At 54.6% G+C, this 56,627-nt stretch carries 58 protein-coding genes, 1 pseudogene and 1 other annotated feature (1 of these 60 running past the window's edge); of the genes and pseudogenes, 13 read left to right on the top strand and 46 right to left on the bottom strand.

Annotated elements, in window-relative coordinates; all coding sequences use genetic code 11:
- A protein-coding gene (mgtA, locus tag ABVM99_RS20730; protein WP_023195520.1) for a magnesium-translocating P-type ATPase crosses the window boundary here: on the bottom strand, window positions 1-2,371 show its 5' portion. Its footprint begins 356 nt before the window's first position; 2,371 of the gene's 2,727 nt are visible here — the first part of the coding sequence; the start codon lies at window positions 2,369-2,371; its stop codon lies off the left edge, out of view.
- A 219-nt stretch (window positions 2,372-2,590) separates the two neighbouring features.
- Window positions 2,591-3,286, bottom strand: a complete 696-nt coding sequence (locus ABVM99_RS20725; protein WP_000392692.1) for an MgtC family protein — start codon at window positions 3,284-3,286, stop codon at window positions 2,591-2,593.
- A gap of 505 nt (window positions 3,287-3,791) precedes the next feature.
- Here ABVM99_RS20725 and ABVM99_RS20720 point away from each other — a divergent pair.
- Window positions 3,792-4,694 (top strand): EamA family transporter, encoded by a 903-nt coding sequence (locus ABVM99_RS20720; RefSeq protein WP_000535970.1) that lies wholly within the window; start codon window positions 3,792-3,794, stop codon window positions 4,692-4,694.
- A gap of 42 nt (window positions 4,695-4,736) precedes the next feature.
- On the opposite strand, the gene ABVM99_RS20715 is transcribed toward ABVM99_RS20720, so the two are convergent.
- The 8 genes from ABVM99_RS20715 to dagR all read right to left on the bottom strand — a co-directional run bounded on the left by ABVM99_RS20715 (window position 4,737) and on the right by dagR (window position 13,448).
- On the bottom strand, window positions 4,737-5,678 hold the full coding sequence (locus ABVM99_RS20715; RefSeq protein WP_000749540.1) for an Rpn family recombination-promoting nuclease/putative transposase: 942 nt from the start codon (window positions 5,676-5,678) through the stop codon (window positions 4,737-4,739).
- 236 nt (window positions 5,679-5,914) lie between these two features.
- A complete protein-coding gene (locus ABVM99_RS20710; RefSeq protein WP_001186147.1) occupies window positions 5,915-6,658 on the bottom strand; it encodes a 2-dehydro-3-deoxy-phosphogluconate aldolase in 744 nt (247 codons plus the stop codon).
- Entirely contained in the window at window positions 6,645-7,754 is a 1,110-nt protein-coding gene (gene dgaE, locus ABVM99_RS20705; protein WP_000188460.1) for a D-glucosaminate-6-phosphate ammonia lyase, read from the bottom strand. The genes ABVM99_RS20710 and dgaE overlap by 14 nt, the downstream gene beginning before the upstream one ends.
- Window positions 7,755-7,757: 3 nt before the next feature.
- Window positions 7,758-8,618, bottom strand: coding sequence for a PTS system mannose/fructose/sorbose family transporter subunit IID (locus ABVM99_RS20700; RefSeq protein ID WP_001526325.1), 861 nt, complete (start codon window positions 8,616-8,618; stop codon window positions 7,758-7,760).
- The gene (locus tag ABVM99_RS20695; protein ID WP_000380259.1) at window positions 8,615-9,364 is read right to left on the bottom strand and encodes a PTS sugar transporter subunit IIC; all 750 of its coding nucleotides are present in this window, start codon (window positions 9,362-9,364) and stop codon (window positions 8,615-8,617) included. Before ABVM99_RS20695 ends, ABVM99_RS20700 begins: the two co-directional genes overlap by 4 nt.
- Window positions 9,365-9,509: 145 nt before the next feature.
- Window positions 9,510-9,995 (bottom strand): PTS system mannose/fructose/N-acetylgalactosamine-transporter subunit IIB, encoded by a 486-nt coding sequence (locus ABVM99_RS20690; protein WP_001284295.1) that lies wholly within the window; start codon window positions 9,993-9,995, stop codon window positions 9,510-9,512.
- A 10-nt stretch (window positions 9,996-10,005) separates the two neighbouring features.
- Window positions 10,006-10,431 carry a PTS sugar transporter subunit IIA gene (locus ABVM99_RS20685; protein WP_000214106.1) on the bottom strand — a complete coding sequence of 142 codons (426 nt, stop codon included), beginning with the start codon at window positions 10,429-10,431 and terminating at the stop codon, window positions 10,006-10,008.
- Window positions 10,432-10,649: 218 nt separating this feature from the next.
- Window positions 10,650-13,448, bottom strand: coding sequence for a transcriptional regulator DagR (gene dagR, locus ABVM99_RS20680; RefSeq protein WP_023195522.1), 2,799 nt, complete (start codon window positions 13,446-13,448; stop codon window positions 10,650-10,652).
- Between the two features lie 196 nt (window positions 13,449-13,644).
- Between dagR and ABVM99_RS20675 the strand changes: the two genes are divergently transcribed.
- On the top strand, window positions 13,645-13,938 hold the full coding sequence (locus ABVM99_RS20675) for a YicS family protein (RefSeq protein WP_023195523.1): 294 nt from the start codon (window positions 13,645-13,647) through the stop codon (window positions 13,936-13,938).
- Window positions 13,939-14,043: 105 nt separating this feature from the next.
- Window positions 14,044-15,426 (top strand): glycoside hydrolase family 1 protein, encoded by a 1,383-nt coding sequence (locus ABVM99_RS20670; RefSeq protein WP_020838462.1) that lies wholly within the window; start codon window positions 14,044-14,046, stop codon window positions 15,424-15,426.
- A gap of 59 nt (window positions 15,427-15,485) precedes the next feature.
- Here the strand turns inward: ABVM99_RS20670 and nepI are convergent, their stop codons facing one another.
- Window positions 15,486-16,679: a purine ribonucleoside efflux pump NepI gene (gene nepI, locus ABVM99_RS20665; protein ID WP_001004799.1), complete on the bottom strand. Its 1,194-nt coding sequence runs from the start codon at window positions 16,677-16,679 to the stop codon at window positions 15,486-15,488.
- Window positions 16,680-16,893: 214 nt separating this feature from the next.
- Between nepI and ABVM99_RS20660 the strand changes: the two genes are divergently transcribed.
- Window positions 16,894-17,253, top strand: coding sequence for a type II toxin-antitoxin system RelE/ParE family toxin (locus tag ABVM99_RS20660; protein WP_001217953.1), 360 nt, complete (start codon window positions 16,894-16,896; stop codon window positions 17,251-17,253).
- Window positions 17,237-17,560, top strand: a complete 324-nt coding sequence (locus tag ABVM99_RS20655; RefSeq protein ID WP_001274841.1) for a DNA-binding transcriptional regulator — start codon at window positions 17,237-17,239, stop codon at window positions 17,558-17,560. Before ABVM99_RS20660 ends, ABVM99_RS20655 begins: the two co-directional genes overlap by 17 nt.
- Before the next feature lie 90 nt (window positions 17,561-17,650).
- On the opposite strand, the gene ABVM99_RS20650 is transcribed toward ABVM99_RS20655, so the two are convergent.
- The 15 genes from ABVM99_RS20650 to rbsK form a co-directional block, all read right to left on the bottom strand.
- Entirely contained in the window at window positions 17,651-17,920 is a 270-nt protein-coding gene (locus ABVM99_RS20650; RefSeq protein WP_000621108.1) for an HPr family phosphocarrier protein, read from the bottom strand.
- 9 nt (window positions 17,921-17,929) lie between these two features.
- The gene (locus tag ABVM99_RS20645) at window positions 17,930-18,790 is read right to left on the bottom strand and encodes a class II aldolase (protein WP_023195524.1); all 861 of its coding nucleotides are present in this window, start codon (window positions 18,788-18,790) and stop codon (window positions 17,930-17,932) included.
- 62 nt (window positions 18,791-18,852) lie between these two features.
- Complete coding sequence (locus ABVM99_RS20640; protein ID WP_023195525.1) at window positions 18,853-20,337, bottom strand: L-fuculokinase; 1,485 nt, start codon at window positions 20,335-20,337, stop codon at window positions 18,853-18,855.
- Window positions 20,330-21,688, bottom strand: a complete 1,359-nt coding sequence (locus tag ABVM99_RS20635; RefSeq protein ID WP_000997824.1) for a PTS galactitol transporter subunit IIC — start codon at window positions 21,686-21,688, stop codon at window positions 20,330-20,332. The genes ABVM99_RS20640 and ABVM99_RS20635 overlap by 8 nt, the downstream gene beginning before the upstream one ends.
- A gap of 75 nt (window positions 21,689-21,763) precedes the next feature.
- A complete protein-coding gene (locus ABVM99_RS20630) occupies window positions 21,764-22,051 on the bottom strand; it encodes a PTS sugar transporter subunit IIB (protein WP_000041396.1) in 288 nt (95 codons plus the stop codon).
- Window positions 22,048-22,521, bottom strand: a complete 474-nt coding sequence (locus ABVM99_RS20625; RefSeq protein WP_001152237.1) for a PTS sugar transporter subunit IIA — start codon at window positions 22,519-22,521, stop codon at window positions 22,048-22,050. Before ABVM99_RS20625 ends, ABVM99_RS20630 begins: the two co-directional genes overlap by 4 nt.
- 17 nt (window positions 22,522-22,538) lie before the next feature.
- Window positions 22,539-23,282, bottom strand: coding sequence for a GntR family transcriptional regulator (locus tag ABVM99_RS20620; RefSeq protein WP_000854956.1), 744 nt, complete (start codon window positions 23,280-23,282; stop codon window positions 22,539-22,541).
- Between the two features lie 352 nt (window positions 23,283-23,634).
- Window positions 23,635-24,087: a DUF1198 domain-containing protein gene (locus ABVM99_RS20615; protein ID WP_001519640.1), complete on the bottom strand. Its 453-nt coding sequence runs from the start codon at window positions 24,085-24,087 to the stop codon at window positions 23,635-23,637.
- A 192-nt stretch (window positions 24,088-24,279) separates the two neighbouring features.
- Window positions 24,280-25,671, bottom strand: coding sequence for a hexose-6-phosphate:phosphate antiporter (gene uhpT / locus ABVM99_RS20610; RefSeq protein WP_023194412.1), 1,392 nt, complete (start codon window positions 25,669-25,671; stop codon window positions 24,280-24,282).
- A gap of 142 nt (window positions 25,672-25,813) precedes the next feature.
- Window positions 25,814-27,142 (bottom strand): MFS transporter, encoded by a 1,329-nt coding sequence (locus ABVM99_RS20605; protein ID WP_023194411.1) that lies wholly within the window; start codon window positions 27,140-27,142, stop codon window positions 25,814-25,816.
- 9 nt (window positions 27,143-27,151) lie between these two features.
- Window positions 27,152-28,654: a signal transduction histidine-protein kinase/phosphatase UhpB gene (uhpB, locus tag ABVM99_RS20600; protein ID WP_001091257.1), complete on the bottom strand. Its 1,503-nt coding sequence runs from the start codon at window positions 28,652-28,654 to the stop codon at window positions 27,152-27,154.
- Window positions 28,654-29,244: a transcriptional regulator UhpA gene (uhpA, locus tag ABVM99_RS20595; RefSeq protein ID WP_000633672.1), complete on the bottom strand. Its 591-nt coding sequence runs from the start codon at window positions 29,242-29,244 to the stop codon at window positions 28,654-28,656. The genes uhpB and uhpA overlap by 1 nt, the downstream gene beginning before the upstream one ends.
- A gap of 74 nt (window positions 29,245-29,318) precedes the next feature.
- Window positions 29,319-30,332 carry an aldose 1-epimerase family protein gene (locus ABVM99_RS20590; RefSeq protein WP_023194410.1) on the bottom strand — a complete coding sequence of 338 codons (1,014 nt, stop codon included), beginning with the start codon at window positions 30,330-30,332 and terminating at the stop codon, window positions 29,319-29,321.
- A gap of 11 nt (window positions 30,333-30,343) precedes the next feature.
- On the bottom strand, window positions 30,344-31,660 hold the full coding sequence (gene fucP / locus ABVM99_RS20585) for an L-fucose:H+ symporter permease (RefSeq protein ID WP_000998359.1): 1,317 nt from the start codon (window positions 31,658-31,660) through the stop codon (window positions 30,344-30,346).
- 30 nt (window positions 31,661-31,690) lie between these two features.
- A complete protein-coding gene (gene rbsK / locus ABVM99_RS20580) occupies window positions 31,691-32,611 on the bottom strand; it encodes a ribokinase (protein WP_000350272.1) in 921 nt (306 codons plus the stop codon).
- A gap of 324 nt (window positions 32,612-32,935) precedes the next feature.
- On the opposite strand from rbsK, the gene ABVM99_RS20575 reads away from it, so the two are divergent.
- A complete protein-coding gene (locus ABVM99_RS20575; RefSeq protein ID WP_023194409.1) occupies window positions 32,936-33,721 on the top strand; it encodes a DeoR family transcriptional regulator in 786 nt (261 codons plus the stop codon).
- A 1-nt stretch (window position 33,722) separates the two neighbouring features.
- On the opposite strand, the gene ilvN is transcribed toward ABVM99_RS20575, so the two are convergent.
- The 3 genes from ilvN to ivbL all read right to left on the bottom strand — a co-directional run bounded on the left by ilvN (window position 33,723) and on the right by ivbL (window position 35,910).
- Window positions 33,723-34,013, bottom strand: a complete 291-nt coding sequence (ilvN, locus tag ABVM99_RS20570; RefSeq protein ID WP_001171826.1) for an acetolactate synthase small subunit — start codon at window positions 34,011-34,013, stop codon at window positions 33,723-33,725.
- 3 nt (window positions 34,014-34,016) lie between these two features.
- On the bottom strand, window positions 34,017-35,705 hold the full coding sequence (gene ilvB / locus ABVM99_RS20565) for an acetolactate synthase large subunit (RefSeq protein WP_023194408.1): 1,689 nt from the start codon (window positions 35,703-35,705) through the stop codon (window positions 34,017-34,019).
- A 106-nt stretch (window positions 35,706-35,811) separates the two neighbouring features.
- Window positions 35,812-35,910 (bottom strand): ilvB operon leader peptide IvbL, encoded by a 99-nt coding sequence (gene ivbL / locus ABVM99_RS20560; protein WP_001541152.1) that lies wholly within the window; start codon window positions 35,908-35,910, stop codon window positions 35,812-35,814.
- 522 nt (window positions 35,911-36,432) lie between these two features.
- On the opposite strand from ivbL, the pseudogene ABVM99_RS20555 reads away from it, so the two are divergent.
- The 4 genes and pseudogenes from ABVM99_RS20555 to emrD all read left to right on the top strand — a co-directional run bounded on the left by ABVM99_RS20555 (window position 36,433) and on the right by emrD (window position 38,973).
- Window positions 36,433-36,547, top strand: a pseudogene (locus ABVM99_RS20555) (hypothetical protein).
- A complete protein-coding gene (gene tisB, locus ABVM99_RS20550; protein WP_000117642.1) occupies window positions 36,544-36,633 on the top strand; it encodes a type I toxin-antitoxin system toxin TisB in 90 nt (29 codons plus the stop codon). Before ABVM99_RS20555 ends, tisB begins: the two are co-directional and overlap by 4 nt.
- 92 nt (window positions 36,634-36,725) lie before the next feature.
- On the top strand, window positions 36,726-37,586 hold the full coding sequence (locus ABVM99_RS20545) for a DMT family transporter (protein WP_001531658.1): 861 nt from the start codon (window positions 36,726-36,728) through the stop codon (window positions 37,584-37,586).
- 202 nt (window positions 37,587-37,788) lie between these two features.
- A complete protein-coding gene (gene emrD / locus ABVM99_RS20540) occupies window positions 37,789-38,973 on the top strand; it encodes a multidrug efflux MFS transporter EmrD (protein ID WP_000828742.1) in 1,185 nt (394 codons plus the stop codon).
- Here emrD and ABVM99_RS20535 read toward each other — a convergent pair.
- Both ABVM99_RS20535 and dsdC read right to left on the bottom strand, forming a co-directional pair.
- A complete protein-coding gene (locus ABVM99_RS20535) occupies window positions 38,900-39,985 on the bottom strand; it encodes a cellulase family glycosylhydrolase (protein WP_000238924.1) in 1,086 nt (361 codons plus the stop codon). The genes emrD and ABVM99_RS20535 overlap by 74 nt on opposite strands.
- A 63-nt stretch (window positions 39,986-40,048) precedes the next feature.
- Complete coding sequence (gene dsdC / locus ABVM99_RS20530; RefSeq protein ID WP_001651066.1) at window positions 40,049-40,972, bottom strand: DNA-binding transcriptional regulator DsdC; 924 nt, start codon at window positions 40,970-40,972, stop codon at window positions 40,049-40,051.
- 225 nt (window positions 40,973-41,197) lie between these two features.
- On the opposite strand from dsdC, the gene dsdX reads away from it, so the two are divergent.
- Entirely contained in the window at window positions 41,198-42,535 is a 1,338-nt protein-coding gene (gene dsdX / locus ABVM99_RS20525) for a D-serine transporter DsdX (protein ID WP_000543319.1), read from the top strand.
- A 17-nt stretch (window positions 42,536-42,552) separates the two neighbouring features.
- The gene (gene dsdA, locus ABVM99_RS20520; RefSeq protein WP_000427986.1) at window positions 42,553-43,875 is read left to right on the top strand and encodes a D-serine ammonia-lyase; all 1,323 of its coding nucleotides are present in this window, start codon (window positions 42,553-42,555) and stop codon (window positions 43,873-43,875) included.
- Window positions 43,876-43,956: 81 nt separating this feature from the next.
- Here the strand turns inward: dsdA and ABVM99_RS20515 are convergent, their stop codons facing one another.
- From ABVM99_RS20515 to ibpA, 6 genes are all read right to left on the bottom strand, one after another.
- Window positions 43,957-44,487, bottom strand: coding sequence for a radical SAM protein (locus ABVM99_RS20515; RefSeq protein WP_000147830.1), 531 nt, complete (start codon window positions 44,485-44,487; stop codon window positions 43,957-43,959).
- On the bottom strand, window positions 44,484-44,846 hold the full coding sequence (locus ABVM99_RS20510) for a DUF202 domain-containing protein (RefSeq protein WP_001113454.1): 363 nt from the start codon (window positions 44,844-44,846) through the stop codon (window positions 44,484-44,486). Before ABVM99_RS20510 ends, ABVM99_RS20515 begins: the two co-directional genes overlap by 4 nt.
- Window positions 44,836-45,183 (bottom strand): YidH family protein, encoded by a 348-nt coding sequence (locus ABVM99_RS20505; RefSeq protein ID WP_000703964.1) that lies wholly within the window; start codon window positions 45,181-45,183, stop codon window positions 44,836-44,838. The genes ABVM99_RS20510 and ABVM99_RS20505 overlap by 11 nt, the downstream gene beginning before the upstream one ends.
- A 443-nt stretch (window positions 45,184-45,626) precedes the next feature.
- Complete coding sequence (locus tag ABVM99_RS20500; protein ID WP_001279781.1) at window positions 45,627-47,288, bottom strand: putative transporter; 1,662 nt, start codon at window positions 47,286-47,288, stop codon at window positions 45,627-45,629.
- Between the two features lie 180 nt (window positions 47,289-47,468).
- The gene (gene ibpB, locus ABVM99_RS20495) at window positions 47,469-47,897 is read right to left on the bottom strand and encodes a small heat shock chaperone IbpB (RefSeq protein WP_001246919.1); all 429 of its coding nucleotides are present in this window, start codon (window positions 47,895-47,897) and stop codon (window positions 47,469-47,471) included.
- A gap of 109 nt (window positions 47,898-48,006) precedes the next feature.
- Window positions 48,007-48,420, bottom strand: coding sequence for a small heat shock chaperone IbpA (gene ibpA / locus ABVM99_RS20490; RefSeq protein WP_001532742.1), 414 nt, complete (start codon window positions 48,418-48,420; stop codon window positions 48,007-48,009).
- Window positions 48,414-48,487, bottom strand: a sequence feature (ROSE (Repression Of Heat Shock gene Expression) occurs in the 5'-region of heat shock genes and acts as an RNA thermometer to modulate expression.). (Overlaps the previous gene by 7 nt.)
- Before the next feature lie 242 nt (window positions 48,488-48,729).
- On the opposite strand from ibpA, the gene ABVM99_RS20485 reads away from it, so the two are divergent.
- Window positions 48,730-49,062, top strand: a complete 333-nt coding sequence (locus ABVM99_RS20485) for a YceK/YidQ family lipoprotein (protein ID WP_001675643.1) — start codon at window positions 48,730-48,732, stop codon at window positions 49,060-49,062.
- Between the two features lies 1 nt (window position 49,063).
- Here ABVM99_RS20485 and ABVM99_RS20480 read toward each other — a convergent pair whose 3' ends face one another.
- From ABVM99_RS20480 to ccmA, 9 genes are all read right to left on the bottom strand, one after another.
- Window positions 49,064-50,290 (bottom strand): DUF3748 domain-containing protein, encoded by a 1,227-nt coding sequence (locus ABVM99_RS20480; RefSeq protein WP_023194406.1) that lies wholly within the window; start codon window positions 50,288-50,290, stop codon window positions 49,064-49,066.
- Between the two features lie 121 nt (window positions 50,291-50,411).
- Window positions 50,412-51,455 (bottom strand): cytochrome c-type biogenesis protein CcmH, encoded by a 1,044-nt coding sequence (locus tag ABVM99_RS20475; RefSeq protein WP_079810445.1) that lies wholly within the window; start codon window positions 51,453-51,455, stop codon window positions 50,412-50,414.
- A complete protein-coding gene (gene dsbE / locus ABVM99_RS20470; protein ID WP_000828299.1) occupies window positions 51,452-52,009 on the bottom strand; it encodes a thiol:disulfide interchange protein DsbE in 558 nt (185 codons plus the stop codon). Before dsbE ends, ABVM99_RS20475 begins: the two co-directional genes overlap by 4 nt.
- Complete coding sequence (locus ABVM99_RS20465; protein ID WP_023194940.1) at window positions 52,006-53,937, bottom strand: heme lyase CcmF/NrfE family subunit; 1,932 nt, start codon at window positions 53,935-53,937, stop codon at window positions 52,006-52,008. The genes dsbE and ABVM99_RS20465 overlap by 4 nt, the downstream gene beginning before the upstream one ends.
- The gene (gene ccmE, locus ABVM99_RS20460; protein WP_023194941.1) at window positions 53,934-54,413 is read right to left on the bottom strand and encodes a cytochrome c maturation protein CcmE; all 480 of its coding nucleotides are present in this window, start codon (window positions 54,411-54,413) and stop codon (window positions 53,934-53,936) included. Before ccmE ends, ABVM99_RS20465 begins: the two co-directional genes overlap by 4 nt.
- Complete coding sequence (ccmD, locus tag ABVM99_RS20455; RefSeq protein ID WP_000074110.1) at window positions 54,410-54,622, bottom strand: heme exporter protein CcmD; 213 nt, start codon at window positions 54,620-54,622, stop codon at window positions 54,410-54,412. Before ccmD ends, ccmE begins: the two co-directional genes overlap by 4 nt.
- Window positions 54,619-55,356 carry a heme ABC transporter permease gene (locus ABVM99_RS20450; RefSeq protein WP_000265996.1) on the bottom strand — a complete coding sequence of 246 codons (738 nt, stop codon included), beginning with the start codon at window positions 55,354-55,356 and terminating at the stop codon, window positions 54,619-54,621. Before ABVM99_RS20450 ends, ccmD begins: the two co-directional genes overlap by 4 nt.
- 51 nt (window positions 55,357-55,407) lie before the next feature.
- A complete protein-coding gene (ccmB, locus tag ABVM99_RS20445) occupies window positions 55,408-56,067 on the bottom strand; it encodes a heme exporter protein CcmB (protein ID WP_023194942.1) in 660 nt (219 codons plus the stop codon).
- A partial coding sequence (ccmA, locus tag ABVM99_RS20440) for a cytochrome c biogenesis heme-transporting ATPase CcmA (RefSeq protein ID WP_117341593.1) occupies window positions 56,064-56,627 on the bottom strand: 564 nt, incomplete at its 5' end. The genes ccmA and ccmB, both read right to left, overlap by 4 nt.

Here is a 56,627-nt window from a genome sequence, read left to right as displayed (position 1 = left end):
TGATATCGAAAATAGAAGACGTTGGGCCAATCCATAGCATAAAACGACCAATATTTTTCGCGTCCCATTTCCGCGGCTTACGCAGGAACTCTTTATCCATTTTGTCCCACGGCAACGACAACTGCGAAATATCGTACATCAAATTCTGGATCAACAGATGAATCGCCAGCATCGGCAGAAACGGAATAAACGCGCTGGCTACTAGTACCGAAAAAACATTGCCGAAATTAGAGCTGGCGGTCATATTCAGATATTTAATGATATTGCCAAAGGTTTCCCGCCCTTTGATAACGCCTTCCTCAAGCACCATGAGATCTTTTTCCAGCAGAATAATATCTGATGACTCTTTAGCAATATCGGCGGCGCTATCGACGGAAATCCCCACATCCGCATCACGAAGCGCGGGCGCGTCGTTGATCCCATCTCCAAGAAAACCAACGGTATGACCATTTTTCTGTAGCGCTTGCAAAATACGCGTTTTTTGTAACGGCGTCAGCCGGGCGAATACTGCGCGTTTCTCCACTTCAGACGCCAGTTCGGCATCCGACATCGCCTCAACCTGGGTTCCGGTCAGGATATCGTGCGTATCAATACCCACTTCCAGACAGATACGCGCCGTCACGACCGGATTATCGCCGGTGAGGACTTTGACCGCCACGCCGTTATCCCGCAACGCGGCAATAGCTTTTCCGGCGCTCTCTTTCGGCGGATCGAGAAAAGTGAGCATCCCTTCGATGGTAAGTTCGGTCTCATCCTCCACACTTAATGTCGGATTGTTCCCGGAACCATCCAGCTTACGTGTCGCTATCAGCAATACACGGAATCCCTGAGCATTGTAATCTTCGGTTTTCGCCAGCAGCAGCTCGCGGCGTGTTTCCGTCAGCGCCACCACACGATCGCCTTCGCGAAGATGGGTGGCTACCATCATCATCTCTTCAACGGCGCCTTTACAGATCAGACATCTGTCTCCATGCTGCGCATCCTCCACCAGGACCGATACCCGGCGACGTACAAAGTCGAATGGCAGTTCATCGCGTTTAATGAAGCGCGCTTTTGTCGATGGTGCGATTCGATCCTCGCCAAAACGCAGTATGGCGCGATCCATCACATTCCGGGCGCCGCTCTGGCTGCTACTATTCAGCCAGGCCAGCATCAATACCCGGCTGCTTTTTACACCGCTCACATCCAGATGATGCTCCAGAAAAATATTGTCCTGGGTTAAGGTGCCGGTTTTATCTGTACACAGCACATCCATCGCGCCGAAGTTTTGAATAGCGTTCAGGCGCTTGACGATCACTTTGCGCCGCGACATCGCAATCGCGCCTTTTGCCAGGTTGGAACTGACAATCATGGGCAACATTTCCGGCGTCAACCCAACCGCAACCGCCAGCGCGAACAGCGAAGCCTCTACCCAGTCTCCCTTACTGAAACCATTGATCAGCAGGACAACCGGCACCATGATCAGCATAAAGCGTATCAACAGCCAGCTCACGCTGTTGACTCCGCGATCGAAAGCCGTCTGGGTACGCGTACCCACAATGGATTTCGCCAGCGAGCCGAACCAGGTACGGCTTCCCGTCGCGACCACGACCGCTTGCGCTCTGCCGCTGGTTACATTGGTTCCCATCAGACAGATATTGCCCAAATCTAACAGGCTCTTATCTTTGTCAGGCAATTGCTCGCTGTCTTTACCTGCCACATCAGCCATAACATCGTATTTTTCTACGGGTAATGATTCACCACTAAGAATTGACTGGCTGATAAAGAGATCGCGCGACGCCAGCAGACGGACGTCGGCGGGCACCAGATCGCCTGCGGCCAGAAAAACCACATCGCCCGGCACCAGTTCTTCAATGGGAATCTCTTCCTGCACCGCGCCTATATTGCCCGGCCCACGACGCAACACCGTGGCGGTGGTGCGCACCATCTTTTTCAGCGCCTGTGCTGCTCTGTTAGTGCGAAACTCCTGCCAGAAACGCAATAACCCGCTCAAACTGACCATCGTCAGAATAATCAGCACGCCGGTGAGATCGGTCTCTTCGCCACGGCGTAACGGGAGCCAGTAATCCGTGATGAAACTGACCCCTGCCAGTGCCATCAGAACGTAAATAAACGGGTTATTGAATGCCTGCAAAAGCTGAACCAGCACCGGAGGAACTTGCTCATGCGCCACTTCATTGCGCCCATACACTTTCAACCGTTCGCTGGCCTCTTCTATCGTGAGGCCCTGACGATGGCTGTTCAGCCGCGCCAGTGTCTCCTCCGGGCTATGAAAAGCTTCCGCTTCGATCGGAAATACTTTTTTATGCTGCTTATCATTTTCTGACGCCGGGCGATTGAGTTTCCGGTTTTCAATGTTCATGTCAGTCATGATGAATCCCCAAAATTAAGGTGTAGTGTTTCCTGCATATCACGCCCAGGGAATAGCAAACTCACGATTTGAAGGTGAATGCCCCGGGAGAATTATCTATGCATAAAAAAGGTTATTGCTTACTCACTATTTTGAGTGGGTTTTATTTTATCGACTCGGGAATATCCATCATTCCCTCCTTATACGCCTGGCGTAATGTTGAAATTGAATAAAAAACTATTATTGACTATCAATGCTCCAGTGAATTGCGGTGATATTATCGTTATCACCTATTCTGGATATAATCAGTTCTCGCGTTTTACGATAATCAGCATGACCCACGAGCTCGGCACGAATTTCTTTATAGCCCTGTTCCTGAGCGGGGACCGAACCTAACCCTTGTAAACAGATCGCGGCCTCTTTTACGATATTCAGTAACCACTGACGAACCGCGCTCTCATCTTCTTTATTACAGGTTACTTTCAGGATATAACGTTTTTCTTCCTCAGCGGATATCGGGAGTTGATTTATACGCTGCGCCGCTTCACGCAATAAAATATTGGCGCAAAGAATAATGATCGTCGCCGCCAGCGCATTTTTGAACTGCCCTAAGCCGCATAACACGCCGATGCCCGCCGAACACCATAGCGTTGCCGCAGTGTTCAGTCCGCGCACATTCATCCCTTCGCGCATGATGACGCCCGCCCCCAGAAAGCCAATACCAGAGACAATCTGCGCCGCAATTCTCCCGGGGCTGTCTGGCGATGTCGTCATGGAGCTCAGAATAAAAACGGCGGCGCCTGTCGCCACCAGCGCATTAGTGCGTAATCCCGCCATACGTTGACGCCATTGTCTTTCCGCGCCAATCAGCGCGCCCAACAGCATAGCGGCCAGTAAATTCAAAATATAAGGAAACATTAACATACGTTCCTCCATTTTTTCTGGAAGAATAAGTACGTGCTATATTTAGCACACGACAAATTTCTGCCCTGAGGCAATTAGCGTCGTGTTAACGGCGGAGGAAATAAAGCGTGTTTAAACATGAACATGACGATTACCTCGCGACAATGCGCGTGTTGTAACATTATTGGGATGACAATCGTCACAAGGGGAGATTGCTGCCCACCGGTTCGGCAAGCAGCGCAGGAATAGCGTGCGTTAACTTGCCAGATGATTTACGTAAAAGTGACTGTCCAACATATTACTCCTGCATGAATTTGCGCTTATTATAGTCAGTCAATATGTTCTGTAAAGTGCAAAGGCGGGGATAGTGACGATTTGTTTAAGTTTGTTTGATATTTTCTATGACAAAAAAATGACAATATTATGTCAATAACAGGCTCGTCTGAAATCATTAAACAATAAATTCCTGCTTAATGCCGGCGATAGCTCTGTTATGATGCCTGCACGTAAAAAAATAAAACAACATGACGAGGAAAAAATGGGTTCCACCAGAAAAGGGATGCTAAACGTCCTGATTGCCGCCGTATTGTGGGGGAGTTCAGGCGTTTGCGCGCAGTACATCATGGAGCAAAGCCGTATGTCGTCACAGTTCCTGACGATGATACGTTTGTTATTCGCCGGGCTGATACTGGTGACATTCTCCTTTATGCACGGCGATAAGATATTTTCAATTCTTAAAAACCGCAAAGATGCACTGAGTCTGCTGATTTTCTCCGTGGTGGGCGCGCTCACCGTTCAGCTAACCTTCCTGCTCACGATAGAAAAATCCAATGCCGCCACCGCGACAGTGCTGCAATTTTTATCGCCGACCATTATTGTCGCGTGGTTTGCATTAGCGCGAAGAACACGACCAGGCATTCTGGTCTTAACCGCCATTCTTACATCGCTTATCGGCACCTTTTTACTGGTGACTCACGGCAATCCAACATCGCTGTCGATCTCTTCAGGCGCGCTGTTCTGGGGTATCGCCTCCGCATTTGCCGCCGCCTTTTATACGACCTGGCCTTCCAGGCTAATCGCCCAATACGGCACGCTGCCAGTGGTCGGCTGGAGTATGTCCTTTGGCGGCCTTATTCTGCTGCCCTTCTACGCTAAAGAAGGAACGCACTTTGCGGTGAGCGGCAGCCTGATTCTGGCCTTTTTCTACCTGGTGGTGATCGGAACGTCGCTGACGTTCAGCCTGTATTTGAAAGGCGCGCAACTGATTGGTGGCCCCAAAGCCAGCATTTTAAGCTGCGCGGAACCGTTAAGCAGCGCCCTGCTGTCGCTACTGCTGTTGGGGATTAGTTTTACCTTGCCGGACTGGCTGGGCACGCTGCTCATTCTCTCGTCAGTGATTCTGATCTCCCTCGATTCCCGTCGACGCGCGCGGGCCGCTTAACGCCGTTGATAATCACGATGACCGGGCGGAAGAGGGAAAAGTTTAATGGCGCTTTGCCTTAATCTCTTCGTCAGAAAGCCCGGTAATCATCAGTACCATCTCTCGCTCGATCCCCTGTTCCAGCATCGTATGCGCAATACGCAAGGCTTCCTCCTGCTTACCTTGATGTATACCTTGCTGTATGCCTTGTTGCACGCCTTCACGCTTACCTTTTCTGCGCCCCGATTCACGTATTCTGTCTACGATCGTCATTAATCTCTCCTTGTGTTGGGGAACACGACGCGCCACCTCGCGGATAAACTTGCCAAAACGAGGCGTGCTGCCATGCTGTATTAGCAAATAATTAAACAGCGCTTTTAGCTGACTGTCATTAGCGTTTCCCGTAATCAGAAGTACCGCTAAGCGCTCGACCAATCCCATCAGGTCGCGCTGACGTATATGCTTTTGTACCAGCTCCAGCATCGCGATACGTCGATGCTGCATAATCTCGTTATCCGGCACCACTGTAATGTCTACCAGTGGAAATGCCGTCGCATAAAGCTGACGCGCCAGTGCAGGATCGTCAAACTCATCCAGCCAGCACAGCGAAAAGGGATACGGGCTTTTCGCGCCATGGTAAAACAGCATGGGAATCACCAGCGGTAACGTTTTATGGCCAGCATCCAGATGGCGCTGCATCGCGGCAGTCGCGTAACGCATTAACCGAAACGCCATATGCGCGTCCGGCGTACTCTGATGCTCTATAACGACATAGATATAACCGTCGCCTTCACACGTTTTTAGCGACCAAAGGACGTCGGAATAAAACGCGCGTAAATTTTTCTCGATAAAACTGTCCGGCGCCAGTTTTAACGTCGTCAGATCGCAACGTATTCTTAGCGAATGGGGAAGATGAATATTGAGAAAATCCCGCGCGGTATCCGGATGGCGTAAAAACGTTTTGAATACCGCATCATGAGGCGTGGACGTGGGGCTTTTTTTCATGGCGATCCGTCACCTGAGGAATAAGATGACGCCACTGTACTCGCCAAAAATACAGACAGCATTCAGGAAAATTTAACCCTGCGAGGAGGCTCGAAAGGGAATCACTGACGGCTGCAATACGTACATTTTTTGCCCAGCCTGCTACGCATTATCGCCCGGTAGCGTAACGCTAACCGGGCCTACAAATACACGTCATCTGTAGGCCCGGTAAACGTAGCGCTCTTCGGCGATAAATCTCACACCAGCGCTTTGACTATCTCCATCAACCGAATGACGTCTTCGGGGCGCGTATTGCCGGTTTGCGGATCGATAATCGAGCTGTAAACATGCGGCATGACGCGCGGCACGCCTGCTTCCAGACAGGTTTGCAGGATAATACCGAAATTATCCAGTGAGATACCGCCGGTCGGCTCGATAAGCGTCATGCCGTGGCGGGCAGCGGTTGTCGCCAGCGCATAGAGTTCCGGTAACGACTTTTCGCCGCCCATCGGGAAAAACTTCGCCGCATGTGCGCCCATATCCTGCATCATGCGTACCGCCGCTTCACAGGAAACGCGGGCTGGCGTTCCCTGGCTGCTGCTGACGCCGGTAGAAATCACCACCTCGCCAGGCGTTCCCGTCGGGCTGACCAGCGCGTTGATATGCGTTTGCTCGCCGCCCGTCGCCGCCAGCGCGCCCGCCGCGAAGCCGCTGCCGGTAAAGGTCTGGTTGACATGGGCCGGGTGAGTATGGGCGGCAATCATCGCCGCTTTGTAGTACTGCGCCGGGTCGCCTGCGCCCAGACCCACTGAGATAGACGGCACCTCCGCCATCCAGCGTTTCACCTCCGGCACGCCCTCTTCTACCGTAGCGAACTGCGCGGAAAGTACGCCAATGACCGCATGGCCTTCGGCGGCTTCATAGATAGCCTTCGCGTTGGCGATATCCTTTGCCAGTACGTTAATCGCTACCCGCTGACGATAAAAATTAATCTGCTGCATGTTCTGCAATCTCCCTGAGTCGCGCCACAATCAATGCCATTTCCCCTTCGGCTACCGTGCGTGGATCGAGGCTAAAAACCCCCTGATGAAGCTGATATTTGCGGGCGTAAATCGCTATCTCGCCGCCGCGCAACTGCGCTTCGACGTCCTGCGCGTTCAGCCCCAATTCAGATGCGTTCACCCGCACACGAATACGCCAGATTGCACGCCCGGCCTCATCCTGTTCGATATCGGCATAAAGCCCATGGATGGCGGAAATCGCTTCCGCGACCGGCTGTAACTGTGCTGCGGTCACGGTCGTCTGGCCCTGGTGGTAATTCTCCAGCGCATACACCAGCCCAACCATGTTTTCCTTGCCGATTTTCATCGCCCTGGCAATCCCCTGGTGCTGCGCTTTGCAGGCGGCAATCCACGTTTTCCTACCAGTGATAAAGCCAGAGGTTGGCGCATTAAAGGCTTTCGCGCCGCTATAGATAACCATATCCGCGCCGCTCGCCACCCAGCCGCGCAAATCCTCTTCCGCCGCGGCATCGACAATCAACGGCAGGTGGTTGGCCTGCGCCACCTGTACAAAATCGTCAATGCTCAACATGCCTTTCTGTACGCAATGGTGTGATTTCACATACAGTAGCGCGGCGGTCTTTTCGTTAATGGCGCTTTCCAGTTGCCAGCGGGCCGCCAGATTGCTCGACCCCACTTCCACTATGCGCCCGCCGCCAAGACGAATGGCACTGGTGACTGGCGCGCCATAGTCCACATTATGCCCGCGCAGCATCACTACCTCATTGGCCATACCGCTACTGTCCGGCATCAGGGCGACGCGCGCCCGATCGCCGTGGGTGATAGCGGCAGCGACGGCAATGGCAATACCCGCCGAGGCGCACGAGGTGATATAGCTATCTTCAGCCCCCGTATAGCGCGATACCAGTTCGCCGGTTTTTTCCACCAGCGCGTCAATCTCGACGAAAGCGGAAGCCGCGCGCGCGGTGGCCTGCATGACCTCCGGCGCGACGCTTGAGACGCCCAGAATGGTCATTTTGCCGCAGGCGTTAATGACCTTTTTCAACCCCAGTTGTTGATAGATATTCGGCGTCATGATTTACAGCACTCCCAACAACGAACAGACTATGCTCAGTGCGACAATCGACAGTAAAATGGTGGTGTAGCGCGGCCCTTTTTTTACCAGATAGAAGTAGATGGCGAATACCGCCGCCAGTGGCAGTAAGCCCGGCGCGATAGAGTCGAGGATCTGCTGAACCACCACTTCAGATCCTTTCAAAGCGCTAATTTTTAACGGCGTGGTGATTTTGACGTAGCTGGCGGAAAGCGCGCCCATCATGATCAAACCCAGCACGTTGGCCCCGTAGATCAGTTCTTTGATTCGCCCCCCTTGCAGCAGGCCGATAATCGAATCACGCCCCAGCGTATACCCCTTGTGGACCATGCCGTAGCTGATCGCCAGGGTGATCGCCGGGTAGAGAATCAGCGGGATAATACCGCCCATCGCGCTGCCATTTGCCGCGAACGGAATAAAGATCGCTATCAACAGCGGCATCACCGCCGCCCAGATAATCGAGTCGCCCATCCCGGCAAGCGGCCCCATCAGGCCCGTTTTAATGCCGGTGATAGACGAGTCGTTAATCGGCTCGCCGCGCGTTTTTTGTTCTTCCATGGCAATAGAGATGCCCTGAATCACCGCGCCGAAAGTCTGCTCGGAATTAAAGAAGTTAAGGTGGCGTTTTAGCGCTTCTACCTGCTCCTCTTTTTGCGGGTAGAGTTTTTTGATGATCGGCGTCATCGAGGCGCAGAAAATCAGGCTTTGTAAGCGCTCATAGGAGCTGGAAACCTCGGCGCCCAGCCAGTAGATAAACCAGGCTTTGGTGATGTCTGCTTTGGTCAGCGCCCCGCTTTCCCGCGCGCGCTCAACCAGTTCATGTTGCATTACGTCACTGCTCATCATGCTGCTCCTTCATTTTTCGCCAGGCCTTTAATCAGGAAGGCGACACAGGTGCCGAAGATGGCCATCGCCATGATGTCGACCTTGAGGTACAACACCGCGAAGAACCCGCCGATAAACCACGGCAACAGGCTCTTTTTACCGATCACCATAATGGTGATGGCAAAGCCCAGCGCCGGCAGAATGCCGCCCATGATTTCAAAGGAGTGGGTTAACCAGTGCGGCATCAGTTTAAGGAAACTTTCCACCACATCCTGGCCAAAGTAGTTAGCGGCAAAGACCACCGGGAAGCGCAGCACCAGCCCCAGCAATGCCGGGTAAAGAAAGGCGCAACGCATGATGCCCGCCATGTTTGCCGTTTCCGCGTGTTTATCCGCCATATGCACCCAGGCGGCGTTCAGCGTGCGCCTCAGCTGATCGAGAAACACGCCAATCACGCCAAACGGGATTGCCAGCGCGATCGCCAGGTTTGGGTCCATACCGGCCTTCACCGCGATAGGAATGGAGATACAGGCCGCCAGCGCCGGGTCCGACGGCACGTTGCCGCCCGGCGTTGAGGTCACGCCCAAATAAACGAGCTGCATCCCTGCGCCGATAATCATCGCGGTCTGCATGTTGCCAAGCAAAAGCCCGACAAATACCGCGATCACCACCGGTTGTAACAACATCGCGGAGAAGGTGTAGCCGAGGCGTAAACGGGCAAACCAGTAATACAACCCCATCAGGCTTGCAAAAAGTAAGGTATCCATAATGTTATCCTATACACTTCATCCTTCAGGCTGCCTCATTGTTGGCTGCCTTCGCTCACCCCAGTCACTTACTTTAGTAAGCTCCAGGGGATTCACTCAGTTGCCGCCTCGATGCATCCAGAATGATTTTGTGTCTATTAAAGGGTTAGAATTTTTTCAGGATATCGTCGAGCGGCTGCGGCTTATCTTCCGGGATGGTCTGGAAAAATACCTGAACGCCACGGTTTTTCAGGTCGTTAAGAATGCCGACGTCTTTTTCATCCAGCGTAATATTCTGAAAAACCGCCTTGCGGTTTGGCCCGCCGCCGAGACCGCCAACCTGAATGCGGGTAACGTCAAAGCCCAGTTGTATGGCGTCCTGCACCGCCGCCAGTGAGGGAAAAAGCACCAGCACGTTACCGTCGCCAAGCTGATTTTCTTTCCATGCGGCGGCAAAACTTTGGTTGCCGAAGCAATCCACTTTGATATTTGGCGGCGCGGCCATCAGGTAGATATTTTTCATAAACGGATCGGCATCCAGTTCATCACTCACAACGGCTATCCGGTTCGCCTGAGATTGTCCGACCCACTTCGTGACAACCTGCCCATGAATGAGACGGCTGTCGATGCGGCATAAAACGATATTGGCCATGATGTTTTCCTTAGAGTGATTGTTGTAGCTGACGTACATGGGCGACCACATCCAGGCAGCTACTGCGCCCGGCCTCAACTAACTCATCCACGCAGGCGGTTAGCATCCCTTGTTCGCGCCTGTCCAGCGCCTCCAGCAGTAGCGACGCATTCAGTCCGGCAATCACCGCCACCGGATAATCGGCGCTTAGTCGCGCCGCGACGTTGGACGTCGTGCCGCCGACAAAATCCGTCAGGATCAGCGAGCCTTCCGGCAGCGTTTTCACCACGGCCTCGACGCGTTGATAAAACTCGCCCAGCGTATCGACAGGCATTAGCGCGATTTCCGTCACGCCTTTAATTTCGCCCGTGACCATACGCAGGCTGTTGCAAAGCGGTTGTCCCCAGCCGCCATGCGTCAGCAGCAGGATGTGGGGCAACGGTTGTGTGGTAGTCAAAATGGCCTCCTGGCGCAATTACATGAGGACACCGGCATATATTGCCCGGTGGCACTGCGCTTACCGGGCCTACAGGACACTCCCGGTAGGCCGGATAAGGCGTTTACGCCGCTATCCGGCATAACGCATCATCAGAAGAGCAAAGGTTGTGCCAGAATTTGTGTCACGCGAGGAAGAAGAAAGGTCTGGCGAGGCGCGAAGCCCCGCCAGTAAAAGGATTAGCTATAGAGCAGTTCGTAGATATAAAAATATTCCGCATCCGATAAACGGATGGCGTAGGCGTCTTCGATCGGCAGAAAAGCGGATTTGATGACACTAAACGCGCGCGCGTCCAGATTCGGCTGACTTTCCAGCGCCATCTGTAACGGTTTTCGGTTAATCACAATACGCTCTACCATACAGCAGCAGTGGATCAGGAAGCGCAGTGTCACCTGGCGGCTTGGTTTCAGGGAAAGCGAAGACGTCAGATGGTTAAAAACGCCCTCCATCTCTTTCAGAATACGCTGCGGGTTAAGCACAGAAATATGGTTGATGATGCTCTCCATCGTTAGCGCGCTGATAAAGCGCATCGCGCTGCGCTCCATCTCCAGACGGCGTTCAGCGTTGGACAGATCGGGCGTTAACAGGCTCAACACCAGTTCCGGCCCTTGTTCGGAGAAAAGCTCTTCCAGCGAAATAAACGGAATATCCGGCAACCCCGGCTGGAAAGTGCCGACAATCCCCGCCAGCCGCTCGCTGGCATTCAATGCCTGCTGAACGCGCTCCAGACTACGTACCTCGTTATAATCAAGGATCACCATCCTGGTGTCCTGCGACATCAGTTCGCCAAAGCTCTCCTCCAGCACCTTTTTGATTTTTTCCGCCGTTCCCATGCCGGTAATACAGGAGATGACCAGCACTTTGCCGCCGTTCTCCTGCTGCGGCGTACAAAGCTGGCAGGGGATATTTTTACTCTGCAGGAGCGCCGTCAGCTGTGGTAAGTCGCTGGTTTCATAGCTTAAATCCAGCCCGACTTCCAGTAGACTGGTCAGCGTGATGTTCGGCATGAGCAAAACATCTATCTGGAATAACTTACTGATCGTACTGCCGAAATGGATTAATGAACCGATGTCCACCAACAGGATAAGCCGCCGATATTGGCGGGTTTGAATCATTTGGGTCAGCGTTTCCAGCGTGTCATGCACCGACTGTTCAAACGGCATGTCGATGGCGCTGAACAGCTCGCGCTCCAGCACGCGGTTGACATATTGCGCCTGACTGGTGGCGGTGGTCGCGCCGTGGGCGATCAAAATGACCCCGCAGTCGGGGCTGGCATCGATGCGCTGACGATAATGGCGGCACTCTTTCAGGAACAGGCATAGCCAGACCACTTCCGTCGCCGGACACTGAATATGCAGCAGTTCGTTGATTTTCCGACACAGCAGCGTGGCGTTGTCATATTCGTCTTTGCAGCGATCCAGGATCAAACTGGAAGAGTAAAGCTGCGGGATCAGGCCGCGCTGCACGTAGCCTATCAGCGCCAGGAAGTGTTTACGCAGTGGGTTAACCAGATTTTCCGGCAGCGAAAATCCCAACACCTGCTCTACGCAGCCAATCAGCAGCGTCACGCGCTCTTCAATCTGGTCGCCATAGCGCGGCGGATGCGCCACGCTGTCGCGGCTGTAGAGACCGTATTCAAAAATCGAGCTGAGTTTATTTTTCAGGATCGCCAGCGTCTCCGCCGGGGGGACGTTACTGTTGCGCAAATTAACATATTCGCGCGTCAGGAAGCTGTAAAAGAGGTCGCTCTCTTCAATTTCCGCCCCGGTCGCCAGCGACGTCTTCAATGCGGGCAGCGTGCGCGCGTCTATATTTAGCCGCGCTTTACCGTCAAACAGAGTATCCACCAATAGACGCTGTTCCGGCGTCGGGTTAACCGACATCTCCGCCAGCCGCTTATCCAGCTGTAGCGTGTCGTTATGCTCGGTCATTCCCGATGCCCACGCCTGAGCGCAAAGAAACTGAATATCGCTTTTTAGCTGACCGATATTGCCTTCCAGGGGTTTATTCAGCAACCAGAGCAACAACGGTTTATCAATGCTGACCGTACGTTCTATTTTGCGGCTTTCCCGCTGTAAGAACCCCACGATCATTTCGATCTGTTCTTCAACGGAGCGCTGGCGAATGCCCGGCAAATCAATACATACCTGAATACGCCGCTGGAAAGTACGTAACAGCGCCGACCCGACCGGCTCGGTAGTGGCGCAAATCAGGCGTACCGAAATTGATCGCGGCTGGCTGCTCACGCCAAGCGGACGGTACTCGCCTTTATCCAGAATAGAGAACAGCTTTTCCTGCCCTTCATAAGACAGACGGTGCACCTCGTCCAGCAGCAGATAACCACCGTCCGCCTGCTCCACGAGGCCTGTTTTATGTTCATTCGCGCCGGTAAACGCCCCCTGCCGATGACCAAACAGATGCGAGGAGAGCAGTTCCGGGTTATGGGCGTATTCCGCGCAGTTAAAGTAGACCAGCGGCGGGATAGCGCCGCTCGCCTGTTCACAGGCGAAACGGTGCATCAGTTCCGCAAAAAAGGTTTTACCGACGCCGGACGGTCCGGTAAGCAGAACGTGTAAACCGTGCGGATAGAGCACCGCCGCACGGCCTTTTTCTACCGCATCGCGCAGGCTGCGATCGTAACCAATCAGGCTGGTAAACGGATCGTCGGGCGCGTAATGCTCTTCATGCGGCAGCACATCCGCCACCGACCGCACCTCGCGTTCAGACTCTTCCAGCTGACGTCCCAGCAACGTTTCCAGCGCCTGGCGATGCAAAAAATAGACCGGGCGGCCACGGCTTTTGATTGCCAGCCCGTCATTCCATAACTGATTGAGATCTTTGCTGACGGAGTTACGTGCCAGCCCAAGATTGAAACCTATCGCCTCCGCCGTAAACGCCGTCTCCTGCGCCAAATCGGCAAGGTATAGCCCGCGCGTCAGCCGTTCCAGCTCTCCCAGTACGATCTCAATACGTCTCATTACACTACCGCTTACGAAATAAAAGAGTAGTCAGAACATACACTATTCTGCCACGCAAGAAAGTGAAGGCGCAGCGAGAAACCGCCTTCCCACTTTTGCCTGACTTCAACGCCAACGGGTAGCACGCCCCGATGAGTGAACGTCGCACGGTCTACACTTACTCTTGAAAAAGTGCAAACCGATAAGGATACCGTTTATGAAACGAAAAACGCTTCTGCTTATTGCCGCGCTTGTCGCGCTACCTGGCGTCACGTATGCCGACTCTCCGTTTAGCTCACTCCAGTCGGTGCATGAAAAAAATACGATTTTAAAGGATTTGCGCAAAATGTGTACGCCCAAAGGCACGCTAACCGATGAAGCCTGGGAGAAAAAAATCATGGCGAGCGAGGGGAACCAGCAGCATATTCGGGAGGCGATGATCGCGATAGAGCGCAACAATCAGCATAACTACTGGCAGGCTCTCGGCAAGGTGGAATGCCCGGAGATGTAGCACCGCTTTTCCGCTTTTTGGTCGCGAAAATGCGGACTGTAACCGGTTTCTGTTCGCTAAAACCGCGTATTCTGGAGCGAATTTACGCGATCAAGGAGTACGACAATGCGATACCGTTTTCCCGATAACTTCTGGTGGGGCAGCGCCTGCTCAGCGTTGCAAACCGAAGGGGATAGTCTGAATGGCGGTAAAAGCCAGACCACGTGGGATGTGTGGTTCGAGCGCCAGCCGGGTCGTTTTCACCAGGGCGTCGGCCCAGCGGAAACCTCAACGTTCTATCGCCACTGGAAGCAAGACATCGCGCTACTGAAACAGTTAAAACATAACAGTTTTCGCACCTCACTAAGCTGGGCGCGGCTCATTCCAGACGGCGTAGGCGAGGTGAATCCACAAGCGGTGAGCTTCTACAATCACGTCATCGACGAGCTACTGGCGCAGGGCATCACGCCGTTTATTACGCTGTTCCATTTTGATATGCCGATGGTCATGCAGGAGAAAGGCGGCTGGGAAAATCGCGACGTCGTAGAGGCGTTTGGTCGGTACGCGCAAACGTGTTTTACCTTGTTTGGCGACCGCGTGAAGCACTGGTTTACCTTTAACGAGCCGATTGTGCCGGTGGAGGGCGGCTATTTGTACGACTTCCACTATCCCAATGTGGTGGATTTTAAACGTGCGGCCACCGTGGCGTACCATACCGTGCTGGCGCACTCGACCGCCGTGCGCGCCTGGCGCGCCGGGCGCTACGACGGTGAAATCGGCGTAGTGCTGAATCTGACGCCGTCCTACCCACGCTCGCAGCATCCCGCCGATGTGCAAGCCGCGCATCATGCGGATCTGTTATTCAACCGCAGTTTTCTTGACCCGGTATTAAAGGGAGAATACCCGGCGGACTTGGTGGCGCTGCTGAAAACCTATGACCAGTTGCCTGCCTGTCAGCCAGGCGACCGTCAGCTTATTGCCGACGGCAAAATCGATTTACTGGGGATTAACTATTATCAGCCGCGCCGCGTGAAATGCCGTGATACGGCGGTGAATCCGCAAGCGCCGTTTATGCCGGAGTGGTTATTTGACTATTACGACATGCCGGGGCGCAAGATGAACCCTTACCGCGGCTGGGAAATTTACGCGCCAGGAATTTACGACATCATTACCAACCTACGGGATAATTACGGCAATCCGCGCTGTTTTATCTCCGAAAACGGGATGGGCGTTGAGAACGAGCAGCGTTTTGTGCAAGCGGGACAGATTCACGATGATTACCGGATTGACTTTATCTCTGAGCATCTTAAATGGCTGCATAAAGGCATTAGCGAGGGCTGTCACTGTCTTGGCTACCACATGTGGACCTTTATCGATAACTGGTCATGGCTGAACGGCTATAAAAATCGCTATGGTTTTGTACAACTGGATTTAGCCACCCAAACGCGCACGGTGAAAAAAAGCGGAGAATGGTTTGCCGCCACCGCAGAGCATAACGGTTTTGATTAAGCATTTATTATTGCCGGATAACGACTAACGTCGTATCCGGCCTACAAATGGCAGCAATATCAACTCATTGGCGTAATACGGACTTTCGCCGCCACGACTAACGCCGTCAACAGCATCAGACCGCCGGAAAGCGCCAGCGGCGAAAGCAGCCCGAAATTGTCGAGCGCATAACCGCCCACCGCCGCGCCACAGGTATTTGCCAGTTGAATCACCGCGACCTGGATGGAACCGGCTTTTTCCGCCTGATCGGCAAGGGAACGAGTGATCCACGTTGACCATCCCACCGGCACCAGCGCAAACGCCAGTCCCCAGACAATCGCTATTGCCGCCGCCACGGTTTTGTCGCTTCCCCACACAATGAGCGTCAGCGCGCTCAGCGCCAGTAGCAGCGGCGCACCGGCCAGCGCCAGTTTTACCGAACGTTTCAGGACATAAGATGAGAAAGAAGTGCCAACGAAGCTGGCAATACCAAAGCTTAGCAACACCAGAGTCAGACCATCAACGTCAAAGCCCGCCAGATTCATATAGACCGGGCGAATATAGGTAAAGAAAGCGAACTGCCCGGCAAAAGACATAAAGATGGCGATCATCCCGGCCATCACGCCAGGGCGTTGCAACAGGCTAAACATATTCTGTTTCTGGTGAGAAGGTTCGCCCGGCAGCGACGGCAGTGATTTCACCACCCAGATGACGCACAGTACGCCCATCACCGCAGCGGCGTTAAAGACATTACGCCAGCCAATAATACCGCCCAAAAAACTGCCCAGCGGCGCGGCGATCACTAACGCGATGGAAACCGCGCCAAAAATCACCGACAGCGCTTTCGGCACGGTACGCGCGGGAACCAGTCGCATGGTCAGCGACGCCGACATCGCCCAGAATCCGCCCAGCGCCAACCCAAGACAGGCGCGGCCCAGCAATAGCAGCGTAAAGCTGTTGGCAAAGGAGACCATCAGACAAGAAGCCGTCAGCAAAACGGCGAACAGAATAACGATATAACGCCTGTCGGTCGCCTGAATAATCTGGGTAATGAACAGGCTGGAAAACATCGCGACAAACGCCGTAACGGTGACCGACTGACCGGCGACGCCCTCGGAGATCCCCAGATCCTGCGCCATCGGCGTCAACAGACTAACGGGCAAAAACTCAACGGTAATCAGGCAGGCGACACAAAACGCCACGGCAAAAACGGCTGACCAGTTAGGCCTGGCAACCCCATCAGCGCGGAATTTTTCTGCGATATTTTCATTCATTGTGGTTACCTGCGTCGTTTTAGTGCGGAAATCCACTCAGTGTAACATTACAAAATGTGATCTGATTAACGTTTTAGCAACTGACATTGTTGCGCTGCATTTTGCGAGGCTGGTCGAGCGTTGAGAATTATCTTCTCTCGCTGCGTGCAAAACCAAAAGGTAAGACATAGTGTATCACCTGGTGCTATACTTTAGATTACAGGATGTCAACCTGATGCGAATCTTCAAAACCAGGTGGTTTAACAGAGAAGCGAAGTCCCACACGATAAAAGACGACGAGTTAAGCGAGGCCATCAACGCCGTACTGCAAGGAAAAGCAGATAATCTCGGCGGCGGAGTTTATAAAAAACGTCTCAATCAAAACCGCGATCGCGCAATTGTGTTGGCAAAGGGAGGCGAACATTGGTTTTACACCTTCCTGTATGCCAAACAGGATATGGCCAACATTAGCTATCGCGAACTCGCGGGTTTCCGTGAGTTAGCAAAACACTATGCTTGCCTGACCGAAGATCAGATAACGGCACTCATTAATAACAAAGAACTGGTAGAGGTGCGCCATGTCAGCAAAAACTAAATTCAAAAGCCCTGCCTTTGAAGCGATTCATAGCGCGGCATCTGGATTATTTAGCGTGGATGCCATTCCCCAGGAGACAATGCGCAGTTTTGACACGGCCTGCTTAAGCAGCATCAAAGACCTGCAGCCACTTGAAATAAAAGCGTTACGAGAAGAACTCAACGTTAGCCAGCCGGTTTTCGCTCGGTACCTGAATACCAGCGTATCAACGGTTCAAAAGTGGGAAAGCGGCGCCAAGCGTCCCAGCGGGATGTCACTGAAACTACTTAATGTTGTCCAAAAACACGGGCTAAAGGTGCTGGTATGAGGGTTTTACCGATGGTCGGTTAAGGCGATTCATACGATAATGAGTGCAGGAAGCCTCTACAACTTCCTGCGCCGTTTGACGGGAATTGCACTATACTGACTCACCAAAGCCATCAGCAAATGCAGATTTTAATTCATCCATAAAAGCCAGTTCATCCTGTCCATCACAAATTAAATCAATCATTGTGTTTCCCTTTACGCCAGCCCCCAAAATACTCATCATTCCTTTAATGGGAATTTCTTTGTCATTATTAACTAGCGTTAATGAAGACTGGTATTTTTTGACAATTTTCGCAAGTGTCGCGGCTGGCCGCGCATGAAGCCCCGTACAGTTCATAACGCGTACTGTTTGTCTAATCATATATTTTCCTTAAGAGACTTTGCGGAATGCTGAGTGATGTTTATTCATCATCTTAATTTTAGAATAAACATCATCCTCAACTGCCTGTTTTGCGTTCGCCATGACGCGTGCCAGATTAGCCTCGTTGTTATTATTTACCCAAGCCTTACCGACAGTAGTAATAAAGGCTTTGCGCAAATCACTCGCAATATTCACTTTGGCTACTTTGTAATTAACAAAGCTGCGAAGAATATCCGCGTCAATACCAGAACCTCCATGAATAACCAAAGGTACCGGACTGACAGACGCGATGCGTTGTAATAGCGGGATATCAATGCATGGGATATCTTCAAGACCATGTACATTACCAATTGACACTGCCAGCATGTCGCACCCTGTCTCCTCAACAAAGCGCTGAACCTTCTCAGGTTCAGTTTTGCAGTCAGCCTCGCTGACATGATCATCTTCCTTACCCAGAATAGCGCCTAATTCCGCTTCGACGGGAACACCAAATGATTTACAGAAATCGACAGCTTCTCGGGTAAATGCAATATTTTCTTCGAACGGTAGCGCCGCGCCATCAATCATTACTGAGGTAAATCCGGCCCGGACAGCCTGCTTAACATCTTCCAGAGTTTTCCCATGATCCAGATGCAGGCTGACAGGAATATCCATTTTATCGGCATGTCGCTTAACTATTTCATAAATGTAATCGTAACCTGAAAGCTGTGCATTAGTAGGAGCAATTTGAATAAAATTGGGCAATCCGGAACGTTCTATTGCATTAAGAATGGAAATTGTTGTCTCCAGGTTCGTTGTATTAAATGCCCCCGCAAGGACATGTTTTTCCTGAATACAATTGAGCAGGATCCTACCATTGACTAAAGGCATATTAACTCCAGATATTTATGTGAGCAGTGTAAGTAAATTATCGAACTATTGAGTTATCACAGTTATTCACCAATAAGCGCCCCTTCTTGCCGCAGTTTAAATTGGTAAAATGACAGCCATTGCTGCTGATATATTTTCAACTTTGCAGAACGAACCGCGTCAGGAAAATATAGCTCAGCCACAGGAACAGTCGGGGGGACAACATTCGGACAGGCTATCAACAATGCTCCAAGGGAGACGGTTTCATCAAAAGCAATGGCCTCAATTGGACACTGGAGGATGTCAGCCTTCAACTGGAGCCAGTATGGGTTTTTCACCGCAGGGCCAATGACTTTTACTGTCCTGCCCGCCGGGATATTAAAGCACCCATGACAGTGTGCAAACTCCATCGCCAGGCCAATAAAGACACTCTCAAGCAGAGACTCCGGAGGAAGTGAATCCGTCAGCCCAAAAAGCAGGCCACGAGTGTGCCGATTTTTATTTGGCGAACCCGAGCCCCGCAAATGAGGAATAAATACCGGCACATGCTCGACAGACCAGGAAGGTTTGAGGTATTGCTCCATGGCTTTTTCCAGGCCTGTGCTTATTTCCTTATCAGTTAAACGAAAGATTTTTTTCACCCATTCAAGCGCATAACCGCCGACAGGCAGAGAAGCGAAAAGCGTGAAAAATTCACCATCGGAGTAACAACCATTTGCCAGCTTATCCCTGCGAGCCTGCACATCAAGCGTTGGCTGTGTATTCAGCAGTAAAATACCCTCTGTCGTGCCGGTAGAATTCAGCACATCGCCCGGTTGCATCTGTAATGCGCGGGCACCGACCATATGATCGTGTCCGGCCAGGGTGACTTTTACCTCATGTGGTAATCCCAACTCCTGCCTGAGCGTTGCCGTCATCCATCCGGCCACTTCACCTGGCTTTATCAAAGGAGCCAGTACACCGAACGGTATGCCGAGAATCCCGGCAGCATTACGAGACCAGGTACGGCGAGCAATGTCCAGACACAACGTTCTACTGGCCAGGGATATTTCCGTCTTTTTCGCACCTGTCATTCTCCACAACAACACTTCTGGAGCATGTAACCAGCAGATATCTTTTCTTTCATGCAAGGAGTAGTTATCAAGCAACCATCTCATTTTAAATGCTGAGTAATTACTGTGAGGTGGCAATCCCGTTATAGAATACAGTTCTTCAGCCTCTGCCTTGCTTAATGACGAGAGATAAGATTCACCACGTCGATCATACCAGGCCAGCATCGGGGTAAGAATGACGCCCTCCTTATCCACAAAGACGCCAGACTCACCGAAACTTGCAATACTGATATTTTTTACCGGGAACGGTACTGAAGCCACCAGTTCAGCCATTACCAGTCGCAGTGCCTGCCACAGCGCTTCGATATCGAAATCTACCTCGCCTTTGTCCGACGATATTGTTGGTGTCGGAAACTTGCGGACTTCCAGAACTGACACGTCATGACAGGAATAACAGCTGACTTTGCAGTTAGTTGTGCCAATGTCAATGACTAGCGCTGCGTGGTAATCAGGCATAGACCGTTCCTTTTGTCAGGCGAAAAACACCATAAATAATCAGCGCAAGCACAGGAATCAGCCCGATAGCAATAATATTTCCGTTGAATATTTCAAGCAGCCAGAAACGGAAGGGGTTACCGCCATCAAGGAAGCTTGATACCTGACCACTTGACCCCTCAGCCATTTTGAAATTGACATCCTTAGCCATACCGGTAATAAATGGCGCAATTTTGGTCGCAATCCACAAGTCGGCGACAATAACAGGAATTGCGGTTATCACAGCCCGGAAAATATTGCCACGACATGCCAGTACAATCATGGAAGCCATGACTGCCAGGTTCGCAAGGTCTCCGAGTGGCAGGACTTTATTGCCAGGAAGAAGGAATGCAATAAAGACAGAGATGGGTGTCAGAATCAGTGCTGTAGATATAATGGCTGGGTTACCTACTGCTACCGCGATATCCAGTCCGATAAAGAGATCATCACGGCCAGGATATTTGGCATTCAAATATTTCTTAATGGCTTCAGACAGCGGTAATAAACCTTCCATCAAAATTCGTACCATACGCGGAAGAATGAACATGACACCGCCAATGCTGATCCCCAGCAACAGGATATGTTTAAAGTCATACCCGGCAATGATGCCCAACAAGACCCCCAGAATAGTACCCACCATCATAGGCTCGCCGAAGATTCCCATTTTTTTCTGAACGTTTTCCGGATCAATATGAATACGGTTAACGCCTGGGATCTTGTCGATAATTTTATCGAACAGCAATCCAATCGGAAAGAAGACGACAGATGACAGGGTCGGAAGTGAAATACCTTCCAGACCGAAGTACTTTGCCACTAATGGCGCTGACCAGTCCGCCAGTTTGAGAACCACGATCGCGGCAATAGCGGCTGCGGACAGACCCAAAACAAAACTCCCTGTGCTGTAGTAAACCAACGTTCCAGCCAGGGCAAAGTGCCAGTAGTTCCACATGTCGACATCAACAGTACGTGTCTTATTCAGGGCCAGCATGGCGACATTAATCAGCATCGTCAGCGGAATGACAAAGGGTGCGATTGGTGAGCCCCAGGTAATTGCGGCCAATGGTGGCCAGCCTAAATCGACAACAGGAAGGCTAATACCAGTTCGCTCAACCATTGCCTGTGCAGCCGGGCCTACGTTGCTGGTAAGTATGTCAAAGATGGCATAAATTCCGACAAACCCTATTCCGACAATTAACGATGAGCGAAGTGCTTTAGCGGGTTTTACTTTGAAGAACAATGCCAGGAAAAAAAGGACCAGCGGCAATAAAACCGTTGGGCCAAACCCCAGGACATATTGCACAACGGTATAGAGAGTATGTGCTATATCATTCATATCCGACCTCTTATTCAGATGTGACCAGACCTCGCGTTAGCGCCTGGATAATTTATCTGTTTTTTATTTATGAAATCAGGCTTGGCCTTTAAGGATTGAAACTATTTTTTCAAGAACTTTATCTTCACCTACTCCGGTAATGATTGGCAGGCCACTAACAACCGGAATATCCAGTTCATAAGGAACTTTCGTTGTTGATACAACCAAAGCTGCACCATCGGTATTGTTTGGCAATGAGGCTACATTAGTTTGTGAATAATTAACATCAAGCCCATTATCTTTACAATATTCCATTACTTTTTCTGCCACAGCCGTGGAAGTAGCAACACCCGTTGCGCAAACAAATAGTATCATTTTACTCATACTTCACCTCTTTCAGATATGCGTGTGTAAATTGACTGATAAATTTCATCATCATTCATGACCAGTAACTGCTGCATAAAATCCTCATCCTGGATCACATCCATAATCCAACCCAGTACGTTGAGCTGCTTATTGCTTTCACCTAAAGCAAGCATAAACACCACCCTGACAGGTACGGGATCTGGTTCCCCGCCCATATCTTCGAAATTGACGGGTTCTGCCAGTATTCCAACGCTAATGGCGTTTTGGCGAACATACCTGTGATCAGTATGTGGAATAGCGACACCTACAGGCTCAACCGGTAGACCCGTTGGAAAATTCTGTTCTCGCGTAATGACGTGATCGGCAAAATCAGATACAACCATACCATCGTTAATTAACGGACTGGCAAGAGCCTTGATTATGTCATTCTGACTCACCTCTTTAGGGAGGTGGCGAACATAATGACGGCGAAAATGAATATCCTGCATAGAGTCCTCTTTGCTAGTTAGGCATCCAGGCGCTGTAAAATAGTGCCAAGATAATATTTATTACCTTTTAACCAGACGTTACCAAAATCAATGGCCAATCCTCTAGAGAAAAATACCAACTGTTCCAAATGCAAAACAGGTGCGTCTTCACCAATATCAAGATAATGGCCTCGCTCATTACCAATTAATTTAGCTGCGTAACGGCTTTCAGAAAAACTTATTTTCTTATCAGATAATCTTTCTATTGCTGAAAATAAATTCTCCCTGGTGAAATCTACATCAATAATACCGGGGCAGAGATCAATGTTGATACGATTTTCAATCAACATGACTTTTTCATCGCCAATACAACGAAGGCGTTTAAGAAATAAAACATCTTGTCCCGGTTTGATACTCAGTTTCTCTGCTACAAAGCGGTTAGCGGGCTCCAGTCGGGAGGTTATAACACTGGTTGTGAAGTTTATCTTCTGGCTGGCTAAGGCTTCAGCAAAGGAGAGCAAACCTTCACCCAGTGGGTAAGCAACATTTTCCTTCTTTACGAAAGTTCCTTTACCCTGCACTTGCACAAGAACACCTTCCCGGACAAGTTGGTCAACCGCTTTTTTAACGGTACCGCGACTCACCTCCAGCATATCCATGATTTGAAACTCTGAAGGTATCCGGTCATCCTCAACCAATTCTCCGCTATAAATACTTTCCCTTATCCACTCCACAACCTGTTGATACAGTGGGATGTGTGAACTTTTACTCAATGTTTTCATGGTGCGCGCCTAAACATTTAGAGTTGTCTATAGACAATCATGTACAACTTCGAGTTTATGATAAGAAATTTTGAGACAGGAGGTATGGCAAGGAGTCACAGTTTTAGTGTTCAAAACAAGATCACATTTCCGTGATATATGTCACGGAAATGATGAGCTACAAGTCTCTGACGTTTTGGCGTCGTTAGCGGTTATTCGGTGCGTTACTTCTGTGGTTCACCCTTAGCAAATACGATGGCGGCTACGCTTTATTTGGCTAACGATGAATCGCGCCATCTGGCCGTTAATCGTGGCTCTCCGCCCTTGCCAGCCTCATTCATCTCGTCTTTTGTTAACGAGATAGTGAAGAGTATCAATGCAGCCAGTGGACACCCTCTTCCGGCTGAAAAAAGGCGTTATAGCGCAGTTGAAACGCGTTGATCTCCTGCATATCGGGTTCCATTTCGCGCAAAAAGCCCAGCGCCAGCCGTACCTGTGTGTCGGTGATCGGCGCGGCTAAACGCGCTTTTTGCAGCAAGCGATGCCACCGCTGCAAATTCTGATCGCCGCCATCGACAATCACCATTTGCCAGATCAGTAACACCTGAGCGGCATTTTGCAAATGCGACTCATCAGGGCGATGCAGATACTGTAAAAATTCACCGCCCGCCGTTTTACCCATCTGATCAATCATCGATTCTATCGGCACTACATCAATATTCAGCCGTTCGCTCAGGCGGCGAATCGCCCGGCGGGTATCCGATGTCAGTACCCGAAACCCCACAATAAACACCACCACAAACGTGGCCAGAATCAACCAAATCATGCGCACATCCGTCACCAAACAGGATGCCCATCATAACGGTAAATTTATAACTGTCGACGTTCTGGCCTGTCAGGATGTGATTTATTAACGCCTGTCTTCATTTACGCAAGACGCCGGATATCCTGTCTGACGAACGCAAGGCATAAAAAAGCCCGGCGTTAAGCCGGGCAAAACGTTACCAAATGCACACATTTAAGCGATATTGACTTGCTGAATTTTTTTCTCACGGCGGATTTTGCGCTCTTCCATCACGGCGACCATCGCCATCAGGCAGATACAGCCGATCGCGGCGGCGTCCAGCGCAGCGAAGGTACCCGTCCAGCCGGTCAGACCAAAAACGGGGGTGCCGTCGGCAATCATGCCCAGACCCAGCTTGGCAAAGCTATCGCCGATAAGATAAGCGAAGGTTCCTTTGATACCGTCCGCAGCGCCGATGGCTTTTTTCGGTACGAAACCGACTGCCGCCACGCCAATTAATAGCTGCGGCCCAAACACCAGGAAACCGAGCGCGAACAGCGAGGCCAGATAGACATACTGGTTGCTGGCGTGCTGGTAGACGCCGAGGGTGGCGATGATCAACGCCAGCGCCACACAGGCTACCAGCGCACGACGACCGTTCGCCAGATCAGAGAGCCAGCCCCACAGCAACGTGCCGACCAGCGCGCCCACTTCAAACAAGGTAAAGCCCTGAATCGCCACCTCTTTAGAAAGTTTCAGTTCCTGGAAGGCGTAGACGGTTGACCACTGGTCGATACCAATACGCACCACATACAGGAAGATATTGGAGAAGCACAGCAGCCAGATCACTTTGTTTTTCAATACATATTCAACAAAGATCTGCCACTTGGTCATTTCGTTTTCTTCAGTCTCTTTATCCTCTTCGCTGATCTCTTCGCCGAACAGTTCTTCAGCTTTGCCCAGACCGTAAGATTCCGGGGAGTCGCTGCCAAAACGCAGACCGATAAAGCCAACGATCAGCGCGATAATCGACGGGAAGATAAACATGCCGATGACGTGACCGTCGAACAGGTAGTTGGCGCCGAACAGCGCCACGCCTGCCGCGCCCGCGCCGCCGAGGTTGTGGGAGATATTCCAGAAGCCGAGAAAGGTGCCGCGTTTACGACGCGGAGTCCATTTGGTGATGGTCGAGTAGCTGCACGATCCGCCGGTACTCTGGAAGAAACCGCTCAGGGCATAGAAAGCGATCATCAGAAACAGACTGGTTGACCCCGCGCCCATGCTGGCGCTGAAGCCGAGCATACAGATAGCGGAGAGGATCAACATAAACGGTAGAAACTGCTTGGTATTTTTACCGTCAGCGTAGTAGGAAACCAGCGTTTTCCCCACGCCGTAGGTGATCGAGAAGCCCAGGCCAATCATCCCCAGCTCGGTCATGCTCAACCCGTAGGTTGAGATCATGTCGTTCTGCGCGATGTTAAAGTTTTTGCGGATCAGGTACATGGTCAGGTAGCCGATAAAAACCACCAGATAGGACTGCATGAACGGCTTGAACCACATTTTACGCCGCACATCGAGCGGCAGATCCAGGGTCGGCTTGCGCACCTGGTTTAAGAAGGCCAGCATGGATTACTCCTGAGCTAATTTTTATACCTGCGAATGGCAGGCATTGTAAAAATCCACAGGAAAAGTGGCCTGCGACAGCGTCCAGGCAAAACCGGGAAAATTTCTTAGTTTTGCCCCATTCAGCGCAAAAAGGTGAGGTGCATCACGCTTCGCTGGTCTCGCGTGGGGTCTGAGCGTTCAGAAATGGCAGCAGCAATAGTGCGGAGATCCCCGCCGCGATGGCGATAACCGCAAAAAAACCGGTCCAGTGCCAGATCTCCAGCACTTTCGCTAACGGCCAGCCGGAAAGCGACGCGCCGAGATAGGCGAACAGGCCGACAAAGCCGGTGGCCGCGCCCGCCGCCTCTTTATGCGAGCACTCCGCCGCCGCCATGCCAATGAGCATCTGCGGGCCGAAGACAAAGAAACCGGTGGTGAAGAAACAGGCCGCCTGCATCACGTAGCTGGCGAACGGCATCAGCCACAGCGACCCCACAGAGAGCAAAATCCCGGCGGCGAAGATTAAATTCATCGGTCCGCGGTTACCGTTGAAGAGTTTGTCCGAGCCCCAGCCCGCCACCAGCGCGCCGATAAATCCACCCAGCTCAAACATCGATACTGCCGTGTTGGCCGTGACCAAATCCACGCCCAGCGTCTCGGACATATACAGGTTGCCCCAGTCGTTGATCGCCGCGCGCACCACGTACACTAAGACATAACACAACGAAAGCAGCCAGATATAGGGATTCAACAGCACATATTTAGCGAGGATTTCTTTGCGACTTAGCCCCGCGCCCTCTTGCTGTTGGGCGACCTCCAGCGCATCGTGCCGCCAGTCGCCTACCGGCGGTAAACCAATCGCCTGCGGACGGTCGCGCAGCCGCCAGCAGAGGACCATGCCCACCCCGATGGCAAGCAATCCGGCCACCATCATTCCGACGCGCCAGCCATAATGCAGGGCGACAGCGGCCATAACGAGAGGGATCAGCGCCCCGCCGACATTGTGCGCGGTGTTCCATAACGCCCACCAGCCTCCGCGCTCGGTACGCGAGTACCAGGCGGTCAGCAAACGGGCGCAAACCGGCGATCCAAACCCCTGGAAAAAGGCGTTCAGCGCCCATAGCAGAGCAAAGGCCCACAGCGAGGTCGAGAAGCCGAACAGAATATTCACTACGCCGGTCGCAATCAGCCCGATGCCCATAAAATAGCGAGCGTTAGAGCGATCGCTAACGATGCCGGAGACAAATTTCGACACCCCGTAGGTGATGTAAAACAGCGTCGCCAGCAGGCCGATATCGCTGCGACTCAGTATGCCGCTGGCAAGGATTTCCGGCGCGGCGGCGTTAAAGCTTTTACGGGTGAAATAGAACAGCGCGTAACCCAACCAAATGGTGATCAGGATGTGCCGCCGCCAGTAGCGATAGCGGGCGTCAACCTCGTGCTTATCGGTGATGAGCGGCGCGTTGGCCGGGGCTTTTAAAAACGAAAGCATTATCCTTCCTTAAACGTAACGCTGGGGCAACGAGACGCTCACCCGCGTACCGTGGGTACAAGAGATGGTTAGCGTCCCGCCGAGCGCCGACACGCGTTCGCGCATTCCGGTCAGGCCGAAGCCCTGCTGGTGAGAGCCCGGCGGCAGGCCGCTGCCGTCATCCTCAATCACCAGCATCAGCCGCTCATCCTGCTGCCAGCCCTGGAGCGTCACCGCGCTGGCATTGGCATGTTTTACGATGTTATTCAGCCCTTCCTGACAGACGCGAAACAGCGTCACGCGCTGACTTTCACTCAGCGCCGTTTCGTCAATTCGCCAGTCGAGGTGACTGACAATACCGCGGCTTTCCAGCTCCATTTCGCGCAGCAGCGAACGGATGGCCTGCGCCAGCGTTAAGTCGTCTAGCTGGCGCGGGCGCAAGCGCCCCAGCAGGCGACGCACGGCGTCATACACGCCCAGCGAAAGCTGCTCGATAAGTTGCCCGCTCTGCTTCACGCCGCCGTTATCCGCCGCCAGTCGTTGCACAATGCCCGCCTGGGTTCGAATCGCGGTGATGGTCTGCCCGATGTCATCGTGCAGCTCACGTGCAACATCGCGCCGCACGCTCTCTTCGGTCTCCAGAAGACGCTCCGCCAGCCGATGGTTGCGCGCCAGCTCCTTTTGCAACGACTGGTTCAGCTCGCGCAGGCGCTGAATGCCCGCGCCAAGCAGTAGCCCGGTCAGGCTTTGCGCCAACAGCGAAAGTAATAAATCGACGGGATGATCGTGCCAGGTCTGGCTGGCGATCAGCGCGATAGCGTTCATCAGTGTGGCAATGAGCGCGCCCTGCCAGCCATAATGCCAGGCGAGCGCGATAATCGGCAACGCCAGGCAGAACGGCGTGAAGCGCGAAAGTTCAGCAGGTAACCCCAGTTGCAGCCACAGACTGACGATAAACAGCAGCAGATACCAGATCAGATGCCGCCCGCGCCAGTTTACCGGCTGCGATACCAGCGATGGTCCCAGCGGCAGCCAGGTAGTGCTGGTGAGATAGTGCCAGAAAACCAGGCAGATGGGGGCCAGCGTCAGACCACCCGTGAGGGTCAGCAGTAGCGCGTTCCATGCCGCTTCCCCCTGCCCCAGCCAGGGCAGGGATTGCAGTAGCGCCGCGGCGGTGAGGGCCGCGCCCTGAAGCAATAACGTGCGCCAGTCGCGCTGATGGCGGTAACGTGAGGTTAGCGCCACGGGCAGTAGCGTCAACACACCACCGATCATCAAAAGCGGCAGATGGGCCAGCGCAACTTCCTGCGCTAACCAGTACACCAGCAGCCACTCCGCGCCCAGCAATACTGGCCAGTAGCCGCGCGGGCATTGCAGCATAAGTCCCAGGCGCAGGCCGAAGGGAAAGAGCAGCGCCGCCAGCTCCGGGCGTTCTACCAGATGCAGGCTGATGCTCCACAGGCAGAACCACGCGGCGGAGAAGATAAAAAAGCAGGCAACAACGGTGATTAAACGGGAAAAAAAGGTGTTCATTACCAACCGTCAAACATGCGATGCGCCAGTTCAACGTCATTGCTGACGCCTAATTTTTCCAGCAGATTCGCGCGATGGACATGCACCGTTTTTGGCGACAGCCCCAGCTCGGCGGCAATCTCTTTTACCGCCATACCCTGGGCGAGTTTTTCCGCCACTTGACGCTCGCGTTTGGTCAGCGGATCTTGCCGACCCGCCGCCAGTTTCACGGCAATATCGGGGGTCAAATAGCAGCCGCCCGTCGCCACCGTATGCACCGCGGCGATCAGTTCATCCGGACTACAGCGTTTAGAGAGGAAACCGCGCGCGCCGGCGTTCAACGCCTGTTCCACCAGCGCTGGGCTATCGTGAACCGAGAGCATGATCGTCGCCATCCCTTTTGGCAGTTGGCTTAGCAGCTCCAGTCCGGAAATATCCGGCATCGAGATATCACAGATACACACCTGTACGCCGCGCCCCGGTAAGCCTGCCAACGCTTCGCGCCCGGAACCAAATTCGGCGACCACCTGCAAATCAGGTTCCAGCCCCAGTAGCTGTGCAAAGCCGGAGCGGACGATAAGGTGGTCGTCGATAAGGGCAACGGTGATCATGGATTCTGTCCTGATGGATAAAAAAAACGCGCTTACCTTAACGATAAGCGCGCGGCTGTTCAAGCCTTGAGCGGTCAGACAATGCCTGTCGTGACGGTGAACGTCCGGGTTTGCTGCGGTTCCAGTTGAAGCAAGGTTCCATTTCGCTGCGCCGCGAGAAAACCTTCAGGCCGACAGGTCGCGGGCAGGGCAAAGGCGGCAACCTGCTGATCGCCGTTATAAAGAATCCAGCGGGTCACGTAATTTAGCTCCGCGCTGGCGAAACGTGTCACGAACGTGGTGCCATCCGGGGCGATCATACTGAATTCCGGGGTATCCGTGTACCTGTCCAGTTCATCGGCGAAGAACACGATTTCCGGGTCGTAAAAGCCAGGCTCGTTGAGCGTTGCCAGCGAGGCTTCACCCTGCAAAAGTCGTTGATTAAACGCCAGCCACTGCGCCGTGGGTTTGACATGCGCCGGCACCGACTCGCGTAGCGTCAGCGCGGTATCCGGGATATTCTGGCGGAACGTGGCGTTCGGCACATAGGCATAGTTCATGTGGCACATGTACTGTAGCGGCATGGCGACTGAAGCCAGGTTAGTCACGGTCATCAGAATATCAAACAGCGCGCTTGATTTACGCATCACCACCGCAGGTTGCGCCTGATAATGATGACCGAACCCCATCACATACTCGTAGCGACCGGTCACGCGCAGACTGTCACCCTCTAACTCCAGCCAGGCGTCGTCCATGGCAGCGCAGGGCATCTCGCCGTGCAGCGGATGTGTATCTTCCGGCGACGGGCAGCCATTCGCCAATAGTCCGGAATGGAAAGCAAAGCAACCATACGTTGCCACCACTTCCGCAGCCGGCTTCGGCTGGCGGAACATGTTGCGCATAGTCAGATCATGACCGTCAAACTGCGCGTCCCAAATCATCTGCCCCATCCAGGGCAGAATCACCAGATGACCGCGGCTGTTTTGTATTTTCAATCCTTCCACGCCGCTGGCGTAACGAAACGCCGTAACCGTAAAATCGTCATTTTCCAGCAAGATACGCGGCTGCTCGCTAAAAAGCTTCCGCCATAATGTAATACGTGTTGTCATGGTTGATCTCCTCAGGACGCGGCGACTTCAGCCAGGTTGCCGCGCACTTTGCTTTCGCGCCAGAAGTAAACGCCAACGTAAACAAAGCACAGCATGGAAACCAGGAATGAGAGCTGTAGCGAGTGGAACATGTCCGCCACATAACCCTGAATCGCAGGAACCACCGCCGCGCCGACAATCGCCATCACGATCACCGCCCCCGCCATTTCGGTATGCTCGTTATCGACGGTATCGAGCGTTCCGGCATAAATGGTCGCCCAGCAGGGGCCAAACAGAACACTGACCAGCACCGCCACGTATACCGCGCTAAAGCTGGGCGCCAGCGCCACATAGGCCAGGAACAGCGCGCCGATCACAGAGTAAAGGATCAGGACTTTTTCCGGGTTAAAGCGTGTCATCAGAATGTTGGCGATAAACTTGCCGATAAAAAAGCAGGCGAAGCTGTAGACCATAAAGGTTGAGGCATCGCGCTCATTGATATCGCCTAACTCCAGCGCCAGACGGATAGTGAACGACCAGACCGCCACCTGCATTCCCACATACAGGAACTGCGCCACAATACCGCGACGGAAACGGGCGTTGCTGGCGAGATAGCGTAACGTATCCAGCGCCGAGGGGCGTTTATGACTCGCGGTTTGCGCGACTTTACAGGTCGGGAAACGCGTCAGCAGGAACAGTACCATCACCACTACCAGAACCATAATCATGTACTTATAGGGTTCCAGAGTGTTTTCCAGCATCAGCACCTTGAAGTTGTGGACTTGCTCGGCGTTCATGCCCGCCATCTGTTTTTCCAGGCTTTCCCCTTCGGAAAAGACCAGATATTTACCCAATAAAATGCCTGCCGCCGCGCCGATCGGATAAAAGGTCTGGCTGATATTCAGCCGCAGCGTGGCGTAGGCTTTCGGCCCGATCATCGAACTGTAGGTATTCGCCGCCGTTTCCAGGAAACTCAGGCCAATCGCAATGGCGAAAATCGCCGCGAGGAACATGGTGTAGGTCGCCATGTGCGACGCCGGGAAAAAGAGCGTACAGCCAACAATGTATAGCGTCAGGCCGATAAGTATCGCCACTTTATAACTGGTTTTTTTAATGACCAGCGAGGCCGGAATAGCAATTAAAAAATAACCGCCATAAAAGGCGCTTTGTACTAATGCCGAAGCAAAGTTGCTCAGCGAAAATACACTTTTAAATTGCGTAATCAGAATATCATTTAACGCGGCTGCGCATCCCCATAATGGGAATAAACAGGATAACAAAATAAACTGGAACAGAGGTGTCTTATTCAGATACCCGTCGGGCATCTGAACGATGTTTTTATCGTTCATAGTGCTACCTTTAACAGTGCAGGGTGATTGTTATTCGTTCAACGAAAGATACTCATTAAATTGCTCAATGCTTGGATAAGAGGATTGGGTGCCTTTCCCGGTGACGCTGAAAGCGGCAAAGAGGACGGCTTTTTTCATGGCGGCTTCCACATCCCCGCTCTGGACGTAGTAATGCGCGAAACAGCCGATAAAGGCATCGCCCGCGCCGCTGGTATCGACAGCGTTCACTCTAAACGCCGGAACATGGACTTCCTGGTCACGCGTCATCCACAGCGCGCCTTTCTCACCCATGGTGACGATAATATTGTTCAGCCCTTTATCTACCAGCGAACGTGCCGCTGCGCGAATATGGTCATAGGTATCCACTGGCATACCGGTTAATATTTCCAGCTCGGTTTCATTGGGTACAAAGAAATCGCATTTACAGGCATAAGACATATCTAATTCCCGTAATGCTGGCGCAGGGTTTAATAACACTTCAATCCCGTGTTTCTTGCCAAATTCTATTGCGTGATAAACCGTTTCAAGCTGAACTTCCAGTTGCAGAACAATAAGCTGGCATTTTTTTAAATCTTCCGCCGCGCGATCGATATCTTCCGGCGAGAGAAACTTGTTAGCGCCTTTGATGATCAGAATGCTGTTGCTGGAGTTGGCGTTGACGAAAATCGGCGCTACGCCGCTGCTGGTACACGGTACTTTTTCTACATACGTCGTATTGATCCCCCAGGATTCGAGATTACGAATGGTGTTGTCGGCAAAAATATCGTCGCCCACTTTGGTCAACATCAATACTTTTGAATTGAGCTTAGCGGCCGCCACGGCCTGGTTCGCCCCTTTTCCGCCGCAGCCGATTTTAAACGCCGGCGCTTCCAGAGTTTCCCCTTCTTTGGGCATCTGGTTGGTGTAGGTGATAAGGTCCACCATGTTAGAGCCAATAACCGCGATATCCATTTTACTCCCTCTCAGAAATCGTCACACGACAATGATATTAAAATAACATTATCATGTTACTTCCGTATCATTTGTGACTATGATCGCGATTAGAGGATCATTTTGCCATTTACTTCGTGAACAATCCCTGGCGGAACATACGCGCATTAAATCATTTTTAGGGTTACAATTTACTGAAAATTAACTATTTATTGTTATAAAACGCGAATAAACCCACTTTTATTTCCTGACGGCCGGAAGTATAGTAGTGCCACACTGTAATGTTCTCAGAAACACATAAATGTTACTGATGGAACATAACAACATGATTTGCGGAGAGGGTGAATGGAGACCAAGCAAAAAGAACGTATCCGACGCTTGATGGAGTTACTGAAAAAGACCGATCGAATCCATCTGAAAGACGCCGCGCGGATGCTGGAAGTTTCGGTGATGACCATTCGCCGCGATCTCAGCCAGGATGATGACCCTTTACCGCTGACGCTGCTCGGCGGCTATATCGTCATGGTAAATAAGCCTGCGCCTTCAACCAATATGCCGCTGCCGGCGAAAAAGACGCATCATAGGGACGACCTTCCCGTTGCGATCCTGGCCGCCGGCCTGGTGCGTGAAAACGATCTGGTTTTTTTTGATAACGGTCCGGAAATGCCATTAGTTATCAGCATGATACCGGATGATATTACCTTTACCGGGATTTGCTACTCGCATCGGGTATTTATCGCGCTGAATGAAAAGCCTAATGCCACGGCGATTTTGTGCGGCGGCACCTATCGGGCCAAGAGCGATGCCTTTTATGATGCCAATAATCCTTCGGCGCTGGATTCGCTCAATCCGCGCAAAGTGTTTATTTCCGCCAGCGGCGTACATGAACATTTTGGCGTGAGCTGGTTTAACCCGGATGATCTTGCCGCCAAACGTAAAGCGATGGAGCGTGGTCTGCGCAAAATTTTGCTGGCGCGTCACGCCCTGTTTGATGAGGTCGCGCCTGCCAGCATTGGTCCGCTTTCTGCCTTTGATGTCCTGATTAGCGATCGCCCATTACCGACAGATTATGCCGTTCACTGTCGGAATGGTTCCGTCAAAGTCATCACGCCTGATTCGGAAAGTGAATAACTTACTCAAAAAAGACGGCAATTTTATTGAACATGGTGGGATCGGACTGGTTTCGTACCACCTTCGCCACGTCTTCCAGTTTATCGATCTGACTGATCATCTGTTCAAGCCGCTGATCGTCATTGACCAGAAGCCAGATGCGGCTCTGATCGCTACCCTGAATCGGTAAACAGAGAATACCCTCAACGTTGAAAGCGCGTCGGGCGAACAGCCCGCAGACGTGGGTCATCACGCCAGGATGGTTGCGAACGGTCAGCTCCAGAATAACGTTATCATGTGATTGTTTCTGCATGGCTTATTCCCCCACCATCTCTGTATTTGCCGCGCCCGGCGGCACCATCGGATACACTTTTTCTTCTGCATCAATGCGCACATGGATCAACGCCGGTCCAGGACGACAAATGATAGCCTGCAACGCCGCCTGCGGATCGGCTTCGTTATTCAAATCACAGGTGTCCAGACCAAACCCGGCGGCAATCTGCATAAAGTTGATGCTCCCCGGATAGGTTGCCGCAAAAACGCCCTGTTTATAGAACAGACTCTGTTGCTGATGTACCAGTCCCAGCGCGTCGTTATTCATCAGGATAATTTTCACATCCAACTGGTTTTCACTGGCGGTAGCCATCTCCTGAATATTCATCATCAAACTACCGTCGCCGGAAAAACACAGCACCTTGTTGCCCGGATTCGCCAGCGCCGCGCCAATCGCCGCGGGCAGACCAAACCCCATGGTGCCCAGCCCGCCGGAAGTCAGCCACTGACGCGGACGGTTGAGCGGATAAGCCTGCGCGGTCCACATCTGATGCTGACCTACGTCAGTGGTAATAATCGCGTTGTCGTCCACACAGGCGGCGACCGCATTAATCAGCCCATAGTGACTAAGCGGGTTATTTTCCTGGGGAATACTGCAAGGGAATTCTTGCTGCAAGTCCGCCACCAACTGATGCCATGCTTCCCGCGGCTGTGCCTCGATATGGGGAATTAACTGTGCCAGTACATCATCGACATCCGCCTGAATAGCCACATGCGGCTGCTTAATTTTGCCTAACTCGGCGCGATCGATATCCACATGGATGATTTTGGCATTCGGACAAAACTGCTCCGTTTTGCCAATCGCCCGGTCATCAAAACGCGCGCCCAGGACAATCAGTAAATCGGCCTCTTGCAGAATAAAATTGGTACTGCGCGCGCCGTGCATCCCCAGCATTCCTAACGACAGCGGATGCGCCTTAGGCAGCATTCCCAGCGCCATTAAGGTCATTGTCGTCGGCAGTTGCGCTTTTTCCGCCAGTTCGCGCACGCGTGTCGGCGCATTGATCACGCCGCCGCCCAGATACAGCACCGGACGCTTCGCCGCGTTAATCATTGCGGCGGCCTCGCGGATACTCTCCGCGCTAAACTCCGGCGGGGGTGATTTTTCCGCCGGCGACGGCAACGCATCCAGCTCAATTGTCGCCGTCTGCACATCTTTAGGAACGTCTATCCACACCGGGCCAGGACGCCCCGACTGCGCCAGACGAAAAGCATCGCTCATCACCTGAGGCAGCTCGTTGATATTTCTGACCAGATAGTTGTGCTTGGTGATGGGGATAGAGATACCGTAGGTATCCACTTCCTGAAACGCGTCAGTACCGATCATGGACGCCGGAACCTGCCCGGTAATGCAGATTAACGGAATGGAATCCAGGCGCGCATCGGCAATGGCCGTGACCAGATTGGTCGCGCCCGGCCCGCTACAGGCCATACAAACAGCAGGTTTACCCTCCGTTCGCGCCATCCCCTGCGCAATAAACCCCGCGCCTTGTTCATGGCGCGCCAGAATATGACGGATTTGCGTACTTTGGCTTAACGCGTCGTAAACGGGGAGGATCGAACCGCCGGGAATGCCGGTGACGATACGAATCCCCTGGCGCTCCAGAAAATGAACAATAAATTCCGCGCCCGTAAAACGCTGAGGTGTAGATGTTGTGCCCGAACTTGCCATGCTCCATTCCTTTTATTCTGAGCCGACGTTCCGGGAAGGTGTCTTAAACAAAAAACCCCGCCCAGTTTGCGCCGGCGGGGTTTTGGAATCGTGTGTGTTCCGGACCCTACGGCGCATTGCCGACGACCACCACCACACGCACGACGACCACTGCGCGAGATGGCGCAGTTGTTAGTAGGGTCGCGTTCAGCATGGAAGGGTTCATTAGGGGCCTTGTCTGTTTGTTATTAACACGTTTTATACAAGCACAGCGCTTTCAGCATGACAACGGAAAAATTTTCATCTGCACAAAAATGCGTCAGCGATCACATTTTTCTACGAATTTACACGCTTTGAGTATAGGCGTGATAAGCGTAGCGCCCTCCGGTAATCGCCGGGATTGATGATCACGCATTTCACAATGCCGGAAAACAAAAAACCTCGCCGAAGCGAGGTTCTTACAGCGTAATGCGGGTGGTAGCCGCGAAGCACACTGTGTTATGTCAACAGCAGAAGTATACGCGTTCTGTGCAGAACGCGCAATTTCGGCGCGAATTTTGATGAATTTGAGTATGGATCAGAAGCTCCGTTCTGTCTATAAATTACTGTTAATTTATACAGTGCTTAACTATAATGTCTTTGACACAATGTGTTATGCGGGGGCCGCATCGTAAACCGGCGCAACGAAGTCCTGGCTGAAACGGGTGGTGCCGTCAGCGCCTTAACCCCCTCGTGAGCACACTGTGTTATGTCAACACGCACACTATTCCTCGCAAAAGGGATCGCGTGCGCAACAGCTGACAACAGGCAGCGGAAAGGTACGTCGGCTGGCAGTGCTCCTTAACCACAGGAGACGCGTATGAGCGTAGTGGATATCACCATTCTTATCCTGAAACTCATTGTTGCAGCACTGCAACTGCTTGATGCTGTTCTGAAATACCTTAAGTAATTCAGATTCAAGCCGCACCGAAGGGGAGCGGGCAACCGCTCCCCTTTCACCTTATCCGCTGGTCTTTCGCTTCCCGGGTATGTTACGTTTTTATGACACCCTCAACGACGCCTGACGCTATGACCCTTTCCGTTTTCTGCATTTTGCTGTTCGCCGCGCTGCTACATGCCAGCTGGAACGCCATTGTCAAAGCGGGAAACGATAAGCTCTACGCCGCGATCGGCGTCAGCGGTTCCGCGGCGGTCATGGCATTGATCCTTTTGCCCTTCTCGCCGCAGCCAGCTCACGCCAGTATCCCTTTTTTAGCGGCCTCTACCGCGCTCCAGGTGGTGTATACCGTCCTGGTGGCGAAAACCTATCAGGTCTCGGACATGAGCCAGACCTATCCTCTTATGCGCGGCACCGCGCCGCTGCTGGTGGCGCTCATTAGCGTTCTGTTTCTTGGCGACAGCCTGTCGTCGATGGCCTGGGTCGGCATCGCAGTGATCTGCATGGCGATACTTGGGATGGCCTGTAATGGCCGCGCCAGCTCTCAACGTGGTGTCGTGCTGGCATTAACTAACGCCTGTTTTATTGCCGGATATACGCTGGTGGACGGGACCGGCGTAAGACTCTCCGAAACGGCGCTGGGCTATACGCTATGGTCATTTTTTCTCAACGGCGCCTGCCTGTTAACCTGGGCGATGATTGCGCGGCGGCGGGAAGCGTCGCGTTATCTGGCGCAACAGTGGAAAAAAGGCATTTTTGGCGGGATTGGCACTATGGGATCTTATGGGCTGGCGCTATGGGCCATGACTCAGGCGCCGCTGGCGGTGGTCGCCGCGCTGCGTGAGACGTCGATTTTATTCGGCGCGCTGATAGCCTGGCTGTTGCTTAAAGAGAAAGTGGCCGGGCTACGTCTGGTGGCGGCTGGCGGGATTGCCCTCGGGGCGATTTTACTCCGTCTGTCATGATTGCCCAATAACAGCCGCAAACGTAACACATTCTCGGCAACATTTGTTGCCGCTTTTGTTTACATATCCTGCCGTTCCTTCGTCTGCCATTGCTGGTCGCTGTCTGGCCTTCTTTTTCTGGTGTGATAGATTCCTCTCGCATTTATGGGAATGCGCAGCAAGTTATTCTTATTTTTTCTTTTTTTGAAAAGTAATCAGCGAAATGAAAAGGCAGAGAAACGTCAATTTGTTGTTGATGTTGGTATTACTGGTGGCCGTAGGGCAGATGGCGCAAACCATTTATATTCCCGCCATCGCCGATATGGCACAAGCGCTAAACGTCCGGGAAGGCGCCGTCCAGAGCGTAATGGCTGCTTACCTCCTGACCTACGGCGTCTCGCAACTGTTTTACGGCCCGCTTTCCGACCGGGTTGGGCGCCGCCCCGTAATCCTCGTCGGCATGTCTATTTTTATGGTAGCGACCCTGATCGCCATGACCACGCATAGTTTGACGGTGTTGATTGCCGCCAGCGCCATGCAAGGGATGGGAACCGGCGTTGGCGGAGTAATGGCGAGAACGCTCCCGCGCGATCTGTATGAAGGAACGCAACTTCGTCACGCCAATAGCCTGTTAAATATGGGGATTCTGGTCAGCCCGCTGTTAGCGCCGCTGATTGGCGGTCTGCTGGATACCCTATGGAACTGGCGCGCGTGTTACGCTTTCCTGCTGGTGCTTTGCGCTGGCGTCACCTTCAGCATGGCGCGCTGGATGCCGGAAACCCGCCCCGCCGGCGCGCCGCGCACACGGCTGATCGCCAGCTATAAAACGCTGTTTGGCAACGGCGCATTTAACTGTTACCTGCTGATGCTAATCGGCGGGCTGGCTGGCATTGCGGTCTTTGAAGCCTGTTCCGGCGTGCTGATGGGGGCAGTATTAGGTCTCAGCAGTATGGTGGTAAGCATTCTGTTTATTCTGCCGATTCCGGCGGCGTTCTTCGGCGCCTGGTTTGCCGGACGCCCGAATAAACGCTTCTCAGCCCTGATGTGGCAGTCAGTTATTTGCTGTCTGCTGGCAGGCCTTATGATGTGGATTCCCGGCTGGTTTGGCGTGATGAACGTCTGGACGCTACTCATCCCCGCTGCGCTGTTTTTCTTCGGCGCCGGGATGTTATTTCCACTGGCCACCAGCGGCGCGATGGAGCCGTTTCCGTTCCTCGCAGGCACCGCTGGCGCGCTGGTCGGCGGGCTGCAAAATATTGGTTCCGGCGTACTGGCGTGGCTTTCGGCAATGCTGCCGCAAACCGGTCAGGGCAGCCTGGGACTGTTGATGACCCTTATGGGATTGCTGATCCTGGCGTGCTGGCTGCCGCTGGCGTCACGGATATCGCATCAGGGGCAGACGGTTTAACGTTCCCCTCGCCCGGCTTTTTGCCGGGCGTTTCACATTCCGGCGCGATCATCGCATTGAGCAGGGGCTCCTGCGCCGGACGCCACGCTCCTTCTTCGCCGTCATAAAACTGTGTGTCCGCGTTTATCGCATACGGAATATGCGCTTTTTTCAGCTCGCAGGCCATAAAACGGGCAAACGCGAACTGTGAAGCGACCGGCGTCATTTTTATCGACTCTCCCGGCGCCCATCCGCCCACCCAGCTTGCATGGCCGGTCTTATGCTGCCAGCGAACCGCAGCGTTAATCCGTGCCCGAATCGCCGCTTTTTCCGCCGCCGTGCCTGACGTCCACGGATATTTACCGCCGCTTTTCAGGGGTCCCCACGGGAAGATGTGCCACTCCGCCAGTACATAGTTCTGGCTTTGCGCCGGCAGTTTAAGCGCCGACAAATCCTCCGGCGCGGCGCGCATGCGGGGGGCAACGAAAATCATCCGCTGTGGGTCAATGGCGTGAATCAGGCGGATGGTTTTGTCATATACGCGATTCAGCGACGCCATATTATGATTGAGTTTGTCGGCAGGCTCATAAATGAGATCGAACCCCAGAAGCGGGGATGTCTGACCAAAATAGCGCGCGACCACGCTCCACCAGTTGATCAGCTCCTTTTCATGGCTGGCGCTGGGATCGGTTTTATACGCATCCGCCTGATAGGCAATAATGGGTATGACGCCATAGTATTCGCAGGCTTCTACCAGCTTACGCAAATGGATGAGGCGCGCTTCCGTCGGCGCGCCTGCCACACGGATACGGACATGCGTTAACCCTTTTGCCTTAAAATCCCGCACGACCAGCGGATCAAACTCGCGGATACCCCGTTCCGTTCGCGCCCAGTCAACATCCATCCCAACGCCAAGCTGCTGCGCATAGCGCGCCGCCGTCAAAGGCATCGGTTTCGCATAGACGACCGCGCTGGTCAGCATGAGAGAGGCAATAAGCGGTTTAAACACGACGCCCCCTAAAATTTTTACCACGGTGATAGCACGTATTTAGCATATTCACTCCCGGCAGGTGTAGCGACAAAGCGTAATAAATCTTCACACCTGTTCCTGCAACCAGCGAATAAATGCCTCGATTTTCGGCCACTGCCTGCCAGGCAGAGTGGTGACATAATAATGCTGATGACATTTCAGCCTCATGTCACCAAAGGGCGCAATCAGTTCACCGCTGTCGAGACGCTTTTGCACCAGCCGTTTACGTCCCATCGCCACGCCAATGTGGTTCATCGCAGCAATCACCGCTAAATCAGAACGATCGAAGCCAATGCCGGATGAATCCGGCAAATTTACTGCAAAATGCTGCGCCCAACTGTGCCACTCATCGGTGCCCGAATCGTTACTCCACGCCTGTCTGTCGTGTAAGAGCGTACAGTACCGCAAGTTATTCAGGTTGTCCTGCAAGGCGAAACGACGGGCATAATCCGGGCTGCAAACGGGCAAAATTGCCTCATCCATTAAAAAATGGTGCGTGAGCTGCGCCGACGGCGCATCGTCAAAATAGATAGCCAGGTCAATACCGGCACGCTGTAGGTTAACGTTATCGTTGCCGGTCAGCATAGTGAGAGAAATTGACGGATAGCGACGGGTAAAGTCCCCCAGCGCAGGCACCAGCCAGCACTGGGCGATAGAGGGACGGGAATACACGGTCAACGTGCCGGACAGTTCCTGATTTTTGATATCGAGGATTTCCTGATTCAACGTATCCAGCGACGATTTCAGCGCCCAGAATACTCGTTTGCCTTCATGGGTAAGCTCCACTTTACGGTGAGAGCGGACAAATAGCTGGATTCCCAACTCGGCTTCCAGTTGATTGATACGATGGCTTACCGCACTGGGGCTTAACGACAGCTCATCTGCCGCCAGAGCAAAGGACTGGTGTCTGGCCGCGACTTCAAAAGTATAGAGTTTGGATAACTGCCAGCCGTTGAGTAAGCGGTTTCGGGTATCGCGAAGGGGTTCCATGGCAACCTCAGTCATCTTTTAATTTCCCGAAGTGTAAAAAAACACGCTGAAAAAATCCGCACATAGATGAAGCAAAATGAACCATATCGCAAAATAAAGGCAATATTAGATGTAAATCACATAGTTGATTCAATTTACATCATGTGAATGGCAAATTATATCGTTTGTCAGGAGGTGCTGTTTTTCTGTCCAATAAGAACAGATTAATCACAGGGTAGGTGAGATATGCACGCTCAAATCTGGGTAGTGAGCACGCTGCTGATCAGCATCGTGTTAATCGTATTGACCATCGTGAAGTTTAAATTCCACCCCTTCCTGGCGTTACTGCTCGCCAGTTTCTTTGTCGGCGCGATGATGGGCATGGGGCCGCTGGAGATGGTCACGGCGATAGAAAACGGAATAGGCGGTACGCTCGGTTTTCTGGCCGCCGTTATCGGTCTTGGCACCATCCTCGGCAAAATGATGGAGGTTTCCGGCGCGGCGGAACGCATCGGGCTTACGCTCCAGCGCTGCCGCTGGCTCTCTGCTGACGTGATCATGGTACTGGTAGGGCTGATTTGCGGTATCACGTTGTTCGTGGAAGTGGGCGTCGTGTTGCTCATCCCACTGGCGTTTTCTATCGCTAAAAAAACCCATACCTCGCTGCTGAAGCTGGCCATTCCGCTGTGTACCGCGCTGATGGCCGTCCATTGCGTGGTACCGCCGCATCCGGCTGCGCTGTTTGTCGCAAATAAACTGGGGGCGGATATCGGCTCGGTGATTGTCTACGGTCTACTGGTCGGGCTGATGGCCTCATTGGTCGGCGGCCCGCTGTTCTTAAAGTTTCTGGGTAATCGTCTGCCGTTCAAGCCCGTACCAACAGAGTTTGCGGATCTTGAAGTGCGCGCCGAAAACACCCTGCCGTCGCTGGGCGCAACGCTGTTTACCGTTCTGCTGCCGATTGGCCTGATGCTGGTGAAAACCGTCGCTGAACTGAATATGGCGAAAGACGGCACGTTGTATACGCTGCTGGAGTTTATCGGTAATCCGATCACCGCGATGTTTATCGCTGTCTTTGTAGCGTATTACATACTCGGTCTGCGCCAGCATATGGGTATGAGCACGCTACTTACCCACACCGAAAACGGCTTTGGCGCCATTGCGAACATCCTGCTGATTATCGGCGCGGGCGGCGCGTTCAACGCCATTCTCAAAAGTAGCGGGCTGGCGGACACGCTGGCGGTGATCCTCTCAAATATGCATATGCACCCGATTCTGCTGGCATGGCTGGTAGCGCTGATTCTGCACGCGGCGGTCGGCTCTGCGACGGTGGCGATGATGGGCGCCACCGCGATTGTTGCGCCCATGCTGCCGCTCTATCCTGACGTCAGCCCGGAGATCATTGCGATTGCCATTGGTTCCGGCGCCATTGGCTGCACGATCGTGACCGATTCCCTGTTCTGGCTGGTCAAGCAGTATTGCGGCGCTACGCTGAATGAAACGTTTAAATACTATACGACGGCCACGTTTATCGCATCTGTCGTTGCACTGGCTGGCACATTCCTGCTTTCCTTTATCATCTGATCGTAAAGAGACGTACTATGGAAAACATACAAAAGCTCATCGCCCGGTATCCTTTGGTCGAGGATCTGGTCGCCCTCAAAGAAACCACCTGGTTTAACCCGGGCGCCACCTCTCTTGCACAAGGTCTACCGTATGTCGGCCTGACGGAGCAGGACGTAAACGCCGCCCATGACCGTCTGGCGCGCTTTGCGCCGTATCTGGCGAAAGCGTTTCCGCAAACCGCTGCCGCTGGCGGCATGATCGAATCTGACGTGGTCGCTATTCCGGCCATGCAAAAGCGGCTGGAAAAAGAGTATGGGCAAACGATCGACGGTGAAATGCTGTTAAAAAAAGACAGTCACCTGGCAATCTCTGGTTCCATTAAAGCGCGCGGCGGCATCTACGAGGTGCTAACGCACGCGGAAAAACTGGCGCTGGAGGCGGGTCTGTTAACCACCGACGATGACTATAGCGTGTTGCTTTCGCCGGAATTTAAACAATTCTTCAGCCAGTACAGTATCGCCGTCGGTTCAACCGGCAATCTGGGGCTATCGATCGGTATCATGAGCGCCTGCATCGGTTTTAAAGTGACGGTACATATGTCTGCCGACGCCCGCGCCTGGAAAAAAGCGAAGCTGCGTAGCCACGGCGTGACGGTCGTAGAATACGAAGATGATTACGGCGTGGCGGTTGAGCAGGGCCGTAAAGCAGCGCAATCCGATCCAAACTGTTTCTTTATCGATGATGAAAACTCCCGCACGCTATTTCTGGGCTATGCGGTAGCGGGTCAGCGTCTGAAAGCGCAATTCGCTCAACAGGGACGCGTCGTTGACGCCAGTCACCCACTGTTTGTTTATCTGCCGTGCGGCGTTGGCGGCGGCCCTGGCGGCGTCGCCTTTGGCCTGAAACTGGCGTTTGGCGACAACGTCCACTGTTTCTTTGCCGAACCGACCCATTCACCCTGCATGTTACTCGGCGTTTATACCGGTCTGCACGATGCCATCTCAGTACAAGATATCGGTATTGATAACCTGACGGCGGCTGACGGCCTGGCGGTAGGTCGCGCTTCGGGCTTTGTTGGGCGGGCAATGGAGCGTCTGCTTGACGGCCTCTATACCTTAGACGATCAAACAATGTACGACATGCTGGGCTGGCTGGCGCAGGAGGAAGGAATTCGACTGGAGCCATCAGCTCTGGCGGGGATGGCCGGACCACAGCGCATTTGCGCCGCCGCCGCGTATCAGCAAAGGCATGGATTCAGTCAGACGCAGCTCGGCAACGCGACGCATCTGGTATGGGCAACCGGGGGCGGCATGGTGCCGGAAGATGAAATGGAACAATACCTGGCAAAAGGACGCTAATACTCGCTCAGTGCCGGAAAGACGGCTGCGCCATCCGGCACGCCATCGCCTGATGGCGCTACGCTTATCAGGCCTGTGACGCTAACGCAGCATCGCCATCAATTCCTCCGGCGAGCGATGCTGTTTCAGTAAATCCCGCATCACCCGCATATGCGGCGAGGAGTAGTTAAAAAAGGTCTGGTAGCCCTCGCAAAGCTGATTTTTCCCCTGGCTATCCCGATGCTCAGGGCATCCGCCGCCGCAAAATCGTAATAAAGAACACTTCTGACATTCAGCGCTTAGCGGCGCCTTGTCCGGCGCTTCAGCGCCATTCCTGCCGCCGCACCACTGCTGTAGCGTCTCATCAAAAAGGCGAACCGAGATACGCTGAATATCTTCACGTACCCAAATATCAAATACGCTATTTAAAAACCGCCCCCAGTCTGCTGAACACAATGAATCCTCGGTCAACATTCCGTTCCGGTCATGTTCCAACAATGGGATAAAATGGACATTGCGAATGCCGAGCCGTTGTAAGTTACGGTACAGTTGCTGAGGGCGCTGGCTATTCTGGCGATTTACGACGACCTGAATCTGGTCATCACTCACGACAATGTCCTGACGTCCTGTCATATAAAATTCCCGATAAATGCAATAAGTTGGCGAATATGGGTAACAGCAAACAGGATTGCGAGCGACAACACCGCGAGGGAGATCAAAAATTTGTCACGCACGACATGAGTTTCGGAAAAATCGCTATGCGCGACATCCATCAAATTACGACTCAGGGTATAACGCCAAAGAATCACCGCCACTATCGCCAGAACGCTGATTGACACCCAGAACAAGAACCCCGCCTGATGCCAGTGGTGCCTGACGGCTAACGCCATTAACGCCCCGTATCCCAGCAGCGTGCGAAACCAGGCCAGCGACGTACGCTCCGGTTGCAGTCCCGGATCGTTCTGCCGACGGGCTTTACGACTATCCGGCATACAGTACCAGCCCCATTACAATCACCGCGACAATCATCAAAATAACGCTGATGATCAACAGGCTATGGGTATAAGGCAAATCCTCTTTCAGGCGCATCGCTTTTTCATTACGTAACCAGCGTAGATAGCCATAAATCGCCAGGCCGCCCGCAAACAGACACAACAGTAGCGCCAGCAGTTCACGGATCACCGGCGTGGCAAAATCCGGGGCGAGCTGATCAAGACCGACGCCTGCCGCCAGAAATCCCAGCGAGGTGCGAATCCACGCCAGAAAGGTGCGCTCATTTGCCAGTGAGAAGCGATAATCCGGCGCTTCTCCGAGGCGGGAAATCTTCATGACGACTCCTTTTACGTTCTTATGTATTCCCGTTCGTTTTCAGAATACCACTCACGTTGTTGCTGATATGCTTCACATTATCCCGCAGCAAGGGAATCTTATTGCAAAATAACTGTAGTTCACTGGTGACGTGTTTCGGCGCAACCGCGCTCATTCCCGCTATTTTTCATTTCAGTTGCGACCTTTTTCAACGCCACCGCCAGGAAAGGCATTATTGCCGAATTAAAAGCTGAAAAACCACCCGTCGCGACGAAAAAAAAGGCGAAGAAGATTGATAACTAACTGAAAAAAATTGGAATTATGCTCGTTGCCATTACGCTGATTAGCGCGTTCATTGAGGAAGGAGATAAGAAGAAGAGCAGAAGTGTGACCGGTGCGGCGCGCGTTATCCAGCCTGGATTTAACACAGTGCATAGGCCGGATAAGCAACGCGCCATCAGGCGCTAACCCATTCCCCAAAAAATCACCGCCAGCAGTTGTGGCGTGATAATACGCAGGAACATCACTAACGGATAGACGGTCGCGTAAGAGAGCGCCGCCGCGCCGCTGGTGGCATGAAGATTGTTGGCAAATGCCAGCGCTGGCGGATCGGTCATCGAACCGGCCAGCATCCCGCACAGCGTCAGATAGTTCATTTTGGCAAAAATCCGCGCCAGCAAACCGACGGTAATCAGCGGAATAGCGGTGATGAAAATACCGTAGCCAATCCAGCTTAATCCTTCGCCCTGCGTCAGCGTATCGACAAAATCGCCGCCGGATTTCAGCCCAACGACCGCCAGAAACAAAACGATGCCTAACTCACGCAGCGCGAGGTTGGCGCTCGGCGGCATAAACCAGTACAGCTTACCGATGCTGCCGATACGCCCCAAAATTAGCGCCATGATCAGCGGCCCGCCGGCTAGCCCCAGTTTTAACGCGACCGGGAATCCCGGCACAAACAACGGGATTGACCCAAGCAGAACCCCTAATCCGATGCCGATAAACACCGGCAGCATCTGCACCTGCTGGAGTTTTTGCTGCGCGTTGCCGACCACATTGGCTACCGCATCAATCGAGGCTGGACGCCCCACCAGATTGAGAATGTCGCCAAACTGCAGGCTAGCGTCACTACTGGCGACCAGCTCAACGCCCGCGCGGTTAAGGCGGGAGATAACCACGTCATAACGCTCTTTAAAGTGCAAATCGCGGATACGTTTGCCGAGCACTTTTTCGTTGGTGACGACCACACGCTCGACGCGTAAATCCGTGCCACGCGTCGACAACGAGGTGTCCACTTCCTTGCCGATCACCAGTTGCGCGTTATGCAGGTCGGTAGATTGGCCGACGAGGTGCAGCAGGTCGCCTGCCTGGATAATCGTCCCCGGCGACGGCACCATCAGCGTGTCGTCGCGTTTCAGGCGTGAGCAAATGATTTTATCGCTGTTCAGGATCGGCACATCCTGGATAGCCATATTATTGAGGTTCGGATTCTCGACACGGATATTCATTGTCTGAATTAATGAATGGCCGTTAGCGAGAGAGGATTCATGCTTCTGCGCCTCCGCCTCGACGTTAACGCGAAAAATCAGCCGCATCAGCCACATGGTGAGCAAAATACCGCAGATGCCAAACGGATACGCCATCGCATAGCTCATCCCCATCTGATCCACCAGATCCACTGGCGTTCCCAGATCGCGCAGGATTTGCTGACCCGCCCCTAACGCAGGCGTATTGGTGACTGCGCCGGAGAAAATCCCCAGCACCACCGGCAGCGGAATAGCGAAAATTTTATGCAGAATCGCGGTGACCAACCCGCCCATAATCACAATCAGAATGGCAAACAGATTCAGACGTAGCCCGGAAACACGCAGCGAGGCGAAAAACCCCGGCCCCACCTGTATGCCGATGGTATAAACAAAAAGGATCAGGCCGAATTCCTGGATAAAGTGCAGCATATCGCCGCTCAGCGTCACCCCAGCCTGATCGACGAAGTGGCCGACGATAATACCGCCGAACAGAACGCCGCCAATACCAAAGCCGACACCGCGCACTTTAATGTTGCCGATCCATAAACCGACAACCGCCACCAACGCCAGAACGCTGACCGTCAATGCGATATCACTCATCTTTTCTTCCCTGTGAGTAACATTTCAATTTATAGGGATTATGACTGAACCGTTAAGGCATATATACAGCATGGCGCACATTCTCATGTTACAAAACCGTCCTGACGTCGGCAGCGTCTTACCCTTTTTCGTGGCACAAAAAAGCCCCGCCATCTCTGGCGGGGCAAGGCAAGGAGCTCATTAGCTATTTAATGCGGAGCGTTCGTTAATGGCGATACGCTGCGGCGCAATGGTTTCCGGCTCGTTACGGGTTAAATCAATATGCAGCAGGCCGTTGGTAAACGTCGCGCCGGAAACTTCCATATTCTCAGCCAGCGTAAAGCTCAGGCTAAAAGGCTGCATGACCAGGCCCTGATGTAACCATTTGGGCTCGTTTTCCGGCTGTTCCGGCGTGCCTTTCACCGTCAGGCGCGTGCCTTCCAGTTGAATATCCAGATCTTCCTGACGGAAACCGGCTAACGCTAAGGTAATGCGATAATGGTTATCGTCGCTTTTTTCGATGTTATAGGGCGGGAAGCTCTGGCTTTCGCCGCTGTTTTGCAGCGCATTGGCCAGCTTGTCAAAACCGATCCATTGACGCAGCAGTGGGGATAAATCGTAGTTACGCATAATCATTTCTCCTTCTAAGAAGCGAGTTTTTACCTTCACACTTTACGTGCGAATATGCTCCCTGACGGCGAGCATGGGATGACAGGCCGCGCAACGCGACCCGACGGAATCAGTTAATTTCGATACGGCGCGGTTTGTTCGCTTCCGGAATCACGCGCTCCAGCTCGATATACAGCAGCCCGTTGACCAGGTTTGCGCCGCGAACGTGAATGTTCTCCGCTAACTGGAACTTACGCTCAAAGTTACGCTCGGCAATGCCCTGATACAGGTAAGTACGTTCTTTCTGCTCGTCCGCATGAGCGCCTTTTACCACCAGTAAATTATCCTGTGCAGTAATCTCCAGTTCGCTTTCCGCGAAACCGGCAACGGCAATGGCGATGCGGTAGTGGTTTTCGTCTACCAGCTCAACGTTGTACGGAGGGTAGCCGCCATTACTTTGGCTTTGGTTATTTTCAAGCAGGTTAAACAGACGGTCAAAACCAATGGCAGAACGGTACAGCGGGGATAAATCAAAGTTACGCATAATCATAAACTCCTGAAATCAGCGAGAATGTCAGACCTTCCATCATGGACAGGCCAGGATTGCCAGAACACCCATCAGGCGTGCCCTTCTATTCACTACGTCTTATAAATGGGTCTGAATACGTACTTTTCAAGTATTTTAATCCGACTTTTTTTTGCAGTTTATTGGCTATTGCATAGACTGGTTGGGACAGCACTGATTGTTAAAGTGCGATTACCGCCACAGTGCCACGTACTGGTGATGTTATTTTTAGCAACGGATCGCTATAACTCATCATGCAAATAACGACAACCAACAGATGAATGAGTGATGATAAAAAACGTGTGGTTAACGCTGATAATATGGAATGGGATGCTTTTATTAGGCGGTTGTTCAAGCGTCATGTCGCACACCGGCGGTAAAGAGGGTACTTATCCTGGCACGCGCGCCAGCGCTACGATGATCGGTAACGATGAGACAAACTGGGGCACCAAATCGTTGGCCATCCTGGATATGCCGTTTACCGCCGTGATGGATACGATCCTTCTGCCGTGGGACATCTTCCGCAAAGACAGTTCGGTAAGATCGCGCGTCGAGAAAAGCGAGGAGGAGACGAAAATGACCAATGCCGTCATCCCCCCGGCGAAGATGCCTCCTCCCTGATTTATCGCCCGGTTTCCGTCACCCATAGCTGACGGAACCCTTTCACCTCTTCCATCCATGCGACGTGTCGCCCATCCGGTGAAAAAACGACGGCGTCCGCCGACGGCGGGTTGTCGTGCCTGGCGGTTAAGAAGTCGATCCTCCCACTTTGTGCGTCGCAGCAGGCAATCCGGTTTTCCAGCACCAGTCCCAGCCATTTACCCGACGGATGCCAGTTAAACGCTGACTGTACGCCGGTCGCATGATGCGTTAACTGCCGGGGCTCGCCTCCCTGCGGCGATATCAGCCACAGTTGCGCTACGCCGTTATCGTCCCGCATCAAAAAGGCGATCGCCGTCGCCTGCGGATTACTGCGGACCCAGTGGCGTGGTTCGTTAGTGAGTCCAGGATAAACACGCTGGTGAGTGAAGGTAAGACGCCGCTGAACTACGCCCAACGGCGGCGATGGCATCGTTGATTCGGTTCCCGTCAGCGGCGTGTCGCCTGCCTGTTTCCAGCCGTTTTCATGACACGGTAAATCGACAATAAACAGCTCCGGGACTTTTTGGCCCGTCAGCGACAGCGTATCGCCAATAAAGGCGATCTGGCGGTTGCCCACCCAGCCCTCTTCATAGGCGCGGTTAATGTCATCGCTGCCAGGTCTCGGCGCAGGCGTCGTGCGGCTAACCAGTACGCACCAGTGGCTACCGCTGTATTCGCGCGGATGCTGAGCCGGCACCGTAACCGGCCCATACGGCACGGCCACGCCGACATTACGCAGATCCAGCGCCGGATCTCGCTCATGCAGAACGTGGTCATTATAGGTAAAACTCACCAGCTCGCCGTTCGGGCTAAACACATGGACGTGGCTGCCGCCGCGCAGCGCGCCGGGAGTATACGGCGCAGTAATATCCATCGCATCGAGGTTAGTTACGCCCCCCGGCGTTGCAATAACGCCCCGGCGGTGGTGGAAATCGTAATGCCACGTCTCATCAGGGTTTTCAGGGCCATGAATAAACACATAGTGATTGTCGGCAGGATGCACCGTCACCACACCGACATGCGCGCCCTGCACGGCGCGATAAATCACCTCCACGTCGCCGGTATGCACATTGACACGCTCAATAGTCTTGCCCGTAAATGACGCGCCTGAAGGCCGTACATCAAAGACCAGCCACTGGCTGTCAGGTGTCCAGGTATTGGTGTTGGTAAGCTGGTGATGGCGCGGCGTAAAGGTGATTTGTTTCATGGGATGTCCTGATAAGAGACGATGCTCGCCATCATACTTCACACGGGCTTTACTTTCAGGCTTTAGCGTATCATTGGGATAGCCAGGCCCGGTGGCGCCACGCCACCGGGCCGTCAGGGTCTTATTTCTCCTGCGCCAGCCGGATACTGCGCTCTATCACCGCCCGCCTGGCGTCACCCGCCGGCAGCAGCTTCAGCATCATCTCCCAGGCCGCCACCGCCTCGCCAAAGCGCTGCTGCTCAAAGGCGCTGAACGCATACAGGCTTAACACCCGGATATCCGTGTGGTCGCGGCTCACCAGCCGGCGCAGCAGCTCCCCGCCACGGCGGTTATCCTCCGGGTCGGACGAGCGCGTCAGCGCCTCCGCGTAGCCCAGCGCCGCATCGCGGTTTTTCGGGTCCAGCCGGTACGCGTTCGCATAGGCCCCGGTGGCGGTACCGGCATTACCCAGTACCATGCCAATGCGCCCCAGCATGAGCCAGCCCTCAACATTGCCGGCATCATTCTGCAGGCGGGTGCGCAGCCCCAGCGCCAGCCGCGCCATCTCCTCCTCATTCAGCGGCTGCGCCTGCGGGTCCAGCGCCCGCGCCAGCAGCCCGGGCGTCTGCGCCGTCGCCTGCTGCCAGGCCCTCACCTGCGGATAGCTGCCGGTCAGGGCGTAGCTGCCGGCGCCGACCGCCAGCGCAATGACGGCCCCCGGCACGTAAACGCCCCACCCGGCGCGCGCGCCGCAAACCGGGGTGTCCGCCGGCAGCGGCTCCCGGCGCAGGCGCACCCGCCGGCGCGTGCGGGCGACGATTATCCACCCGCCCGCCACGATGGCGGCCAGCGGCAGCACCCACAGCAGCACCGTCAGCGGGGTCAGCGGCGGGTCGTAGGTGACAAAGTTGCCGTAGCGCGCCACCATATAATCGATGATTTCCTGGCGGCTCTTCCCCTCCTGCATCAGGTCATACACCCTGCGGCGCATGTCGGTGGCTATCATCGCGTTCGAGTCCGCAATGCTGTTGTTCTGGCATTTCGGGCAGCGCAGCTGCTCCGTGAGCTGGCGGAACTGCTGCTCCTGCGCTTCATCTTTAAACGGCATCACGTCGGTGGTCGCCCGCGCTGACCCGGCGATAACCAGCGCCAGCATCAGCATCACCATGCCCGGTAACAGTCTCATTGCGCCGCCTCCCGGCTGTATCTGTCCCACAGCGGTTTCAGTTCACTTTCCCATACCCGGGCATTCAAATCGCCCGCATGGCGGTAGCGGATAATCCCCCTGCCGTCGATGAGGAAGGTTTCCGGCGCGCCGTACACGCCCAGGTCCAGCCCCAGCATCCCGTCGCTGTCCGATAAACTCAGCGCATACGGGTTACCCAGTTCTTTTAACCAGGCCACCGCCTTCGCCCGGTCATCCTTATAGTTCAGCCCGACCACCCGGATACCCTGCGCGGCCAGCCGGTTCAGGTACTGATGCTCGGCGCGGCAGGTCGGGCACCAGGTGGCCCAGACGTTAAGCAGCACCGGTTTCCCCTGCGTCAGCACCTCCGCCTGGTAGTACTGACCCGGCGTCTCCAGCGATTCCAGGCGGAACGCCGGCACCGGCTTTCCGGTCAGTGCCGATTCGAGATTCGTCGGGTCATCCCCCTGCGCGTTGCGCGCCAGCTGCCACAGCAGCGCCGCGGCAATCAGCAGAAAAATCAGCAGCGGTAATAACAGTACGTTGCGTTTCATCCGGCCTCCGGCAATGGTTTACGGCGGCGGTAGCGCGGGTCCGCCAGGCACAGCAGCCCGCCCAGCGCCATCAGCAGCCCCCCGGCCCATATCCAGCGGACAAACGGTTTGTAGTACAGGCGCACGGCCCACGCGCCGTTGTCCAGCTCCTCCCCGAGCGCGGCGTACAGGTCGCGGGTCAGCCCGCCGTCAATCGCCGCCTCGGTCATCACCATCCGGCTGGTGTTGTAGAGCCGTTTCTCCGCGTGCAGCACCGCCTCCGGCTCGCCGTGGCGCGTCACCCCGATGAGGGCCACCCCGCCGCGGTAGTTGGGGCCGGTGATGTCCCGCACCTCCCGGAAGGTGAAGCGGTAGTCGTGAATGGTCACGCTGTCGCCCGCCCGCATCCGCACGTCACGCTCCACGCTGTAATTCTGGCTGAAGGCGATGCCGGTAATCGTCACCGCCAGCCCGAGGTGCGCCGCCACCATTCCCCAGTAGCTGAGAGAGGTTTTCGTGCCGCGGGACACGCGCTGTACGGCTTCGGCCACCGCCAGCACCGCAATCCAGCAGGCCATCGCCATCCCCACCGCCGTCATGGCGATGATTTTATCTTCCAGCAGCCATGGCAAAAGTACCGACAGCACCAGGGTGGAGACCAGGGCGGTGAGCAGCAGTTTCCTGATGTTACGCGGCCGGTCCCGGCCCCAGCGCACCAGCGGCCCCACCCCCAGCAGCAGGGCAAAGGGGACCATCAGCCAGGTGAACATGGTGTTAAAGAACGGCTCCCCCACCGAAATGCTGCCCAGCCCCAGCTGTTTGTGCACCAGCGGCAGCAGGGTGCCCAGCAGCACCACCAGCATGGCGGCCATCAGCAGGACGTTGTTGCCGAGCAGCAGCGACTCGCGCGACCACAGCGTGTTGTTCACCCGCGAACGCACCCTGTGCCCGCGCACGGCGAACAGCAGCAGCGAGCCGCCGGTGACCAGCACCATAAAGGCGAGGATAAACATTCCGCGCGCCGGGTCGGAGGCGAAGGCGTGCACCGACACCAGCACCCCGGAGCGCACCAGGAAGGTGCCCAGCAGGCACAGCGAGAAGGCGCAGATGGACAGCAGCAGCGTCCACGCCTTAAAGCCGGCGCGCTGTTCCGTGACCGCCAGCGAGTGCAGCAGGGCGGTACCCGCCAGCCACGGCATAAAGGAGGCGTTCTCCACCGGGTCCCAGAACCACCAGCCGCCCCAGCCCAGCTCGTAGTAGGCCCACGCCGAGCCGAGCACGATGCCCAGCGTCAGGAACACCCACGCCGCCAGCGTCCACGGGCGGGCAAAACGGGTGAACGCGCTGTCCAGACGCCCGCTCAGCAGCGCGGCGATGGCGAAGGCGAAGGCCACCGAGAAGCCGACATAGCCCATGTACAGCAGCGGCGGGTGGAAAATCAGCCCCGGGTCCTGCAGCAGCGGGTTCAGGTCGCGCCCCTCCACCGGAAAGGCCGGCAGCGTGCGGGCGAACGGGCCGGAGGTGAACAGGATGAACGCCAGAAAACCGGCGCAGACCATCCCCATCACCGCCAGCACCCGGGCGACGATATCCGCCGGCACCCGCCGGCTGAACACCGCCACCGCCAGGGTCCAGCCGCTCATCAGCAGCACCCACAGCAGCAGCGAGCCCTCGTGCGCTCCCCAGGTGGCGGCCACCCGGTACCACACCGGCAGCTGCGTGTTCGAGTTGCCGGCGACATAGGCCACGGTGAAGTCGTTAACCACAAAGGCGTGCACCAGCACGAAAAACGCGCCCGCCACGCAGATGAACAGCAGCCAGGCGAACACCCCGGCCGACGCCATCATCCGCGCGTCGCCGCGCGCCACGCCCCACAGCGGGTAAACGGACAGCAGCAGCGCCACGCCGAGCGCCAGGCACAGCAGTGCGTGGCCGTATTCAGGCATCATGATGAGGTGTCCTTATCAGCGCGTTGCGGGCGGCGGTGGTTTTCCTGCATCGCCTTTTCCACTTCCGGCGGGGTGTAGTTCTCGTCATGCTTGGCCAGCACCTCGTGCGCCAGAACGTGGTTGCCCTTCTCCAGGGTGCCCTGCACCACCACCCCCTGCCCCTCGCGGAACAGGTCCGGCAGTATCCCCTCATAGCTCACCGTCACCGACCCTTCGGCGTCGTAGAGGCTGAAGTTCACCTTCAGCGAGTCCGGGTCGCGCCTGACGCTGCCGGGCATCACCATCCCGCCGACGCGCAGGCGCTGGCCCACCGCCGGCAGCTGCTGCGTCTCGCGCTTGCCGTAGAGGATTTCGCCGGGGGTATAGAACAGGTCGATATTCGCGCGCAGCGCGTACAGGACCAGGGCGGTGGTCAGCCCCAGGCCCGCCAGCACCGCGCAGACCACCCGTAACCGGTTTTTACGTCGCAGGTTCACGCGGCCTCCTGTTGCGCCTGTGCGGCACGCATCCGCGCCTCGCGCGCCCGCTGCTGCGCCACGCCGCGCAGAATGGCCCGGCGCTGCAGCACCGTGTGCAGCGCCAGCAGCGCCAGCGGCGCCACGGTCATCGCCACCGCCAGCCAGACAAAAAAGGCGTACCCGCCCATGGCGAAAAAATCGCTCCACGATGAAAATGCCGGACTCACCGGTGCCCCCTTTTCAGTATCAGTTCGCTCACCCACGGGCGGCGTTTTTCCATCAGTAAAATCAGGTTGCGCATCCGCATCAGCGCCAGCGTCATAAAGAGCAGCAGGTAGCCGGCGATGGCCCAGCGCAGCGGCGAGCGCATCGCCGGGTCGATGCTCTGCTGCATCCGCGTCGAGCCCTGGTGCAGGGTGTTCCACCACTCGACGGAATAGTGGATAACCGGCAGGTTCACCACGCCGACCAGCACCAGAATGCCCGCCGCGCGCCCGGCCATTTTACGGTCGTCAAAGGCGTGCCACAGGGCGATGACCCCGGCGTAGAGAAACAGCAGCACCAGCTCCGAGGTCAGGCGCGCGTCCCACACCCACCAGGTGCCCCACATCGGTTTGCCCCACGCCGCGCCGGTGACCAGCGCGATGAAGGTGTACACCGCCCCCACCGGCGCCATCGCCGCGACGGCAAGGCTGGCCATTTTCATCTGCCAGACCAGCCCGGTAAACGCCGCCACCGCCATCGCCGCATAGATACCCATTGACCAGATGGCCGCCGGGACATGCAGGTACATAATGCGGTAGCCCTCCCCCTGCTGGTAGTCCGCCGGGGCGAAACCAAAGCCCCGGACCCAGCCGGTGGCCAGCGCGATGATGCCGGCCGCCGCCAGCCACGGCACGAGCCTGCCGCAAATCTGATACAGCCGGGGCGGCGCCGCCAGCTGATGAAGGGTTTTCCACATAGTCGTCACCTGACCTCCTGAAACCAGTAAAATGTCCGTCGTGCCGGGGCGCTACTGCGTACTGATGCGCAGCGCCGCCGCGGTGGCGAACGGGCTTAACGTCGCGCTGCCCGCCAGCAGCGCCCCCAGCACCGCCAGATAGCCGTCAGCGGGTAAATGCATCGATGCCGCGTCCATCGCCGCAGCGGCGAAAATCAGCACCGGAACACTCAGCGGCAGCACCAGAATGCCCAGCAGGACGCCGCCGCGCCGCAGGCCGGCCGTCAGCGCAACGCCCGGCGCGGCGAGAAACCCCAGCGCCGGCGTGCCGAGCAGCAGCGTCAGCGCCATGATTTTCCAGCCGTACACGTCCATCCCCAGCAGCAGCGCCACCAGCGGGGAGAGCATCATCAGCGGCAGGCCGGTCACCGCCCAGTGGGCCAGCACCTTCGCCAGCACCACCGCCGGCAGCGGCACCGGCAGCAGCATCAGCTGCTCCAGGCTGCCGTCCTGCAGGTCGTCGCGAAACAGCCGCTCCAGCGCCAGCAGCGAGGCCAGCAGCGCCGCCACCTGGATGATGCCCGGCGCGATACGCGCCAGCAGCTGCGGCTGCGGCCCGACGCTTAACGGAAACAGGGTGATGACCATCAGGAAGAACCACAGCGGGCCGGCGATGTCCGCGCCGTGGCGGAACGCCACGCGCAGCTCGAGACAGAAGACACGCCACATCACAGCCCGGCCCCCCCGCCGGTCAGCGCCAGGCGGCGGACGGTGTCCGCGGTCCCCGGCAGCGGCTGGTGGGTGGTGAGAATGACCATCCCGCCCTGCGCCGTGTGTGCCGCCATCCGCCGGGTGAGGCGCGCCACGCCGTTAACGTCAATGGCGGTGAACGGCTCGTCGAGCACCCACAGCGCGGCGCGGGTCAGCCACAGGCGGGCCAGCGCCACCCGGCGCTGCTGCCCGGCCGAGAGCCGGGCGACCGGCACGTCCTCAAATCCCGCCAGCCCGGCCTGCGCCAGCGCCTCCGGGAGGCGCGCGCCGTCACCGGGGTGGAAGAAGTGCAGGTTCTCCCGCGCCGTCAGGCGGGATTTAATCCCCGGCTGGTGCCCTATCCACAGCAGACTGCGATGGAAGCTGTCGCGCACGCGGCGCAGGGGCTCGCCCTGCCAGTACACCTCCCCGCCGTCCGGGCGCGCCAGCCCGGTCAGCAGGCGCAGCAGGGTGGTTTTTCCGGCGCCGTTGCCGCCGGTGACCTGCACCCACTCCCCGGCCTCCACGGTGAACGACAGCCC

This window comes from Salmonella sp. SJTUF15591 (assembly GCF_043356435.1).
GTDB classification, from domain to species: Bacteria; Pseudomonadota; Gammaproteobacteria; order Enterobacterales; family Enterobacteriaceae; genus Salmonella; species Salmonella enterica.
The sequence above is the reverse complement of the archived record's forward strand: the minus strand, read 5'-3'. Positions and strand labels throughout refer to the sequence as shown.

Excerpts from the sequence above, each read along its gene's own strand:
- ABVM99_RS20545 (WP_001531658.1), top strand. The coding sequence starts at position 36,726 with ATGACACCCTCAACGACGCCTGACGCTATGACCCTTTCCGTTTTCTGC.
- ABVM99_RS20700 (WP_001526325.1), bottom strand. The coding sequence starts at position 8,618 with ATGATGAGCAGTGACGTAATGCAACATGAACTGGTTGAGCGCGCGCGG.
- ABVM99_RS20635 (WP_000997824.1), bottom strand. The coding sequence starts at position 21,688 with ATGAATGATATAGCACATACTCTCTATACCGTTGTGCAATATGTCCTG.
- ABVM99_RS20720 (WP_000535970.1), top strand. The coding sequence starts at position 3,792 with ATGGGTTCCACCAGAAAAGGGATGCTAAACGTCCTGATTGCCGCCGTA.
- ABVM99_RS20475 (WP_079810445.1), bottom strand. The coding sequence starts at position 51,455 with ATGAGACTGTTACCGGGCATGGTGATGCTGATGCTGGCGCTGGTTATC.
- emrD (WP_000828742.1), top strand. The coding sequence starts at position 37,789 with ATGAAAAGGCAGAGAAACGTCAATTTGTTGTTGATGTTGGTATTACTG.
- ABVM99_RS20480 (WP_023194406.1), bottom strand. The coding sequence starts at position 50,290 with ATGAAACAAATCACCTTTACGCCGCGCCATCACCAGCTTACCAACACC.
- dsdX (WP_000543319.1), top strand. The coding sequence starts at position 41,198 with ATGCACGCTCAAATCTGGGTAGTGAGCACGCTGCTGATCAGCATCGTG.
- ibpA (WP_001532742.1), bottom strand. The coding sequence starts at position 48,420 with ATGCGTAACTTTGATTTATCCCCGCTGTACCGTTCTGCCATTGGTTTT.
- ABVM99_RS20670 (WP_020838462.1), top strand. The coding sequence starts at position 14,044 with ATGCGATACCGTTTTCCCGATAACTTCTGGTGGGGCAGCGCCTGCTCA.
- dsdA (WP_000427986.1), top strand. The coding sequence starts at position 42,553 with ATGGAAAACATACAAAAGCTCATCGCCCGGTATCCTTTGGTCGAGGAT.
- dgaE (WP_000188460.1), bottom strand. The coding sequence starts at position 7,754 with ATGACGCCGAATATCTATCAACAACTGGGGTTGAAAAAGGTCATTAAC.
- ivbL (WP_001541152.1), bottom strand. The coding sequence starts at position 35,910 with ATGAACCCTTCCATGCTGAACGCGACCCTACTAACAACTGCGCCATCT.
- ABVM99_RS20640 (WP_023195525.1), bottom strand. The coding sequence starts at position 20,337 with ATGCCTGATTACCACGCAGCGCTAGTCATTGACATTGGCACAACTAAC.
- ABVM99_RS20630 (WP_000041396.1), bottom strand. The coding sequence starts at position 22,051 with ATGAGTAAAATGATACTATTTGTTTGCGCAACGGGTGTTGCTACTTCC.
- fucP (WP_000998359.1), bottom strand. The coding sequence starts at position 31,660 with ATGAACGATAAAAACATCGTTCAGATGCCCGACGGGTATCTGAATAAG.
- tisB (WP_000117642.1), top strand. The coding sequence starts at position 36,544 with ATGAGCGTAGTGGATATCACCATTCTTATCCTGAAACTCATTGTTGCA.
- ABVM99_RS20625 (WP_001152237.1), bottom strand. The coding sequence starts at position 22,521 with ATGCAGGATATTCATTTTCGCCGTCATTATGTTCGCCACCTCCCTAAA.
- ABVM99_RS20655 (WP_001274841.1), top strand. The coding sequence starts at position 17,237 with ATGTCAGCAAAAACTAAATTCAAAAGCCCTGCCTTTGAAGCGATTCAT.
- nepI (WP_001004799.1), bottom strand. The coding sequence starts at position 16,679 with ATGAATGAAAATATCGCAGAAAAATTCCGCGCTGATGGGGTTGCCAGG.
- ibpB (WP_001246919.1), bottom strand. The coding sequence starts at position 47,897 with ATGCGTAACTACGATTTATCCCCACTGCTGCGTCAATGGATCGGTTTT.
- ABVM99_RS20650 (WP_000621108.1), bottom strand. The coding sequence starts at position 17,920 with ATGATTAGACAAACAGTACGCGTTATGAACTGTACGGGGCTTCATGCG.
- ABVM99_RS20450 (WP_000265996.1), bottom strand. The coding sequence starts at position 55,356 with ATGTGGAAAACCCTTCATCAGCTGGCGGCGCCGCCCCGGCTGTATCAG.
- ABVM99_RS20485 (WP_001675643.1), top strand. The coding sequence starts at position 48,730 with ATGATAAAAAACGTGTGGTTAACGCTGATAATATGGAATGGGATGCTT.
- ABVM99_RS20715 (WP_000749540.1), bottom strand. The coding sequence starts at position 5,678 with ATGAAAAAAAGCCCCACGTCCACGCCTCATGATGCGGTATTCAAAACG.
- uhpT (WP_023194412.1), bottom strand. The coding sequence starts at position 25,671 with ATGCTGGCCTTCTTAAACCAGGTGCGCAAGCCGACCCTGGATCTGCCG.
- ABVM99_RS20465 (WP_023194940.1), bottom strand. The coding sequence starts at position 53,937 with ATGATGCCTGAATACGGCCACGCACTGCTGTGCCTGGCGCTCGGCGTG.
- ABVM99_RS20660 (WP_001217953.1), top strand. The coding sequence starts at position 16,894 with ATGCGAATCTTCAAAACCAGGTGGTTTAACAGAGAAGCGAAGTCCCAC.
- ABVM99_RS20615 (WP_001519640.1), bottom strand. The coding sequence starts at position 24,087 with ATGATTTGGTTGATTCTGGCCACGTTTGTGGTGGTGTTTATTGTGGGG.
- dsbE (WP_000828299.1), bottom strand. The coding sequence starts at position 52,009 with ATGAAACGCAACGTACTGTTATTACCGCTGCTGATTTTTCTGCTGATT.
- dsdC (WP_001651066.1), bottom strand. The coding sequence starts at position 40,972 with ATGGAACCCCTTCGCGATACCCGAAACCGCTTACTCAACGGCTGGCAG.
- ilvB (WP_023194408.1), bottom strand. The coding sequence starts at position 35,705 with ATGGCAAGTTCGGGCACAACATCTACACCTCAGCGTTTTACGGGCGCG.
- uhpA (WP_000633672.1), bottom strand. The coding sequence starts at position 29,244 with ATGATCACCGTTGCCCTTATCGACGACCACCTTATCGTCCGCTCCGGC.
- dagR (WP_023195522.1), bottom strand. The coding sequence starts at position 13,448 with ATGAGACGTATTGAGATCGTACTGGGAGAGCTGGAACGGCTGACGCGC.
- ABVM99_RS20710 (WP_001186147.1), bottom strand. The coding sequence starts at position 6,658 with ATGCAGCAGATTAATTTTTATCGTCAGCGGGTAGCGATTAACGTACTG.
- uhpB (WP_001091257.1), bottom strand. The coding sequence starts at position 28,654 with ATGAACACCTTTTTTTCCCGTTTAATCACCGTTGTTGCCTGCTTTTTT.
- ABVM99_RS20575 (WP_023194409.1), top strand. The coding sequence starts at position 32,936 with ATGGAGACCAAGCAAAAAGAACGTATCCGACGCTTGATGGAGTTACTG.
- rbsK (WP_000350272.1), bottom strand. The coding sequence starts at position 32,611 with ATGGATATCGCGGTTATTGGCTCTAACATGGTGGACCTTATCACCTAC.
- ABVM99_RS20605 (WP_023194411.1), bottom strand. The coding sequence starts at position 27,142 with ATGCTTTCGTTTTTAAAAGCCCCGGCCAACGCGCCGCTCATCACCGAT.
- ABVM99_RS20690 (WP_001284295.1), bottom strand. The coding sequence starts at position 9,995 with ATGGCCAATATCGTTTTATGCCGCATCGACAGCCGTCTCATTCATGGG.
- ilvN (WP_001171826.1), bottom strand. The coding sequence starts at position 34,013 with ATGCAGAAACAATCACATGATAACGTTATTCTGGAGCTGACCGTTCGC.
- ABVM99_RS20590 (WP_023194410.1), bottom strand. The coding sequence starts at position 30,332 with ATGACAACACGTATTACATTATGGCGGAAGCTTTTTAGCGAGCAGCCG.
- ABVM99_RS20695 (WP_000380259.1), bottom strand. The coding sequence starts at position 9,364 with ATGGATACCTTACTTTTTGCAAGCCTGATGGGGTTGTATTACTGGTTT.
- ABVM99_RS20620 (WP_000854956.1), bottom strand. The coding sequence starts at position 23,282 with ATGAAAACATTGAGTAAAAGTTCACACATCCCACTGTATCAACAGGTT.
- ABVM99_RS20515 (WP_000147830.1), bottom strand. The coding sequence starts at position 44,487 with ATGACAGGACGTCAGGACATTGTCGTGAGTGATGACCAGATTCAGGTC.
- ABVM99_RS20675 (WP_023195523.1), top strand. The coding sequence starts at position 13,645 with ATGAAACGAAAAACGCTTCTGCTTATTGCCGCGCTTGTCGCGCTACCT.
- ABVM99_RS20505 (WP_000703964.1), bottom strand. The coding sequence starts at position 45,183 with ATGAAGATTTCCCGCCTCGGAGAAGCGCCGGATTATCGCTTCTCACTG.
- ABVM99_RS20500 (WP_001279781.1), bottom strand. The coding sequence starts at position 47,288 with ATGAGTGATATCGCATTGACGGTCAGCGTTCTGGCGTTGGTGGCGGTT.
- ABVM99_RS20725 (WP_000392692.1), bottom strand. The coding sequence starts at position 3,286 with ATGGAGGAACGTATGTTAATGTTTCCTTATATTTTGAATTTACTGGCC.
- ABVM99_RS20510 (WP_001113454.1), bottom strand. The coding sequence starts at position 44,846 with ATGCCGGATAGTCGTAAAGCCCGTCGGCAGAACGATCCGGGACTGCAA.
- ABVM99_RS20645 (WP_023195524.1), bottom strand. The coding sequence starts at position 18,790 with ATGCCTTTAGTCAATGGTAGGATCCTGCTCAATTGTATTCAGGAAAAA.